Source organism: Sporosarcina sp. GTC18466 (assembly GCF_055389225.1).
Genome location: NZ_AP044037.1, coordinates 230686 through 288356, shown reverse-complemented (window position 1 = coordinate 288356; position 57671 = coordinate 230686). Strand labels below are relative to the sequence as shown.

Here is a 57671-nt window from a genome sequence, read left to right as displayed (position 1 = left end):
AATGTACGATTAGCATGTTTACAAACGGCTTTTCTATGCACACTAAAAAAACCCGGCAAACAAAGTTTGCCGGGCAAAGTTTAAAATTTCGTGCCGTGATCACCATATTCATCCAAGAGCTCTGCAAAGCTCTTGTTCTTTTCTTTTTCTTCTTTTTCACGACGTTTTTTCTCAATTCGTTCCTCTTCAAGCGCTGTTGCTTCAGCCGTCAGCTCTTTTTTCGCTGCTGCCAGTTTCGACAGCAGATCATCAGACAGGCTGTCCGATAACGTCAACGGCTTCTCTTTTTGCTGATCCGCTTTTAACGTATTGCCGCTCTTGCGTTTTTTCGCCATACTGTACACCTTCTTTTCCTTTACGGACGTTTTACAACTGTAGCTACACCCTGGCCGCCGCCAATGCAAAGTGTCGCAAGACCGTTTTTCGCATCCCTGCGTTTCATTTCATATAATAGGGTAACTAAAATGCGCGCTCCGCTTGCACCGATCGGATGACCTAAGGCGATAGCACCGCCATTAACGTTCAGCCGATCTTTGTCAAATTGAAGTTCGCGGTCAACAGCGAGCGACTGGGCAGCGAATGCCTCATTCGCCTCGATCAATTCGATATCTTCAAGCTTCATATCTGCCTTCTCCAGGACATTTTTCACCGCCTGAACGGGTCCGATGCCCATTACCGAAGGGTCGACACCTGCATTCGCATTCGCCGCAATAACAGCAAGCGGCGTAATGCCCAGCTGATCTGCTTTCTCTTTTGACATGATGACAAACGCGGCTGCACCGTCGTTGATCCCCGATGCGTTTCCTGCCGTCACACTCCCCTCTTTTTTGAAAGCAGGACGCAGCTTGGCGAGTTTCTCCTCGGTTGTTCCTCCTTTGACATACTCATCCGTGTCAAAGACGACCGGATCACCTTTCCGCTGAGGAATTTCGACTGGAACAATCTCATCTTTGAATTTTCCATCTTCAACTGCCGCAGCGGCCTTCTTCTGTGAGGCTGCAGCGAATGCATCCTGCTCTTCCCGGCTGATCGAATATCGGTCGCAAAGATTTTCTGCCGTAATCCCCATATGGTAATCATTGAACGCACACCATAGACCGTCAGAAATCATGCTGTCAACCAGTTTTTGGTCCCCCATCTTGAATCCTTCCCGGGCATTCCTCATCAGATAAGGCGCTTGGCTCATATTTTCCATGCCGCCTGCGATGATGATATCGGCATCTCCGCATGCTATCGCCTGGTATGCGAGATGAACAGCTTTCAGGCCGGATCCGCATACTTTATTGATGGTCATGGATGGAACGGTCTCAGGTAAACCGGCCTTGATGGAAGCCTGGCGGGCAGGATTCTGCCCAAGTCCCGCTTGCAGTACATTACCCATGATCACTTCATCGACTTCCTCGGGCCGGACCCCCGCCCTTGATACCGCTTCTCTTATGACCTTCGCCCCAAGTTCAGGCGCTGAGATATCCTTGAGTGAACCAAGGAAAGAACCAATCGCCGTACGTACGGCACTAGCAATGACAACTTCTGTAGACATGAAACATTCCCCCTATTCGCTGCTTCACTCCCCAACAGGCGGCAGCCTTACTCGTTGCCGCAATCTCCATCCTTTCGTTACAATGGATGAAGGAGGGGATGTTATGTTCAGTTTACCAAAAAAAGCGACGATTATCGAGGTTGGACCCCGGGATGGTTTGCAGAATGAGAAAAACCCGGTAGGAACAGAAACGAAGCTGGATTTTATCAAAGCGCTGCAGGCAGCAGGCATCAGGGAGATGGAGTTGACATCATTCGTTTCGCCGAAATGGGTTCCACAAATGGCGGATGCGAAGGAGATTGTCAAAGAAACCCCGCGTACCGGACGTCAATTTGTTCTGGCGCCGAATGAAAAAGGGGCAGATCTGGCGCTAGAAGCGGGCGCTCGAAATATCGCCGTGTTCGTCGGGGTGAGCAATTCGTTTAATAAGAAAAATATCAACCGGTCAACAGCGGACGCACTTGACGCCCTTTCGCCGGTGATCGCCAAATTGAAGCAGGACGACATTTTTGTGCGCGCTTGCATTTCGACTGCATTTTATTGCCCATTTGAAGGCAAAATGGAATATAGGGATGTCAAAGAGCTTTGTGAGACATTCATCTCGATGGGGGCAGATGAACTCAGCGTCGCTGATACGGTTGGAATGGCGAACCCTTCGGAAAGTTACGAACTGTTCAGCAGACTGCGCGAAGATCTTCCACAGTCGATGTTGACCGCCCATTTCCACGATACGAGAAAAATGGCGATCGCCAATATTTTTGCGTCTCTGCAAGCCGGTGTTGACCGGTTCGATACATCTGCCGGCGGGCTTGGAGGCTGTCCTTTTGCTCCAGGAGCGACCGGTAATGTAGCTACGGAAGACGTGATCCATATGTTTGATACGCTGGGAATTGAGACGGGCATTGATGTCAAACGAGTCTGTGAAGCGGTCAGTATTGTCGCACCACATGTTTCGCGCCCGATTGAATCAGGAATGTATAGGTTATACACGAACGGCCAATTGTAAAAGGAGTGGATCGGCCTTGCGAAAACGCGCCCTCTATATTGGAAGCCTTGCCCTTAGTACAGTCGCGGCTGCATTATCGACCATCGGTTTTATCGCCACTAATCGGCTGATGTATATGAAGCTGAAAGACCATGATGTCGTCTTGAAGCGCGAAATAGTGGCAAAGCGCTTCGACTCGCATTGGTATGAGACGGTACGCAAAGAAGATTTCTGGATTGACTCTCCAAATGGCTACAAATTGAGGGCCGTTTTCCTGAAGCCGCTAGATACTACACGGACGGTCGTGATTTGTCACGGCGTCACCGAAAACAAAATCAACTCCATCAAGTATGCCCGACTGTTTGAATCACTCGGATTCAATTCCGTCATCTATGATCACAGGCGCCATGGGGACTCTGGCGGAAAGACGACGAGCTTTGGCTATTATGAGAAACAGGACCTGGCCGAAATCATGTCTGCTGTCCGAAGCAGGACCGGCAGCAGGGCACTTGTCGGCATCCATGGGGAATCAATGGGCGCTGCGACAACGATACTGTATGGAGGGATGGAAGAAGCAAGAGAGGCGGACTTTTACATCGTCGATTGTCCATTCTCCGATTTTTCCGAGCAGATTCTTCACATCCTGCGTTCCAAAACACCTCTTCGCACATCGATGACCCTTCGGATCGCGAATTTATTCCTCAGAGTCAGGGACGGGTACACCACTTCCCTCGTCTCTCCGAGGGAAACCATCCAAGCAATTGAGAAGCCGATGCTGTTCATCCATAGCCTGGAAGACGACTTCATCTTGCCAGAAATGACGAAGGAGCTGTACAGTTTAAAAAAAGGGCCTAAAATGCTGAAATTATTTGAGCAAGGCGCCCATGCAAGGTCCTTCAACGAAAACCCTGAGGCGTATAAGCAAGTAGTCTTGACCTTCTTGCGAAAGTTTAATTTTCTTGAATAAAAGCTGCCTTCGATCCCGAAATGAACCGGGACGTCTGGGGGCTTTTTTCTTTTCTCTTATATTTTTCGCGGCTATGGGAATACAGAAAATGCCGACCGTTTCATTGTTTGGTCTGCCTGCTTAATCCGTCAGCCTAAAAGATGCTTTCCATTCATAATAAGCATGTCTGTGTCCTCTAAATCTCTTTCAAATATGCCGCAATTAGAGTGTAACCCTCTTCATTTTGTATAGATCAGGCATGGACTCCGGGATATTAGGCATCGACCAGAAGCCAAACTGGTTCTGGTTCCCTTGCAGTTATTTGGGGGAGCAATCGCAGAAAGAAGCACGCAAAAAGCCGCCGGTCCGAGGGATTGTCCCTTGGATCGGCGGCTGATTCATAATGTATGATTGAATCAGCAGGTTTTCCCGCTGCATACAATTACTTTTTGTCTTGCATTTTGTTCATTTGAGCCATCATTTGATTGATTTTCTTTTGTGAAGGCTTTTGTCCCATTTGCATCATCATCATGCGCAGCATCTGCTCATTGATAGGCGGGTTTTCCTTCAAGTATTTCATCATATATTGACGTGCTAAGAAAAATCCGAGGGCGACGCCTCCGATTAATGCGACGATGATTCCAAGAATCCACCAAACCATCTGTCCTACCTCCTTCACTACCCGGAATCTAGTTTACTCCACCATGAAGGATTATACATCATCGCACTAGTGGATGGCAATGACTGCATATGAAATCATCGGATTATTTGCGCGCTGGAGCGGAAATACCTTTTTCATTCGTTTTTTCAGCGTACAGTTTCGTGTATCAATTACAAATAGCCTTTTGCGGAAAAAGGAGACCACCGCGCTTGGCAGCCTTCCAGTTATTAAAATGCGATTGACGAATCACCGATCAGCCGATTTGAATATTTGACTGGCTTAAGCCATCCCCATTCACCTGCGTTGTCCATGACGGCGAAATAACGGTCGCTTAAGCCGGATAATGCGACAAACAGATCCAGATCCAGCATCCGGGAACCATCACAGTAGGCCTGTACCGAATAAGGGGAGACGGATAGATGGATCGTTCCTTTCATCGGATGCGTCAAGCGGTAATTTCCAGTTTCGCTTTCAACAGTCGTGAATGATTTGCCAAGGTTCTCCTGCAGCGCAACTTCAATCGTCTGCTGCTCTATGTGGTCACATAGATAGGTGACTTCCCGTGCAGGTGCGCTGTCAGTTTCGTCCTTTAGCAAATCATACAGCAGCCGTTCGCGGCCGATGATGAAAGAAAGATACTTTTTCTTCACCTTATAGATTTCGTATGATCTCATAACCATCACCCCCTTTTCTCCATCCTACCGTAAACCTGCTGAAAAACGTGTCAGTTCTTGTAATGGAAAACGACTAATATTGTCGGAATAGAATTTCTAATGAACTTTTTCTAAAATATCAATATTTATTCTCTACCCCGCTTGCCTGGGAGCCAAACAAAAGAAAAAGCCGGCAGAACAGTAGGTCATCTGCCGGCTGCCGGTCATCCGATCAGCTCTTTCACTTTATTGACTACATTTTCTGTTGTAAATCCGTATTGCTCCATGACAATCTCACCAGGTGCGCTTGCGCCGAACGTATCAATCGCAAGTACTTCCCCTTCATCACCGACATACTTATGCCAGCCGAGTGAAGCTCCCATTTCGATTGCGAGCCGTTTTTTCACTGCTTTCGGCAGGACTGTCTCTTTATAGCCAGCATCCTGCTGTTCAAATAGATCCCATGACGGCATAGAGACAACAGAAGCGTCAATCCCCTGTTCCTTCAATGCCTTTTGGGAATCTACGGCGAGCGAAACTTCGGAACCTGTGGCAATCAGGATGGCATCTGGTGTTCCCTTAGAGGCAGGCGATACGACATAAGCCCCTTTTTTCACGCCATCTTCAGCGAGTTCATGGGTCTTCTCGAGAACCGGCAAGTTTTGACGTGACAGGACAAGCATAGTCGGTCTGTCTTTTGATGTCACTGCAATATTCCAAGCTGCGGATGTTTCATTTCCGTCTGCCGGCCGAATTACAGTAAGTCCTGGCATCGCACGGAATGATGCAAGATGTTCGACAGGTTCATGTGTCGGTCCGTCTTCTCCAACAGCGATGCTGTCATGTGTGAAGACATAGGTTACCGGCGTCCCCATAAGAGCTGACAGACGGACTGCAGGCCGCACATAATCACTGAAGACGAAGAACGTACCGCCGAACACATGAAGACCGCCATGCAGCGCCATGCCGTTCAGCGCAGCTCCCATTGCGAATTCACGTACTCCGAACCAGATATTACGACCGGTAAAGTCGCCCGGCAGAAAATCACCTGCTTCTTTGATCATCGTCTTATTGGAACCGGCAAGGTCAGCGCTTCCCCCGAAGAAGGACGGAAGGGCTTTCGCAATCGCATTGATTGCATCACCAGAAGCGGAACGTGTTGCGACTGATTTACCCGCTTCATAAACCGGCAATCCGTCTTTCACGTCTTGAGGGACTTCCTGAATGATGGCAGCTTTCAGCTGGCTGGCAAGATCAGCATGCTCAGCAGAGTATCTTTCGAAGAGATCGTTCCACTTCTGCTCGTTTTTCACGCCAAGCTCATCTGTCGCTTCCTTGAAAGTTTCATAGACACCATCTGGAACATGGAAATCTTCCTCGTATGTCCACTTGTAATATTCTTTCGTAAGTTTCATTTCATCTTCGCCGAGCGGCGCTCCATGGACGTCCGATTTACCAGACTTATTCGGCGAACCATACCCGATGACCGTTTTCACTTCTATCATTGTCGGACCACCGGTATTCCCTTTTGCCTGCTCGATCGCTTCGGAGATCAGGCCGACATTATTTCCGTCCTCTACGCGGATATAATTCCAGCCGTATGATTCAAAACGTTTTTTCACGTTTTCAGTGAACGACATATCCAGATCGCCATCAAGAGAAATATCATTGCTGTCATAAAGGACAATCAATTTATTCAACTGGAGATGGCCAGCAAGGGAGATCGCTTCGGCAGCTACGCCTTCCATCAAATCGCCATCGCCGCACACAGCGTACGTATAATGGTCGACCACATCGAAGCCAGGTTTATTGTAAGTAGCGGAGAGATGCTTTTCCGCCATCGCCATACCCACCGCCATGCCGATTCCTTGGCCAAGTGGTCCTGTTGTCGCTTCCACGCCTGCCGTATGGCCGTATTCAGGATGACCCGGGGTTTTTGAGCCCCATTGGCGGAAGTTCTTGATATCATCCATCGTCAAACCATAGCCGCTTAGGTGCAACAGGCTATATAGAAGCATGGAACCATGCCCGGCAGATAACACAAACCTGTCACGGTTGAACCATTTCGGGTTCGACGGATTATGTCTCATATGTTTTGTCCAAAGTGTATAAGCCATAGGGGCAGCGCCCATCGGCAAACCTGGATGCCCGGAGTTCGCTTTTTCAATCGCATCGATTGAAAGCGTCCTAATCGTATTAATGGCTAATTGATCGATCTGTTCAGTCATTGTCTACATCCTTTCCCGAATCAAACATGTACTTGCTGAAAAAGCTCCATTCTACTATAGTGTAGACAATCCGGGGCGGAATTACAAATTGTCCCCGGTTCAGCTTAAGAATTTCCGGTTGCGTGCGTTCTTCACTTTCTCAGGTGTGACGTCATTACCTTCAGGATCGATCACTTTTACATTTTCAATCGTATCGCGCATCGACGTCCGGAACGTTTCAAGATATTCCTTTCGCAGCGCTGTTTGTTCCTTCGCCTCTTCCGTTGTCAATCCGACCGTTTTCGACTTTTTGGATAGTTCATTGATTCGTTTGATTTTATCCGCTGATAACATGGACAGTATTCCTCCTGATCTGCTTGTTGCTTGTCCCGGCTCCTATTCCATAAGGGTTCCGTTACAATAAAATGTATACAAAAAGGGCAGGAAGGGCAACCATTCAGCCTTCCTGCTCCATCTCAAACTCTTTATAACGGCGGTGGACCGTCGCTTTGCTGATCGAATGTCCGAGCCCTTTGAGCACGCTCGCAATTTCCTCGAAAGTCAGCCCCTTGCTTCTGAGCGCAACAATTTCATCAATCGGGACATCCAGCCTTTCCCGGCCCTCTGCATTCCCCTTATTGCGCAAGTTCTCTTCCGGCCTGTACCCTTCCCGGATCGCCCGTTTCATGCCGCGCCTTATCTTGGCGTTATGTATTTTCCGCTGGTACTCTTCCACAATCGCCAGGATTTCCAGGAGCATAGTATCCATCTCATTGAGGGCGAGCGGACCATTGTCATGGTTTGATATGACCGCAGTTCCGCTCTTCGCAAGCAAATGGAGGATCGCGACCCTCGCATTCCCCCGGCCAAGCCTAGTTTCATCCTGGATCAGGACGGCATCGATTTCCTCATCACGAATGAAGTCGAGCAGGCCAAGAAGCCCTTCTCTCTCGATATCGTATCCACTGTGCCTGTCACTGAAATGCTCCGCCACTTCGTAACCGAGTGACGCGGCAAGGTGCCGCAATTCCTCCTCCTGCCTCACAAGAGAAAGTTCCTGTTCGTTTTTTTCCGTACTGACCCGGCAGTACAGAACGCAGCTGCCAGCGCTCATTTTCCTTCACCCGCCAGTTCCATATTACCCATATTGTTAAACGAAGATGTGGAAGCAGGCACTTTCAGACGGTCTCCAGGTTTGATGACCGAGGAATCCAGGCTGTTCATCACCATCATTTCCTGTACCCATCTTCCCGGCCTCTCATTGCCATAAAGGTCGATTGCCAGCTGCCATAGCGAATCTCCTTCCGTCACAGTTATTTCTTCATATGTATCGCTTTCTGTATGTTTGCTTATACCGATTAGCGTGAAACAAGTGCTGGACACCACGAGGATGAGCACATATATGTATTTTTTCAAGAAAGTCATTCGAATCCCCTCCGTAAGAATGTTTGTTCGGAATACTTGTTCCCATTATAGGACACCATATTACACATGTCAACGGATTTTTCGAACCTTTGTTTGCTTTATAGCCGAACACCTGTTATACTTATTGTAATTAAATCCATTCGGGGCATGTACCGATACTATTTTTGAAGGGGTGGGACGAGTGAAGAAGATATCAAAAAGGCAGCAGGACATATTGACATTCATCAAAGATGAGGTGCGGATGAAAGGGTATCCGCCATCCGTCCGGGAAATCGGGGAGGCTGTAGGACTCGCTTCGAGTTCCACTGTCCACGGCCATCTGGCCAGACTTGAAAGCAAAGGGTTCATCCGCAGGGACCCGACGAAGCCGAGAGCAATTGAGATTCTGGATCCGGAGGGCCTGGATGCACTTAAGCCGGGTGTCCTGCATGTGCCGCTCGTCGGTAAGGTAACTGCCGGCCTGCCGATCACCGCCATTGAAAATATAGAGGAATATTTCCCGCTGCCAGAGTCCTACGGCACTTCTGATGAACAACTGTTCATGCTTGAAATTGTAGGCAACAGTATGATCGAGGCTGGCATTTTAAACGGTGATTATGTAGTCGTCAAGCAGACACAGACTGCGAGCAACGGGGAGATCGTCGTCGCTATGACAGAAGAGGATGAGGCGACTGTCAAACGCTTCTTTAAAGAAAAAGACTATTTCCGCCTGCAGCCAGAAAACTCTTCCATGGAACCGATCATCGTCAACAATGTTTCCATACTTGGAAAAGTGATCGGCGTCTATAGACATATCCATTAAACCAGAAAAAAGACTGTCTTGGCCAAATTGCCATAGACAGTCTTTTTTCATCAATCAATCAATCAGTCGTTCCGAAGTCAACTTGCTGACGGAGGCGATAATCGCAGCTTTCACATGCTCATATGTCAAACCGCCCTGTATATAAGCACGATATGGCGGCCTGATCGGCCCGTCTGCGGTCAGTTCAATGCTGGAACCTTGTATGAATGTACCAGCTGCCATGATCACATCATCTGTATAACCCGGCATATAAGATGGCTCTGGAGCGTAGTGGGCATTGATCGGTGAATTTTCCTGGATTGTTCTGCAAAAAGCGATCATTTGATCAGCTGTTTTGAAACTGACGGACTGAATAAGATCTGTCCGTTTCACGCTGTAATGCGGAGCTGTATCAAATCCATAGCTTTCTAGGAATGCAGAGGTGAAAAGTGCACCTTTTACAGCTTGGCTAACGACGTGAGGAGCAAGGAAGAATCCTTGATACATGTCCAGCAGCGTATCCAGCGACGCTCCGGCTTCCGCTCCAATACCCGGGGAGGTCATGCGATAAGCACATTTTTCAATCAAATCTTCTCTTCCCGCTATATAGCCGCCGGTTTTTGCAAGTCCGCCCCCGGGATTTTTGATGAGAGATCCTGCCATCAAATCCGCTCCTATTTCAGTTGGTTCTTGCAATTCAACGAATTCGCCATAACAATTATCGACAAATACAATCAAGCCGGGATTGATCTTCTTGACGAAATTCACCATTTCCTCGATTTCGCTGATTCGGAAGGATGGCCTGTCCGAATAGCCTTTCGATCGTTGGATTGCGATCATCTTTGTCCGCGGACCTATTTTTTTCTCCACTTCATCGAAATCGACGGTTCCGTCTTCTTTCAGTTCTACATGTTCATACCCAATGCCGAAGTCCTCCAGGGATCCTGTATCCTTCCCTTTTCCTGAAACAATCGACTCAAGTGTATCATAAGGTTTTCCTGTTATATAAAGCAGCTCATCGCCTGGCCGCAAAACGCCGAAAAGACTGATGGAGATGGCGTGCGTTCCCGAAATGATCTGGTTCCTCACTAAACACGCTTCCGTACCGAATACGTCGGCATACACCTTCTCCAGCACATCACGTCCGCTATCGTCGTAACCGTATCCTGTCGTTCCAGTCAAATGAAAATCGCTTACCATATTGTTTCTGAATGCAGCCAGCACTTTCCGCTGGTTTTCGAAAGCGATCCGCTCCACTTCTTTTATATGCCCGGCAATTTGCTCTTCTGCTGCAGCCGCTCGTGCCCATTCTGTTTCGTTGATCGGTTCAATCATAATCGTTTGCCTCATTCCTTAATTCTTCGGATGATCGAGTATTTCTAACCGTCCATCTTCTATAGTACCAGTCATTTCTGATCGGAAAAAGAAAAAAGCAGGCGCATTTGCCTGCTCTCTTACAATTATTCCTCGTCTTTTAAAATAACCGGCTTATTCGGTACATATGTTGAAATGGCGTGTTTGTAAATCAACTGTTGCTTGGTGTCCGATTCAAGCAATACCGTATAATTGTCGTACGATTTGATCAGCCCTTTCAGCTGAAATCCGTTCGTCAAAAATACTGTCACAAACGTATTGTTCTTTCGCAATGAGTTCAAAAAAACATCTTGCATGTTCCCTTGTGCCATTCTCCCATCCTCCGCTTCTATTTTTCTTTTGCCTCGCTTACATTATTCGATGCGGGCTGGGTGAAATCCTTCAATAACGGCAAAATTCCGCTAATCATTTCTTCCTTGCTGCTAAGTGCGTCGAACCATCGGACATCCATCTTATTCCGTAAATAGGTCAGCTGCCGCTTTGCGTAATGGCGAGTGTTCTTTTTAATTTGATTGATTGCCTCGGAAAGATCCAACTCGCCTTCAAAATATGAAAACAGTTCTTTGTAGCCGATTGCCTGTACAGCTTGTGAACCAGGGGGCAGTTTTTTCAGCCAAAGGCCCTTCGCCTCCTCGATCAGTCCATTTTCGATCATTGAATCGACACGGCTGTCAATCCTTCCATAGAGGACATCCCGCGGCATCGTCAAGCCAATTAAAAGATGTGGATAAAGGACGGATCTGCCTTTTCCCTGCTCATGTTCCACCTTTGTCTTACCGGTCACTTCGATGATCTCGAGGGCCCGGATAACCCTGCGCACATTATTCGGGTGGATCTTGCTGGCACTATCCGGATCTGCTGTTCTGAGTCTCTCATATAGAACATCCGCCCCCACCCGTTCAGCCTCTTTCTCCAGGAACTTACGGACCGTTTCATCCGCGGCTTCATCTGTGAACCGGTAATCGAACAGCACAGACTGGATATACATCCCTGTCCCTCCCGCTATGATCGGCGTCTTTCCTCGGGAGCGGATATCCTCGATCCACCATCTGACGTCTTGCTGGTATGCAGCGACTGAGTAGGCGTCTCCCGGGTCTTTGCAGTCAAACAGATGGTGAGGGACTCCATCCATTTCGTCGGCCGTGATTTTAGCCGTCCCGATGTCCAGCCCTCTATATACTTGCATGGAGTCGCCATTAATCACTTCTCCATCAAGCCTTTTGGCCAGGCTTACGCTTAACGCTGTTTTTCCTGATGCGGTCGGCCCGACAATCGCTATGACCGGGTATTGGTCCTTCATATTTGTCCCATCCATTTCAATATGTCCTCATACACTTCTTTTTGATTAATCTCGTGAAGGATCTCATGCCGGCCGCCTTCATAGAGCATGACAGTCACGTTGTTGACTCCCGCCTTCTCATATTGTCCAGCCGCTTGGAAGACTCCTTTTCCTTTGCCGCCGACAGGATCTTCGCTTCCTGACATAAAAAGAATCGGCAAGTCCTTCCTCACATTCTCGATCTCGTCCTGTTCATTAATCCGCTTCAATCCTTCAAACAGATCAAGAAAGAACTTTGTTGTTGGCACCGCGCCGCAAAGCGGATCCTCCATATAATGACTTACAGCTTTCTTGTCCCTTGAAAGCCAATCGAAAGGCGTTTGTGGATGTTCCACCGATTTGGCGTAAGATCCGAAGATGAGTGCATTCAGCAGCGGATCCGGCTCGTCAAGGCCAGATGTTTTGGCTCGCGCCTTGGCGATTATAGTTCCAACCGACCGGCTGAGCCCAGGGTCTCCGCCCGTGCCTAGAAGAAGGAGACGGCTAGTATCGCCCGGATACAGCTGAACGTACCTGCGGGCAGCAAAGGATCCCATGCTGTGGCCAAGCAGGAATAGGGGCGCGTTTTTCAAAGTGCATTGGTAATATTCAATGACCTGATGCGCATCTTCAACAATTGTTTCAAAGTCCGCTTCATTTCCAAAATGACCGAGCTTTCCGCTAAGCTCGGATGTCTTTCCGTGACCTCGGTGATCATGACCGGATACTGCATATCCATTATCTGACATGAACCCCATGAAATCTTCATAGCGCCCGATATGTTCCGACATGCCGTGAAGTATGTGAACGTGCCCCTTGAGTTGTCCCTTCGGCCGCTCCATGACTGTAAAAATATCTGCGCCGTCTTTCATGCGCAATACTTGTGAGTCCATTACATTTCACCTTTCAGAAGTTCTGCTTCTTCGATATGCTCCTCAATCTCATTAAGCAGACGGGCCTTATCTTCATCACTGTAAGACAGCAGTTTCGCCATATAGTCTGCCACTTCCTGCTTATACCGTTTCACGGAATCAATATTGAAATAGAGAGCACCTGTACGGCGTATCAAAAAGTCTGACGGCGTCATCGCCATCTCATAATGTATGGAATATAGCACTTCAGCTTTAAGGGATACCGGCATGCCGCTTTCTTCCGCTCCAAGCGCATGAGCATAATTGAAAAGCAGGGGAACGTTCGATCCATAATGGGACGCGAGCCGCAATCCTTCTTCTTCAGAAAGACCGAAAAGAGGTGCCTCTTTAGATTGGCTGGCAAGAAAAGCGGCATAATGGTCCTCGTCTTTGAAATCCCCGCCAGACAGCCGAAGATGTTCCGTGACACACGGGCCGATTGTTTTCCCGTGAAGTTTTTTGACGACACGGTCAACTACCGTCTCTGCCATTTTCCGGTACCCTGTCAGTTTGCCGCCTGCGATGGTAAGCAAGCCGCTGTCAGATTCCCAGATCTCGTCTCTCCTTGAAATCTCGGAAGCATCCTTGCCTTCCTCATAAATCAGCGGACGTACACCCGCCCAAGTCGACTCCACATGTTCAGGACCCGCTTTTACAGCCGGAAATATATAATGAAGAGCCTTCAGCAAGTAGTCGACGTCCTCTTCTGTCGCAAGCGGATTGCTCGGGTCTCCTTCATAGAAAGTGTCCGTTGTTCCGATATACGCCTTCTCCCCGCGAGGAATGGCAAAAATCATCCTTCCGTCAGGTGCGTCAAAGTAGATTGCCTGCCGAAGTGGAAAAACCGATTTATCGAGGACAATGTGGACCCCTTTTGTCAGTCGAAGACGTTTGTTCCCAGAGATTCCGTCCTTTTTCCTAATATCGTCAACCCAAGGACCTGTTGCGTTCACAATAGCCGAAGCAGAGATGGAGATCGTCTCCCCGGTCAGCATATCCTTCGCAAGCGCCCCATTCACTTTGCCGTCTTCACCGTATGTGAACTGCTCCATTTTCATGTAATTCAGGCAAACAGCGCCCTCTTCAGCCGCCTTTTTCATCGTTTCTATCGTCAGCCGTGCGTCATCAGTACGGTATTCCACGTAATGACCTCCGCCCAGCAGGCCATCCTCTTTGACGAGCGGCTCCATATCGAGCACCTCATCTGCAGTCAGCATTTCACGGCGTTCCTCTTTCCGGACTCCTGCAAGCTTGTCATAGACGAGTAAGCCCGCTGACGTTGTGAACTTGCCGAATGTGCCCCCTTTATGGAAGGGCAGCAGCATGCGTTCTGGCGTCGTGACGTGAAGGGCGTTCGTATAGACGATTTCCCTTTCACGGCCGGTTTCAGCAACAATCTTCACTTCCAGCTGTTTCAAATAACGCAATCCGCCATGGACAAGTTTTGTTGACCGGCTGGATGTTCCCTGAGCAAAATCTTGCATCTCAATAAGGGCAACCGATAATCCTCGCGTCACTGCATCGAGAGCAATTCCTGCTCCTGTAATGCCACCTCCGATGATTAACAGATCAAATTCGTATTCCGATAAGTATTGCTTCCATTTGGGCCGTTCCAGCGCTGATAACATCAAATCACTCCTTAGTTTGTAAAGACACGTGTCGCTGCTACCGCTTTCTTCCACCCTTCATACAACCGGTCCCGCTCTGATACTTCCATTTTCGGAGAATAGCTTTTTTCAATGGACCGCAATTTCTCAAGAGCCGCCATGGAATCATAGAATCCGGTCGCCAGTCCCGCCAAATAGGCAGCGCCAACCGCGGTTGTCTCCAAATACTTCGGACGCTCCACCTGGATCTGCAGCAGATCGCTCTGGAACTGCATAAGGAACTCGTTTGATACAGCTCCGCCGTCGACGCGGAGGATGTCCATCTTCATGCCTGCATCTTTCTCCATCGTCAAAAGAACATCATTCGACTGATAAGCAAGCGATTCGACTGTCGCCCGGATGAAATGTTCCTTATCCGTGCCGCGCGTCAGTCCAAAAATGGCACCGCGGGCATCGGAATCCCAATATGGTGTCCCAAGGCCAACGAAAGCAGGGACAACATAGACGCCGTCGCTCGACTGCACACGCGAAGCATACCCTTCCGTATCTGCTGCATGCTTGATCATCCGGAGCCCGTCCCTGAGCCACTGGATCGCAGAGCCCGCAACGAAGACGCTGCCTTCAAGTGCATATGTCACTTTGCCATCGATTCCCCATGCAATCGTTGTCAACAGGCCATTGTCAGAGCGCACCATTTCACTCCCTGTGTTCATGAGCATGAAACAGCCGGTGCCGTAAGTGTTCTTTGCCATGCCTTCTTTGAAGCATGTCTGGCCGAAGAGGGCGCACTGCTGATCCCCGGCTGCGCCAGCAATCGGAACGGCCGCGCCGAAAAAGACAGCGGGATCTGTCTTGCCATACACTTCAGAAGATGATCTGACTTCAGGCAGCATGTCTTTCGGAATATCAAACAAAGCGCAAAGTTCGTCATCCCACTTGAGATTTTCGATATTCAGCAGCATTGTCCGTGATGCGTTGGAGTAATCGGTGACATGAACTGCCCCCCCGGAAAGTTTCCAGATGAGGAATGTTTCAATCGTCCCGAATAACAGTCCGCCGGCTTCTGCACGCTCCCTTAGCCCCTCCACGTTATCCAGCATCCATTTCACTTTGGAAGCCGAAAAATACGGATCGAGCTCAAGACCTGTCTTATCTTTGATCATCTTCGAATGGCCCGCTTTTTTGACAGCTTCAATCACATCCTGGCTCTGCCTGGATTGCCATACGATTGCATGATAAGCCGGCTGTCCGGTTTTCGCATCCCAGACAACAGCGGTCTCCCGCTGGTTCGTTATGCCGATCCCTGCGATATCCTCAGGCTGATGGCCGCTTTCCGTCAGCACCGATGCGATGACGGAAAGGACGGTTCCCCATATTTCATTCGCATTATGTTCAACCCAGCCCGGCTTCGGGTAATATTGCTTGAACTCCCGCTGCGCCGTATGCACAATCTCTCCCTGCCGATCAAATAGGATCGCCCGTGTACTGGTTGTCCCCTGATCGATTGCCAATATGAACTTCCCCACTTCAATCACTCCCTTTTTCACATGACCCGCTTGAACATTTTTTCAATTTCATAAGAAGAAAAATGGATGAGCACCGGCCTGCCGTGAGGACAAGTGTAAGGATTTTCAGCGCATGACAGGTCCTCAAGCAGCCTCTCCATATCCGCTATCGTCAAATAATGGTTGGCTTTGATCGATTTCTTACAGCTCATCATGATCGCCGCCTCTTCCCGCAATTTCGCGATATCGACTTTCCTGTCAGTGAGCACTTGTTCTATGATCTGCTCGATAATCATAGATTCCTCGCCTTTCGGAAACCAGGAAGGGTGCTCTTTCACCGTATAGGAGGAAGGACCAAACTCTTCTAGATACACTCCGACCGAACGGAGTGCCTCTATATGTTCCTCGATCTTCACTTTATCATTCCCTGAATAATGGAAAATGAGCGGCATGAGCAGCATTTGTCGTTCCTCACTGTCCACTTCCCCTACTTTTTTGCGGAAAAACTCATATTTGATCCGTTCCTGGGCAGCATGCTGATCAATCATATAAAACCCATCTTCATTTTGCGCAATGATGTACGTTCCGTGCACTTGGCCGACCGGCACGAGGGAAGGGAACCCTGGTTTCTCTTCTGCCTCTTCGCAGACCGGCCCCGCTAGAACCTCATCTTCCACAGGAACCTGCGTCTCCTCTTGCAGGTTTGGGCCATCCAGCTGCTGTTCAATGACACTTGCAGGAGGGTCATTTACCGCGATGGCAGTTTCCGTCTGTTTTTCGTAACCCCGTAAAGTGGTTCCAGCCGTCTCTTCTGAGGCGGGAACGGATTTATCAGGCAACGGCGGCGTCCTCGGTTTTCGGTCCAATTCGCTCCACATGTTCGTCTGCATGGAAACGGGCCGGGGTGCGGATTCCTTCTTGACCGCGTCAGGGATGAGCACCCTCGCTTTGATGGCATCCCTGATTGCAGACCTGATCAGGCCGAGCAGCTCCCCTTCTTTGCTGACGCGGATCAGCTGTTTGCTCGGGTGGACGTTCACATCAGTGAGGAACGGATCTGCCTCCACATTGATAACTGCAATCGGAAACCTGCCGATCGGAAGGTATGTGTGCATCCCGTCAAGGACTGCGTTGACGACGGGATAGCTTTTCACCCATCTGCCGTTCACTACAAGAGTCATGTAGTTTTTGGAAGCCCTCGTGATCTCCGGCAATGTAATGAAACCATTCACTTTATAGTCCGCATTTTCTCCGGTGAACGGAACCATCTTACGGGCGGCTTCCATGCTGTAAATATCCGCAAGGACCCGTCGCAAGTCGCCTGTGCCTGAAGTTTGCAATATGGTATTCGCATCATGGGTAAGTTTAAAAGCGATGTGCGGATGGCTGATGGCCAGCCGGTTGATGAGATCGATCGAATGGCCAAGCTCCGTCTGGATCGTCTTCACATATTTCAGGCGTGCTGGCGTATTGAAAAACAGCTGGCTCACTGTAATATCCGTCCCCTTGCGAAATGGGGCATGCGAATGATGTGCGATCCGTCCGCCTTCCAAGCTGACTTCGGTCCCTTCTTCTTCACCGTCCGACGTCCAGAGCCTAACTTTTGATACCGCGGCGATACTAGCAAGCGCCTCCCCCCGAAATCCAAGGGTTCGGATGCGGAATAGATCATGTTCGTTCACAATCTTGCTCGTCGCATGCCGTTCAAACGCAAGCAGTGCATCTTTTCTGGACATCCCTTTACCGTTATCCGTTACTCGGATCGATGTGAGTCCAGCTTCTTCCAATGCAATCTCGATTGACGTGCTGCCTGCATCAATCGCGTTCTCGACAAGTTCCTTTACGACAGAAGCCGGGCGTTCCACGACTTCGCCGGCTGCAATTTTATTCGACAAGGCATCGTCCATCACTGTGATAATATCCACCATGCCGCCTCCTTTCCCGCTTTGCGTGGTTACAATAACCTGCTTTTCCACTTATGGATGGCGTCCATCGCCTGCATCGGTGTCATGTTTACTATATCCGTCTCCTTGATGGCTTCCAGAACAGCCGTCTCTTCTTCCGTCATTCCCTCTTCCACGGACTCCATATCAAAGAAAGAGATCTGCTGCGATTCTGCCGGCTTTTCTTGCTGCCGCCCTGTCTTTTCAAACTCTTCCAGGAGATGTTTGGCCCGTTCCAAAATTACCGAAGGCAGGCCTGCAAGTTCTGCCACATGGATTCCGTAGCTTTTATCTGCAGCCCCCGCCATCACTTTGTGCAAGAACACGACTTTTCCGTCCTGCTCGACAGCTGCCACATGCACGTTCGCGAGCCTTGAGAGCTTCTGGTCGAGCTTCGTCAACTCATGGTAGTGTGTTGAAAATAGCGTATTCGCTCCAATCTCATCATGGATATACTCCATCATCGCTTGAGCGAGCGACATGCCATCATACGTCGAAGTTCCCCTTCCGATCTCGTCGAATAGGAGCAGACTTTTTTCAGTCGCATGCTGGATTGCATTCTGTGATTCCATCATCTCCATCATGAATGTGCTTTGTCCGGAAGCAAGATCGTCAGCCGCGCCGATCCTGGTGAAAATCTGGTCTGTAATAGGCAATTCAGCAAGCTCGCAAGGGACATAGCTTCCGATCTGCGCCATGATGGCAGTAAGTGCGACCTGCCGCATGTATGTACTCTTCCCCGACATATTAGGTCCTGTGATAAGAAGCATATTCGCCTCTTCCGATAAAGTGCAGCTGTTCGGTATATACAGCGAGTGGTCCATCATCTTCTCCACGACCGGATGCCTGCCGTTTTTAATTGTGAACCCTCTTCCTTCATGGAACGCAGGGCGTGTGTATTTTTCCCTTTCCGCCACCGTCGCTAAGGACAGGAAGACATCAAGTTCAGCAAGGATGCCTGAGAGGTGCTGAATGGCACGGATATGCTCTTTCACCAAGTCGCGAATCCCGATGAACAGCGTGTACTCCAGCTCCTGGCTATCCGATTCCGCATTCAGGATAAGTTCCTCTTTTTCCTTAAGCTCCGGTGTGATAAACCTCTCGGCGTTAGCCAATGTCTGTTTCCGTTCATACCGTGACAGATCAGCGAGGCCCGCGTTCGCCTTTGTCACTTCGATATAGTAGCCGAACACCCGGTTGTAGCCGATTTTGAGTGACTTGATGCCTGTCCGTTCACGTTCTTTACGTTCGAGATCCGCAAGCCATGCCTTGCCGTTTTTAGAGGCATCCCGCAATGTATCAAGCCGGTCATCAAAACCGTCTTTGATCATACCGCCTTCTTTTAAAGAGAGAGGAGGATTTTCATCAATCGATCTCTCGAGAAGTTCAAGCACTTCCTCGCAAGGATCTATGCTTTGTGCCAGCTCTTTGAGATTGTCTTCTCCCGACTCCAACAGTGCAGATCTCAGTGAAGGCACTTTCCGAAGCGAATTCCGAAGCTGCGCCAGATCTCTGCCGCTTGCACTCCCCATGGAAATGCGGCCTGCAAGCCGTTCCATATCATAGACATCTTTCAATAGTATTTTGCAGTCTTCCCGCAAGAAATAATTGTCAAATAACGCGGTTACCTTATCGAGCCGCTTAGAGATCTCCTCTTTTTCCGCGAGCGGCTGGCGCAGCCATGATTTTAATTTCCTGGCGCCCATTGCAGTAACCGTCTCATCAAGCACCCAGAACAGAGTGCCTTCTTTGCTCCCCGTCCGGATCGACTGCACCAGTTCCAAATTGCGCATGGAATTCGCATCGATTGACAGCTTCGCATTCTTTTCAATGAAAGTGAAAGGCTTGATATGGGATAATGATGTCTTCCGCATACGTCTCACATAGGAATAGAGCGTCCTGCAAGACTCTTGTATATCCATAGGAATGCTGACAAGCAGGTCATCAGGACACCCATCTATCTCCGTTTCCATGGACAGGACGATCCCCCGCTTCGCCAAACTGTCGCTCAGTGAAAGGTGGAGCTGCTCGGAAGCTACGATTTCCCGGATGCCGAGCGCTTCCGCTTCCGCGATGAAGGACCGCTCCGTCCCTTCGATGCGTTCCGCCTTACCTTCACCTGTCGCCAGGTCCACATAGGCTAAGGCAAATCCTCCGTTCTCCAGCATTTCAGCCGCCGCAATAAAATGATTAGAAGCCGCGTCAACTGTCTTGCCTTCCGTCAAAGTGCCGGGCGTTATGATTTTTACGACTTCCCGTTTGACGATCCCTTTCGCCGCCTTAGGATCTTCGGTCTGCTCGCAGATTGCCACCTTATGGCCTTTCTGGACGAGCGTCTCGATATATCCCTCGGCGGAATGGTAGGGCACGCCGCACATCGGAATCTTCTCCGTGGAGCCCCCATCCCGGCTTGTCAGTGTGATTTCCAAAATATTTGATGCGTCAATCGCATCCTGGAAAAACATTTCATAGAAATCGCCAAGGCGGAAAAACAGGAAGGCGTCTTGATGGTCCGCCTTCACTTGCAAGTATTGATTAATCATCGGTGTGTATGTATTCATGGTTTACCCTCTCATCATCTGACTCAATTATACAGACGGCTTACATGCCGCCTTTCGGATATATAGTAGTATACCAGAACTCAAGGCGCCGTTCATTCGGTGGCTTAAATTGCAAATATCCGTATGGTACCCCTTGCACAATGGCGGACAGGCAAAAAGAAAAAGCCGGCTTCTTAAACCGGCTTAGCTTGAAGGAGCGTCATTCCCCTTCGGTTCCGTATGGACGGCCTGGACCTCGGATGACGATTCATCATCAAGCGGCCATTCCTCTTCAAACTGATGTGGATGGATGGTAATACACACTTTCGTTTCGCCGACGACTTCCGCCACAAGCTCCCGCTCCACTTTAATGACGAATTTCGCTCCACATTCCGAAATGATTGCTTCTGTGCAATTCGGATGCTGGACGACGCTTACGAGGACTTCTTCTTGGCCGGAAGCCGGTTCGTCACGATAGTGCAGTTTGATACGGTCTTTATACGTAATGCTTTCTGTATATACGCTTGTTTTGGAGTGATCGTGATGCGAATACCAGACATTCACATCGAACTTCCCACTCACTTCCACATACCGGCCATTCTTCTTCGCCTGATGCGTGTGATTGATCACCCAGCAGCCGAGTATGCTGGACGGCCTGTTCGGCGGTGATAAAGAAACATCCGACTCGGTCCGCTTTTTCCCTTTCGCAATGACTGCCTTTGTAACGATCTGGCGTAAATTCTTCAGCTCTTTTCCTCCTTCATTGACTTCTATTCATCCTATGCACCGAAAGCCCAGAAAGTGAAAAAAATCGGCAAGGATTTGCTCCTCACCGATTCTATGAATTATGAAAGTGGTTTATGTCTTGTATTTTCAACATATGAGCCGGTCTCGCCCCGCAAGAGATCCCCGCCTGTCGACTCGATGACTTCGTTCGTCACCGTATTCGCAATTGTGTGTGAAACGAGCTGCAGCAATTCATTCACTTCCACTTGTGATTGCTGGAACTCCTGGACGATCGGAATGTCGTCAATCTCCTTCTGCAGTGCATCGATTTTGCCTTCGATGATTCCAAGGGCGCGTTCCTTTTCATAATGCTGGAAGTTGACCGCCTGTGTCTGGAGTGATTTGAGGCTTGCGATCTTTTCCCTCACTTTTTGATTTTCGTTAATTTGCGCTTCTGCTTTCTTGAAGAAATCAACTTGTTCCGTATTGGCGATCATATGCGCGATTTCACGAGCTTTCGCGACGATTTCATCTTTAGTGTATTGTTTTTCCATTAGACTGTCACCTTTTCCTGTTCCTGTTCCGCTACGCCAATGAATTCACCGTCGAGCGACCATGTTTTTGCTTCTATTACTTTGACATTGACGATTTCACCGATCACTGAACGCGGAGCTTTGAAATTGACGAGCTTGTTCTTCTCGGTGTAACCGGATAGCACTTCCGGATTCCGTTTGCTCTCCCCTTCGACGAGGACTTTGACAACTTTCCCTTTGTACGGTTTCATGGCTTCCGCAGACATCTCATTGACGAGCTGGTTGAGCCGCTGCAAACGCTCGCGCTTCACTTCCATCGGGATATTGTCTTTCATCTTCGCTGCGGGGGTGCCTTCCCGCGGTGAGTAGATATATGTGTAGGCCATTTCAAAGCCGACTTCCTTGTAGAGGGAAAGGGTCTCCTCGAATTGCTCATCTGTCTCATTCGGGAAGCCGACGATGATATCGGTTGTCAATGTTACACTCGGAATGGCGGTTTTGATCTTCCGCACAAGTTCCAGGTACTGTTCCCTTGTGTATTTTCTCGCCATGATCTTCAGGATATCACTCGACCCTGATTGGACAGGCAAGTGGATATGATCCAGCAGATTCCCGCCTTTTGCAAGTACTTCGATCAGATGGTCATCGAAATCACGCGGATGGCTTGTCGTGAAGCGGATCCGTGGTATATCGATTTTCCGCAAGTCGTCCATCAGGTCCCCGAGCCGATAGTCGATATCATCGAAGTCTTTGCCGTAAGCATTGACGTTCTGGCCGAGCAGCATGATTTCCTTATATCCGCGAGCGGCAAGGCTCCGGACTTCTTGGATGATGTCTTCCGGGCGCCGGCTCCGCTCTTTCCCCCGTGTATAGGGAACGATGCAATACGTGCAGAACTTATCACAGCCATACATGATATTCACCCATGCTTTAATATTGCCGTGACGGACTTTCGGAAGGTTCTCGATGATGTCGCCCTCTTTGGACCATACTTCGATGACCATTTCTTTCGACATATAGGCATCATGCAGGATATTCGGCAGCCTGTGGATATTATGCGTCCCGAAGATCATATCGACTTGGTCGTACGTCTTCAGGATTTTCTTCACCACCGCTTCTTCCTGGGACATGCAGCCGCAGACGCCGATCAGCAGTCCGGGATTCTCAAGTTTGAGCGGCTTCAGATGCCCGAGTTCGCCAAACACCTTATTTTCCGCATTCTCACGGATGGCGCATGTGTTCAGCAAGATCACATCCGCATCCTCAACAGTATCTGTCGGTGTATAGCCGAGTTCGGTGAAGATGCCGGCCATCACTTCGGTGTCATGCTCATTCATCTGGCAGCCATACGTGCGGATATAAAATTTCCGGCCATTGCCCATCCCGCGGAACTGCTCATCGATCGTAAAGTCATGATGATATTCGATTTCCTCTTTCCCCCGTTTTTTCGCGTCTTTCAAGGATGGGGGTGTATAGATCTTCTCGAAGTATTTGCTGTAGTCTTTTTCACCCGCACCGCCGGTTGCACCTAATCCTGGTTTGATGAGGCTTCCCGCGATGCGCTGTTCTTCATTCATGTGTCTGTCCCCTTTCCAACCACTTTCCGGGAATTTTCTACATACTTGTACCATTATATCGAAAGCGGGTGCCCGTTTACAAGGACGCGGCCGATTGTCGAATGATTGTCACAACCAAAAGCAAAGGGCTGCGCTCTGTAAGATTCGCAGCCCTGCATGAATTTTTTATTGACGAACTCGCTTTTCAACTAGCAATTTCAACGCTGTGCGGCCTTCACCGTTGATCTGGATATCGGTGAAAGCGGGTGCGCAGACGAGATCCCCGCCGCTCGGGGCGACGAAACCACGTGCAATGGCAACCGCTTTGATCGCCTGATTGAGCGCCCCGGCGCCGACCGCCTGCATTTCTGCATACCCTTGATCCCGGATGACTGCTACGAGAGCGCCGGCGACCGAATTTGGATTCGAGCGGGATGATACTTTCAACGGACTCACCATGTTTCCTCCTCATTTACGATGTCTATGGAATGAATACATCCATGGAACATCCTATGAAACAGAAGGCTGGTTTAGACGCGAATCATATGCTGAACGGATGATCGTCGTTAATAAGGATCCTTTCGACGGATACCGCTTTGCCCGTCTTGTCGTCCACCACCGCAAACAGGCCGTTCAACTGAGCGCGCCCCTTTTTAGGGACTTCAAAGCGGACTGGCAAATTCGTCTGGAATCTATACAGCACATCCTCTTTTTTCATGCCGAGGATCTCATCGTACGGACCCGTCATGCCTGTATCTGTAATATAGGCAGTGCCGCCCGGCAAAATGCGTTCATCCGCAGTCTGAACATGCGTATGCGTGCCGACCACGACAGAAGCGCGGCCATCCAGATGCCAGCCCATGGCGATTTTCTCGCTCGTCGCTTCTGCATGGAAGTCGACGAACACAAGCGGCGAAACCTGCTTCGCTTCAGCGATCATCTCGTCCGCTTTCTTGAATGGATCATCGTGGGGCGGCAGGAAAGTCCGGCCGTGCAGATTGATGACTGTGAGGGTAACGCCATTTTTGGTTATTGTCGTAGATCCTTTACCCGGCGCTTCTTCCGAAAAGTTTGCTGGACGGATCAGATATTCTGTCTCGTCGATAAAATCATAAATCTCCTTATGGTCCCAAGTGTGGTTGCCCATCGTGACGACATCGACTCCTGCAAGCAGGAGATCATCAAAGATCCTCTTTGTGATGCCCCTTCCAGAAGCGGCATTCTCTCCATTTGCGATGACGACATCCGGCTTGTATTTATGTTTCATGCGGGGCAAGTAGTCGGAGACCATATCCCTGCCGGGTGAACCAACAATATCGCCGATAAATAAAACTTTCATGACTGTTCCTCCATATAAGAAAAAGGCATCCGACACTTTAAGTGGATGCCTTTTCCTATTGTTATTTTGCGTATTCGACTGCCCGCGTTTCACGGATGACGGTCACTTTTATATGACCTGGATAATCGAGTTCCTCTTCGATCCGTTTGCGGATATCACGCGCAAGCCGGTGCGCTGTAATGTCATCGATCTGATCCGGACGCACGATGATGCGTACTTCACGGCCAGCCTGGATGGCAAATGATTTTTCCACACCATCATAGGATTCCGAAATCTCTTCAAGCTTCTGAAGCCTGCGGATATAGTTCTCAAGCGTTTCACTGCGCGCCCCAGGACGTGCGGCAGACAATGCGTCAGCGGCAGCTACAAGCACCGCGATGACTGAAGTCGCCTCTTCATCCCCATGGTGGGAAGCGATACTGTTAATGACGACAGGATGCTCCTTGTACTTCGTCGCAAGTTCAACGCCAATCTGTACGTGGCTTCCTTCCACTTCATGGTCAATCGCTTTCCCGATATCATGCAATAGCCCAGCGCGTCTTGCGAGATTGACATCTTCCCCGAGTTCCGCTGCAAGCAAACCTGCGAGATAAGCGACTTCCTTTGAGTGTTTGAGCACGTTCTGGCCATAGCTTGTCCGGAAATGAAGGCGGCCCAGAATTTTGATCAAATCCGGGTGCAAATTGTGGACGCCGATGTCGAAAGTCGTCTGCTCCCCTTTTTCACGGATCAGTTCATCGACTTCCCGGCGTGCCTTGTCTACCATTTCCTCAATGCGTGCCGGATGGATTCTTCCATCCTGAACAAGTTTCTCAAGGGCCAGCCGTGCAATTTCCCGGCGTACCGGATCGAAACCTGAAAGGATGACCGCTTCAGGCGTGTCATCGATGATTAAGTCGATTCCTGTAAGCGTCTCTAGCGTACGGATATTACGTCCTTCACGGCCGATGATCCGGCCCTTCATCTCATCATTTGGCAAATTGACAACCGATACAGTTGTCTCAGCCACATGATCTGCAGCAAAACGCTGCAATGCAAGGGACAGGATTTCACGCGCCTTCTTCTCAGACTCTTCTTTTGCCCGCAACTCCGACTCTTTTGTCATGACAGCAATATCTGTCGAGAGTTCATTTTCCACCTCATCGAGAATGACGCGTTTCGCTTCCTCTCTAGTAAGTGCTGAAATTCTCTCCAGTTCTTCCTGTTGAGCATTTACGAGCTCTTCCGCCTTGCGTTCCATCTGTTCAATATGCTGTTGTCTTCCTGTAAGCGCATCATCTTTGCGCTCCAGTCCCGCTTCTCTTTTATTGAGAGCATCATCCTTGCGGTCAAGATTTTCTTCCCGTTGCAGGAGCCGGTTTTCCTGCTTCTGCAGTTCCGAGCGCCGCTCACGGATTTCATTTTCCGCTTCAATCCTCAATTTGTGATTTTCATCTTTTGCTTCAAGCAGTGCCTCTTTTTTCAATGCCTCCGCTTCACGCTTCGCCTCTTCGACGATCATTTCAGCAGAGTGTTTGGCACCCGTCACTTTTGAATCATTCACTTTTTTCATAACTGAGTAGATAACAACTGCACCGACGGCCAGACCAAGCAAAGCGGAGAAGATATTAGCAACCATTCAAGTCACCTCCTCCAGCTTATTCTTTTCGTTTTCAGTCGGCTCGTATATTAAAATACAACATACTGCCATATATTTTTCTTTGGTGAGAAATTATACAATTCTAATTGTATATGTGTAAAAAAGACATGTCAAGGATTCATGTCGCCATCATGCACTGTAAAAGGGAAAAGCCGATTCCCCGAATGGTGAAGGGAGCCGGCTTCCATATAAATCTTATTCTTTTTCTTCGAGGAATAGTTCAAGTTCCTCATCTTCCTCGTCCTCATCATGTCCTGCGATGACATAGTTGGCACTGGCAAGACCATAGGAATCCCTGATCTTGTTTGCAATTTCCGCACGGATATCCTTGTTCTCTTTAAGGAATGCCTTGGCGTTCTCACGGCCTTGGCCAAGGCGTTCGCCTTCATAGGAATACCAGGCACCGCTCTTTTGGACCACTTCGAGCTCAGCGCCAAGATCGACGATTTCGCCTTCTTTGGAAATGCCTTCGCCATACATGATGTCGACTTCAGCAGTACGGAACGGCGGCGCAACTTTATTTTTGACGACGCGGATCCGTGTCTTGTTACCCATAATGTCGTTTCCGGACTTGATCGCTTCTCCCCGGCGCACTTCAAGGCGTACGGAAGAGTAGAACTTGAGGGCCCGTCCGCCTGGCGTGACTTCCGGGTTACCGAACATGACGCCGACCTTTTCACGGATCTGGTTGATGAAGACTGCAATCGTCTTGGACTTATTGATCGCCCCGGACAGTTTCCGGAGGGCCTGCGACATGAGCCGTGCTTGGAGTCCTACGTGCGCATCCCCCATTTCACCCTCGATCTCCGCTTTCGGCACAAGCGCAGCCACCGAGTCGATGACGATGATGTCGATCGCGCCGCTTCGTACGAGCGCTTCCGCAATCTCAAGCGCCTGCTCTCCAGTGTCTGGCTGCGAGAGCAGCAATTCGTCAATATTGACGCCAAGCTTCTGTGCATAGACAGGATCCAGCGCATGCTCAGCGTCGATGAATGCGGCTTGTCCGCCTGAAGCCTGCACTTCCGCGATCGCGTGCAATGCTACTGTCGTCTTACCCGAACTCTCAGGTCCATAAATCTCAATAACACGCCCGCGCGGATAGCCGCCTACCCCTAGTGCCGCGTCAAGTGCCAGCGATCCCGATGATGACGTGGCGATCTGACGGTCAGTCTGTTCGCCCAATTTCATGACAGATCCTTTTCCGAACTGTTTTTCGATTTGTTTCAAAGCCTGCTCCAACGCAGCTTTACGTTCGCTCAAAATGATTCCTCCCCAAAAGGTGTGTTCTTTGTTCCTATCTCTACTATACTCCTTTTTTGAGAAATACACAAATAATAAACGAACGGATATTCGATTTTTTCTTCGGAAATTATGATTTAATTGAGAATCAAGTCCAAATCCAGGTTTTAAATGAGAATAAGCAGCAAATCATGAGTTTGCCTTAGTCTTTCAACAGCCGATCTTCCGAACTATCGAAATCAGATAATACAAGGCAAAATGGCTTGCTCTTTTTCGATTGGAATTACGTGAGCCTGAAAGATCCAGTTTGAAGGAGGCGACATCCTGCCCCTTAGCGGCAATGCCGATCCAGACAGTGCCCGCCGGCTCACCGGCATGCGCATCAGGGCCCGCAGCCCCTGTCAGGCCGACTCCAATATCTGTCCCGAATTTTTCCCTGACTTTGATCGCAAGCGCCTCAGCACAGGCAGCGCTGACTACACCCGATTCATCCAGCAGCTTTGCCGGTATGCCAAGCTGGGCAATCTTCGCTTCCTCGTCATAGACGACAACCCCGCCTTTCAGCACGGAGCTGGCACCTGGCACATCCGCGATTTCAGCCATAAACATCCCTGCAGTCAAGCTTTCGGCTGCAGCAATCGTCATGTTATGCGCTTTTAACAATTCAACCGCTTTGGATGGGAGGGTGTCATCATCGATGCCATATACATACTCGCCGACAATATCACGTATCTCTTTTTCAACTGGTTTGATCAGTTCCATCGCCTGTTCAGAGGAAGAGGCTTTTGCTGTCAGGCGGAGAGTGACAGCATCCTTAGAAGCGAGCGGTGCGACTGTCGGGTTTGTTTGACGGTCGATGATGGGCTGGACGCGATATTCCAGTTCGGCTTCACCAATCCCGTAAAACTTCAGGATCCGGGACCGGATCACCTCATTGGTCCCCAGAAGCCCGAGCAGGTAGGGAACCGCTTCATTTTCAAACATCGGTTCCATTTCATGCGGAGGGCCGGGTAGCAAAATATACCGGATGCCATCCCTTTCGATACCCATTCCCGGGGCCATGCCGTTGTTATTCACGAGAATGGTGGAGCCTTCAAGGACAAGCGCCTGCTTTTTATTGTTCTCTGTCATGACACGGTGTGTACGATCGAAATAGGCCTGAATCGACTGAAGGGCTGAGAGGTCACTGACGAGCCCAGCACCAAGCCGTCTCGCGATTGTTTCCTTCGTCAGATCATCTTTTGTCGGGCCGAGTCCTCCTGTAAAAATGATAAGGTCCGCCCTTCCTTGAGCGATGGCAATCGATTCGTCAAGCCTTGTTGGATTGTCACCGACAACAGTTTGATAATGGCAGTCAATCCCGATTTCCGCCAGTCTGCGGGATATGAATTTGGCATTTGTGTTTACTATCTGTCCAAGGAGAAGTTCGGAACCGACCGCAATAATTTCAGCTTTCATACTAGCGCCCCCTTACATGGAATCAAGCAGCACCCGTCTGTTTTTATAAAAATAATCCACGCCCGACCAGATCGTAAAAATGAGCGAGATGTATAACATGATCGTACCGAACGGGACGTTGATCGCTTCAAAAAAGATATTGTTCAGCAGCAGCGACGCAATGGCGATCAGCTGTGTCGTCGTCTTGATCTTCCCCAGCTGGTTCGCTGCTACAACCTCGCCTCCGCCCGCCAGGATGAGCCTGAGCCCCGTCACGGCGAACTCCCTGCTGATTATGATGATGACGACCCAGGAGGGCGCCAGCCCCATTTCAACAAGGATGATAAGTGCAGCAGAAACAAGCAGCTTATCCGCAAGCGGATCAAGGAATTTCCCCATATTCGTCACGAGATTATGCTTGCGTGCCAAATGTCCGTCAAACCAGTCAGTCGCAGCTGCGATGATGAAAAGAAGCGCTCCAATCAGCTGCGCGGCCGGCATGGTAGTGCCGCCAATTTCAATTGAGCCCATCCCGAAGTCAAACAGCATGAAAATGATGAAGACGGGAATGAGAAACACGCGTGATACGGTAATCTTATTCGGTAGGTTCACTTGTTTCACCAGTCCTTTTCGATATATGGCAGGAATGAAAATAGTCATCCGCGAAGATGACTATTTTCATTTCTTGTATTCAATAATGATATTTTGTGTGATTTTGTCGGAATTGAACTGCAGCAGTTCGCCGTTGACATATATTTCAGTATGCTGAGTCCTTCCAACACGGATACGGACCGAATCCCTGTCGACAGGCAGTTCAGCTTGTTCGCCCGCTTTCAAGGTTCTTGCGCCTCCGGGAAGCAGCTCCTCTTTTGTCACGGTGTCACGCACGCCGATCCACGTTTCGCCGTTCGTCTTGATCTCAAGATTGAATGCGTCAGAATTAGTGAGCGTGTACACTGAATCTTCCCCGCTTGTCGAGACGTACGTGAGTGCCTGCGCTGGAGGCTCAGGTTCTTCCTGAGCTGGCTGTTCACCTGCCGGATCCGTCTCGCCGTCATCCTCCTGGACCTCGCCGGCGTCCGGTTTGCCTGCTTCCCCAGCCGGTTTTTTATCCGGAAGGGATGATGGGTTCTGATCCACCGTCAGGCCGGCATCCGTTTCTGCGATCGGCTTGTCTGGCCGGTTTTGATACAGCACCCAACTGACGATGATGATGACAAGGATAAAGAGCGCTACGATGATTTTCGGCGCAATTTCATTGAAGCGGCTGCTTGCCCGCAGGCCGCGCTTGCGGGACATTTGCGGAGGGGAGATCTGCTGTTCCTCTCCGCCGCCATTCCCTTCTGGAGCGGAATCCTTATACAATGACAGCATCTCATCAGCGTCAAGGCCCACCGCCTCTGCATATTGCTTGATAAAAGCACGTACATAGAACGAGCCGGGCATCATGCTGTAATCTTCATTTTCAATACCGGAAAGGTACCGTTTCTGAATCTTCGTCAATGATTGTAAATCATCCAATGTGTATCCCTTAGCTGTTCTCGCCTCTCTGAGACGATCACCTAATCCGGTCAATCTTATCACCTGCCTACTCGTTAAAAATTAAACATGCCGAATCCGCCCATTTGCCCGTCCATATGGTTCTTCTCCATGATTTCATATGTAATTTCCTGATCGGGGTCGGTCCGGAGTTCGATGATATAGTCGAAATCCTCTATACCATATTCAGAATGCTGAACGAACATATCCGGGTGTTCTACGACTTTGATGGATGGCATCCGCATCATTTCACGGACAAGCTGCATATGGCGTTCGTCGCCGGATTTGCGGGTGACGATGCCGTCCAAGATGAAAACATTGTCCTTGGAAAATTCATCCCCAGCCAAATTACTGCGGACAGTCTGTTTGATCATAGTCGAAGATAGGAAGATCCACTTCTTATTCGCACAGACGCTTGCAGCAACTACGGACTCCGTCTTGCCGACACGCGGCATCCCACGGATTCCAATCAGCTTATGCCCTTCCTGTTTGAAGATCTCTGCCATGAAATCGACGAGCACACCAAGATCGCTCCGCAAGAAACGGAACGTCTTCCGGTCGTCTATATCCCGCTGGATGTAACGGCCATGCCGGACCGCAAGAATGTCGCGCAGCTTCGGTTCACGGATCTTCTTCACTTGAATCGTCTCCATCGTGGACGCGATCAGCTCAAAGCGTTTGATCTGATCGTCATCTTCCGTTGTGACGAGCATGCCGCGCCTGCCTTCGTCCACGCCGTTGATCGTGACGATATTAACACGCAGCATTCCAAGAAGAGACGCGATATCACCGAGAAGCCCAGGCCGGTTCACTTGGATTTCATATTCGACATACCATTCACCCATTCGGCACACCCCTATTGTCCGTTTTTTGCACAATCCATATGTATAGGACGCATGAGAATCAACTTAGTTCTATCATAGCGGATTCCCTGCATGAAGAAAAGCAAAAGTGATGGGAGAAACCATCTCTCCTGCTAGATATACCAGCCGCCGTTCAGATTGAGGATTTCGCCTGTCATATAATCGGCCTTTCCGCTCACAAGGAAATCAGCAAGATCTGCGACTTGGTCAGGAGTCCCGATTTTTCTGAGAGGAATCTCATCCATTGCCAGCCGTTCCTCTTCATCGGACAACGACCCGTTCATCTCGGTCGCAATCCATCCAGGAGCGATTGCATTCACCCGGATCCCTGAATAGGCTGCCTCTTTCGCATATGCTTTGACGAATGAGTGCTGAGCGCCTTTTACAGCTGAATACATCACTTCGGCCGCCGCTCCTGTATTTCCCCAGATCGACCCGATGAAAACAATGTATGATGTCTTCCAGCTTCTGAGCTGAGGGGATAGCAGACTGATGAGCCTGGCGGGGTTTTGTACATGCACATTCCATAGCCCCTGCATGTCACAGACAGTCGTATCTGTCAGCAGCTTCATGACAGTATGTCCATGCGCAGCGATGATCGCCCTGACGTGACCGATCTCTTGAACAAGCCGATCAGCGCTTTGCGCATCCGTAAAGTCGGCTTGCACGACGCTAAACTGCCCTTTCGGGTAAAGATCCTGAAGTTCCTGCTGAAGCATTTCCGCCTTATCGGCCGCCTTGCTGAAATGAAGATAGAGCGACCAGCCGGAAGCCGCAAGCTTCCGGCTGATCTCTGCTCCAATGCCGCCTGATGCCCCTAGCACGAGGGCCCGGCCGCTGTTCATCCTCGCTGTCCTTGCGGCAATACCTTAAATACGGTCTGCCCTTCCGGCGATGAAATGGCGGCAAACGCTTTCTGTAAATCTTCACCTGTGAGCTTCTCAAGTTCCGGAAGCATATCGAACAGATTCATGCCATTGAAAAGATAATGGGTGAACTGGTTTGCGATGTATTCGATGGAATTCAGAGAACGCATGAACTGGCCAATCTTCCTTCTGCGCGCACGGTCTATATCTTGATCGGTCGCAGGCCATTTCTCAGCAGCCTTTTCTATTGTGGACCGGATCATCGCTTCCAGCTGCTCGGGCTCATCCGTATCTGAATTGATGACCGCAAAGCCGAAGCCCTTTTCGATATTGAACTCATAGCCGTACGATTCATCTATAATTCCCTTTTCATAAGCCTCCGTATAGAAGCTTGATGTCCGGCCGAACAAAATGTCGAGCACGAGTGTCACGCTGAGTTCCTGTCGAAGCATTTCCGGGCCGGACAGATCTGCTGCGCTGCACTTAAGGCCGTAGCTGAATTTAGGTTTGGACACGTCCATCTTGATGGTCTGTTCCTTCTGTTTTGCTTCACTCGGCTCAACTGGACTCTTCCGTTCAATGGGAGCGGGTTCTGTAAATGTCTTTGCCGCCTGGTCTTTGCGGACAAACTCGAGCATCTCATCAGGATCGACGTTTCCAATGGCGAAAAGGACCATATTGGATGGATGATAGAACGTCTCATAGCATTCATATAGATCATCCGCGGTTATTTTATCGATCGTATCATGTGTTCCAAGGATATCGATCTGAATAGGATGCTCTTTGAACAGGTTTTGGATTGTGCCTAGATAAAGCCGCCAATCCGGGTTATCATCATACATCGTGATTTCCTGTCCAATGATCCCTTTCTCCTTTTCGACCGTCTGCTCGGTGAAATACGGCTGCTGGACGAAATCAAGCAATGTCTTCGTGTTTTCATACAATTTTTCTGTGGAGGAAAAAAGATAGGAAGTACGCGTATATGACGTGAAGGCGTTTGCCGATGCGCCATTCTCTCCAAACTTCTGGAATACGTCCCCTTCTTCCTTCTCAAACATCTTATGTTCCAGGAAGTGGGCTACACCGTCAGGCACTGTGACCATCGAATCTTTGCCCCGAGGGATGAACGTGTTGTCGATGGAGCCATAATTCGTCGTAAATGTCACATATGTCTTTGAAAAGCCTTTCTTCGGCAAGACATAGACATTCAGCCCATTCTCAAGCTGTTCGTGATACAACGTTTCTTGCAGGTTATCAAATGTGATTGTTTCCATCATTGTGTCGCCTCTCTTCCCGAAAGCAAATAGACGATTTCCTCTTTCAAGGTAGATGCCATCTCCCGGACATCTTCCTTCGTCACCTGTTTCCATTTTGAAGTCAATCCATCTGCACTGAAATTCTCATCCAGCCCTTTGTAAAGATCATACAAGTCGATCTGCCCCCGTGCGGAGTCAAATGAACTTCGGATGCTGTTGGAAAGCATGGCGACAGTCTGATTCAGCTCAAGATCGGTGAAGTCGCCGCTGCGCAGCGCTTCCACTTGCTCTTCAATAAGCGAAACAGCCTTTTCCTCGAGATCTGCGTCAATGCCTGCTATTACATAAAGGAGGCCGTAATGCGCCGCATAGGCACTATTCACATAGTATGCCATACTCTCTTTTTCGCGGACATTCATGAACAGCTTGCTATGTGCATAACCGCCGAAAATACCATTCATCACTTGCATTTTCGTGAAATCCGGATGGTCAAAGGTAATATTCGTACTGAAGCCCACCTGCAGCTTCCCTTGCTTCATATCCTGCTTTTCACGGATATGACGGATGTCCGAAGCATTCTGTTCAGACACAGAGTTTTTTGAAACAGCACGTCTTGGTTTGAAATCAAACAGTGTTTTCACAGTATTTGCAAGTCCTTCTTCATCGATGTCCCCAACGATATAGAGATCGACCTCATCTGATTGCAGCATGCTGTCATAGGTTTCCTTCAACGAAGAAGATGTGATTTCATCCACATGCGCCTCCGTTCCATAAGCTGAGATGGAAGCCGGCTGATCCGGCCGCATCAATTCGAGCATCCGTTTCTGGGCGAATCTTGTCTTGTCATCATAGACGGAACGGATTCTTTCTGTGACAACCCGTTTCTCACGCTTTACAATGTCTTCATCAAAATTGCCATCTGAAAAGTTAGGCTTGAATAATGTAGTGCTGATCAAATCCAGCACTTTATAGAAAACGCCTTCTTCACTCAAATACTCATCATTCACACACTCCGCATTCAGCGAAAATGTATGTACATCTCCACGTTTTGCAACATCCGTATAGAAGACGGTGCCATAAAGCGAGTCAAGCGCCTTTTGGAATTCGCTCTGCGCCGGGTATTCGCTGTTGGAGTCTTGCATGACATTTGCCAGCACAGCGCGGTGGGCGTTCTTCTTGGCATCCAGCGCAGATCTCAGCCGCACTGAGACGTTGATCGTCTTGAACTGCTTGGTGTTCCTGAGAAACAGGTTGACTCCCTCTTGCAGAACGATTTTTGTGAACATACAAACACCTCTGTTTTCTTTTTATTCCAATTATCCATCTCCACTATACATTTTAATTCATATGCTGCCAAAGTATACGCTTTCGACCGGCACTATGTAGTTTACCCTAATAGATAAGGAAAAACCGTCCGGATAATCCGGACGGTTTTCAATTAACGGCTGCCTTTAATGTATGGATCTCCACTTGCTTTCGGAGCACTCGCTTTTCCGATGAATCCTGCAAGCGCTAGGATCGTCAGGGCATACGGCAAGATCAGGAAGAAGACGGAAGGAATCTTTTGGATGAATTCCACGTCAATCGATCCAGCAGTAATGGAAAGCGCTTGGGCGAATCCGAAAAAGAGTGCAGCGAACATCGCACCGATCGGATGCCACTTACCAAAAATCATCGCTGCCAGCGCCATGAACCCTTGTCCATTGATGGTGGAGTGCGTGAAGTCGGCTGTCATCGTCTGTGAGTAGACCGCGCCGCCGATGCCGGCGAGACCGCCTGATATGATGACGGCGATATATCGGATTTTCGAAACATTGATTCCCATCGTATCAGCTGCCATCGGATGCTCTCCGACCGAACGCAGACGGAGGCCGAATGGTGTCTTATAGATGATGAACCAAGCTAGCACGGCAACGATAATGGCAAGAATCGAGGAACCGTACACCGTTTTGAAGAACATCGGTCCGAGCACTGGGATATCCTGCAACAACGGGATATTGATGCGCGGAATCTTTTCCTGGATGAAGTCTGTCTGTCCTTTGCCGAAAATCATTTTGACACTGAACAGAGCGATTGCTATACCAAGCATATTGATGGCGACCCCTGAAACGACCTGGTCCGCACGGAATGTAATCGAAGCCACAGCATGCAAGACCGAAAACAGAGCCGATACAAGCATAGCTACGATGAGTGCAATCCAAGGCGTCCATCCGCCGAATGTATCTGCGAAAAACAAGTTGAATACAATACCGATAAACGCTCCCATGACCATGAGACCTTCAAGGCCGATGTTAACGACACCGGAACGCTCGGAGAACACGCCGCCTATGGCTGTGAATATCAGAGGCGCCGCGTACGCGATCGTCGTCGGTATGATGAAATAGAGAACTTCCAAGAAGCTCATATCATTTTGCCTCCTTTTTCTTAGCCAGCTTTTGAAGGACGACACGGATGATGTATCCAGAAGCTACAAAGAATATGATAAGTGCAATGACGATTTCAACGATTTCCACAGGGATGTTCGCAGCATTCGGCATATTGTTTGCACCATATTTCAAGGAACCGAACAACGAAGCACCGAAAATGACACCGAGCGGGGAATTCGCGCCTAGAAGTGCGACTGCGATCCCATCAAAACCGATGCCTGTGAAACCGCCGCGGCTTGACATGTTGCCGAAAGTGCCAAGCGCTTCCATCGCTCCGCCGAGACCTGCGAATGCACCGGAGATGACCATTGCAAGTACGATATTTTTGTTCACATTCATACCCGCATACTGTGATGCATTGTCATTGAAGCCTACTGATTTCAATTCATAGCCGGTTTTCGTCTTTTCGAGAATGAACCACATGACGGCAACCATCAATAAGGCTACTATAATTCCATAGTGCAAAGTCGAATAATCGGTCAACTGCGATAAAAAATCGGAACGGAGCGAAGCGGATTCATGGATCTTTTCCGTTTTATAGCCGCCGCCTGAAACCGATTTGATCAGCGCATTGACTGTATGAAGCGCAATATAGTTCATCATAATAGTCACAATAACTTCGTGGACGCGGAGCGTTGCTTTCAAAATACCTGGAATGAGTCCCCAGAGGGCCCCGGCTGCTGCCGCGGCAAGCAAAGCGAGCGGCAAGTGAATGACTTTCGGCAATTCAAACGCGTAACCTACATAGGCCGCCGCAAACCAGCCGACCATCAGCTGCCCTTCGACACCGATATTGAACAAGCCGGTACGGAAAGCGAATGCGACCGCAAGTCCTGCCAGTATATAAGGACTGATTTGCCGGATCGTTTCACCAATCGCATACGTATCACCGAAAATACCATTCCATAGGGCGATATAACCCGCAACAGGATCATAGCCGCTGATGAGCATGACAATCGCACCAATCAGCAATCCGAGCACTATTGAAATGACTGGAACTAATATATTCAGAGTCCGATTACTCATTGCGATCATCACCTTCTTTCAAGACAGCTTTTCCGCCAGTCGTAGAGATCGCATCCTTGGAATGTCCTGCCATCAGGAGTCCAAGCTCCTGCTCTGTAGTCTCTGAAGGAAGTACCGTATCGATAATATGGCCATCATGGATAACGGCAATTTTATCAGATACATTCATGACTTCATCCAGTTCAAAGGAGATTAGGAAGACGGCTTTTCCTCTATCGCGCTGTTCGATCAGCCGCTTATGGATAAATTCAATCGCACCAACATCAAGTCCCCGAGTCGGAAGCGCCGCGATCAGCAATTCAGGATCACGTCTCACTTCCCGTCCGATGATCAGCTTTTGCTGGTTGCCGCCGGAAAGCGCACGGGCAAGCTCATGTTCCCCTTGCGTGCGGACATCGTACTCTTCTATGATCGTCCTTGCATTCTCTGATATGAATTTATAATTCATAAGGCCGTTTTTTGAAAATGGCTCATGATAGTACTCTTGCAATGCTGCATTATAAGCGACCGAAAAATCGAGTACCAAGCCGTGCTTATGACGGTCTTGCGGGATATGGCCAAGCCCGGACTGTGTGATTTGACGAGGTGTTTTCCCAGTTATGTCTTTACCGGCGATGCTGATGTTGCCATGCTTCACTTTTCGGAGGCCAGCAATTGCTTCGATCAGTTCACTTTGGCCGTTCCCGTCAATTCCGGCCAGTCCAACAATTTCACCACTGCGGATTGTTAGGTTCAAGCCTTTCACTTTCTCAATGCCCCGGTTGTCGGTGACAGTGAGATCCTTAATTACAAGCACTTCCTCTTTCGGATGAGACGGCCCTTTTTCCGTTTTGAATGTCACTTGGCGGCCAACCATGAGCGTAGCAAGCTCTTCAGGGTTCGTTTCGCTAGTGACCACTGTGCCGATCCCTTTCCCTTTCCGAATGACCGTCACCCGGTCGGAGACATCCATGATCTCCTGGAGCTTATGGGTGATCAGGATGATAGATTTTCCTTCTACAATCAACTTCTTCATGATGGCGATCAATTCATCAATTTCCTGCGGAGTCAGTGAAGCGGTCGGCTCGTCGAAAATCAGGATGTCCGCTCCACGATACAGTGTCTTCAATATTTCTACACGTTGCTGCATACCGACAGAAATATCTTCGATTTTTGCGTAAGGATCAACATTCAATCCATACAACTTAGAAATTTCGGCAACTTTCTTTGCCGCTTCTTTAATGTTGACGACGCCCATCTTAGTTGGTTCACTGCCGAGAATGATGTTTTCTGTTACAGTCAAGTTCTCAACTAGCATAAAATGTTGATGGACCATTCCGATTCCGAGATCATTTGCGATATTCGGATTGGAGATATCCACTTTTTTACCTTTGACGCGAATTTCTCCTTCTTCTGGCTGGTAGAGGCCGAACAGGACATTCATCAACGTGGATTTGCCTGCACCATTCTCCCCTAACAGGGCATGGATTTCCCCTTGCCTTAATTGAAGAGTGATATTGTCATTCGCGTAGAAATTACCGAATTTCTTGGATATATTCAGCATTTCAATGACATATTCCAATCGTTTCACTTCCTCATCTGTATTTTTTACATTCTATAATAGCCTCAAGATGACACAATAAAAGGTTTTTGCGGCCAGAAGACATAAACGGCCCTGCTTATTTGTAAGCGCCTTCTCAAGTTGCGAAAAGGCATACGCGGAAGCACGTCCGTCAGCAAGCGCTCTATAAAAACCTTTTAGTCTATCAACTCGTGCCTGGTGGTCCAATGAATGAGAAAGGCCGGAGTGAACCGGCCTGTTCCCATTATGGAATTATTTCTTTTCGACGAATTCAGGAACTTCAATTTCGCCGTCAGCGATTTTCTTAGCATACTCATCAACTTTGCTCAAGACATCCTCAGGAATCGCACCGCGGGAATCAGCCAGCTTTACGCCATCGTCATGAAGGCCGTATACTTTCGTTTCGCCGCCAGGGAATTTCCCTTCTTTTGCAAGGTTAGAAATATCTTGAACCGCAACATCGACACGCTTCAACATGGAAGTGAGTGTTACGTTGTCATCGCCGACTTTACCTTCGTCATACTGGTCAGCGTCTACGCCGATAACCCATACGTACGCGTCTTTGTCAGCTTTTTTACGCTCTTTCGCTTCGGAGAAGACACCGTTGCCAGATCCGCCTGCAGCATGGAAAATGATATCCACGCCTGAAGAGTACATACGGTTTGCAAGCGCTTTTCCTGTTTCCGCTTTACCGAAATCACCAACGTATTGTACGTCTACTTTGATATCAGGTTTAACAGCCGCGACTCCAGCTTCGAAACCAGCTTGGAAACGTTCGATAACCGGGATTTCCATACCGCCGACAAAACCAAGTTTGTCTGATTTAGTCATAAGAGCTGCTGTGACACCAGCAAGGAAAGCTCCTTCTTGCTCTTTGAAGAGGATGCTTGCCACATTCGGCTCATCGACTACTCCGTCAATGATCGCATAGTTTGTATCTTTATGCTGGGACGCGATTGTGCCGATTGCATCTTCCATAAGGAAGCCTACGCCGAATACAAGATCAAAATCACGACGTGTAAGCGCGTTAAGGTTAGGCGTGTAATCTGAATCATCTTTCGATTGAAGGTATGCATATCCGCCATCGCCTTCAGTCAAGTTGTTATCTTTCCCGAATTGCTGGATCCCTTCCCAAGCGGATTGGTTGAACGATTTATCGTCAACGCCGCCTGTGTCAGTTACCATGGCAATGGAGAAATCAGATGCATTTCCGTCTTTGTCAGACGTATTCTCTTTGTCTTTGTTTTTGTCCGTTCCGCATGCACCAAGCATTGTGCCCGCTGCAAGAACCAATGATAACGCAAGTCCGTATTTACGTTTGCTCACTGTGTGGACCTCCCTAAATAATATTTTGGTATATTGGCATCATGCCAGTAACGCTGGCCGCTGCAAATGCTGCGACCGGACCTTATACCCGTTTCCGTACGACGTGGAAGCTGAATTTATCAGCCCTGAAATAGTTCTTGGAAAACAAGACCATTTCTCCCTCTTCGCTATAGTGGGATTGAATCAATACGAGCAACGGCACATCGACACCACATCTGAGTATCGAGGATGCTTCGTCATCATAGCCGACCGGCTCTATATTCGCAATGGCTTGTACAATCCGGAGAGATCCCTGCTGCTCGATCGAATCAAAAAGCGATTCGTTCGCCAAGACATCGGGCCCGAGGGGAAGATGTCTGGATAGTACATTATCGATGCAGTAGACGACCGGCTCACCATTTGCGGTGCGCACCCGTTTTATTGTAACAAGACACTCTTCTGCTCCGCAATCGAATTTTTCCTGCATTTCTTCATCAGGCTTTTCTTCAATCACTTCCTTGAAAATGGTGCCAGGCTCCATGCCTGCATCCTCGATCATGGAAGAGACACTCGACAGCTGCTCAATTCCGGAAGTGAATAGCGGCCTCGCGTTGACAAACGTACCGACACCGTGTTTGCGGATGATGATCTTCTCTTCTTCCAGGACGCGGAGCGCTTCCCGGAGTGTCGCCCGGCTGACACCCAAGGAACGGGCCAGTTCGAATTCGGAAGGGAATTTTTCGTTTTCCTTGAAAATCCCTTGCTCAATATCATGTTTCAGCCGTTCAATCACCTGAATATACAAATGCCGCTGGTCAGCTTTAACCATCACCACATTCACCCCTTCCGAAAGAGGTTAGACCTCTGATGTGTGACATCATATCTAATCATCCATACTATATCATTTTCCCCATTCAAAATAAACAGCGAAAATGGAAAGATGAACAAAAAGAATAATATGAATTCAAGAGATTGCCTGGTGCAACGCGGTTTCCGCTGCTTTTGCCGGCATTGTCTTACTCTTTAAAGGATGTGGCCCCATAAGAAATAGTATGACACGATTCACGTGCATACATCACATATGAAGATCCGCTTCCTCTTTCCCTATCATCACTTGTCTTGGTTTGCTGCCTTCTGAGGGTCCTACAACCCCTCTCATCTCCATCTGATCGATGATCCGGGCAGCCCTTGAATAACCGATGCGGAATCTTCGCTGAAGCATTGACACGGACGCTGTCTGCAAATCAGTGACGAGCATGACCGCTTCATCATACAGCTCGTCTGTCTCCTCATCATAAGATGTCTCTTCAACTTCCCCGGGAATCATGTCTTCCTGGTACTGGGCCTTTTGCTGCTCGATGACGAAATCGGCAATCGCTTCGACTTCCTGATCCGAGACGAAAGCGCCTTGGATCCTGACGGGTTTGGATGCGCCAGCAGGCAGAAAGAGCATGTCGCCCCGCCCAAGGAGCTTCTCCGCGCCTACTCCGTCCAATATCGTTCTTGAATCGACGGCAGACGAAACCGCGAACGCGATTCGTGAAGGGATGTTCGCTTTGATGATACCCGTGATGACGTCAACACTAGGGCGCTGCGTCGCAATGATCAGATGGATGCCTGCCGCACGCGCCATCTGGGCAAGACGGGTGATGGAATCTTCTACATCATTGGAAGCCACCATCATCAGATCGGCCAGCTCGTCGACAATTACAACGATATACGGCATGCGCGGATGCTTTTCGTCGTTCTCTTCATTCCACTGATCGATATGTTCGTTGTAGCCTTCGATATTTCTTGTTCCCGTATGGGAGAACAGTTCGTAGCGCCGCTCCATCTCGGAAACGACCTTCTTCAGTGCCTGTGATGCTTTTCTTGGATCCGTGACGACCGGCGCGAGCAGATGGGGAATCCCGTTATATACATTCAGTTCGACCATCTTAGGGTCGATCATCATCATCTTCACTTCATGGGGCTTGGCCCTCATTAGGATGCTAACGATGATGCCGTTGATGCAAACACTTTTCCCGCTGCCCGTCGAACCCGCCACAAGGACATGCGGCATCTTGTTCAATTCCGCAAGCATCGCCTGTCCCGTCACATCACGGCCAAGCGCGATCATCAATTTCGAATCAGGCTTATTGTTCTCTTTTGCGTCGATCACTTCCCGCAGGCTGACGACTGCTACAGCATTGTTCGGCACTTCGATACCGATTGCTGATTTCCCGGGAATCGGCGCTTCGATCCTGATGTCACGGGCGGCAAGTGCCAGTGCGATATCATCGGAGAGAGATACGATACGGCTCACTTTCACTCCCGTGTCAGGAAGGACTTCGTATTTTGTCACAGCAGGTCCAAGATGCACTTGCGTGACGCGCGCTTTCACGCCAAAACTTTGGAATGTCTTTTCAAGTTTCTGGGCATTCGCCTGGATGGAATCCTTTTCGCCTGATTGGTCATTCACTGGCGAATCCTTCAGCAACGTCGCAGGCGGAAGCATATAGGAAGGATTCTCTTCTTCGCCAGACGCTATTTCGTAGGATTCCGGCTTCCCTTGCTCCTGATCAGCACGCTCTTCTGGCACCTGCTCTGTTTGCTTCCGTTCTACTGACTGGCTCTTTGGAGCGATAGGCTGCTCCTCGGCCGCCTCCATATCGATCCGTTCATTGAACGCCGAGATGATCGGCTGGGAAACGGGCTCTTCTTCGGCATAAGCCGTTATTGCTTCTTCTTCATTCCTATCCGGCTCTTTACCTGCTCGGCTCTTTTTCGATCTTGTTGTGCGAGGCGGATCATTCTTTTTCTTCTGCTGTTTAACGCTTCTCGCAAACTTCTCTTTCACATTTTCAAGCAGCTGCGGATACTTCTCTATCAAATAAGGGACGAGCGCTTTGCCTGTGAGAAGTACTATGCCGATCAGCAAAAGAAGGACGCCAGCTACAGTCGCACCGGCTGAATCAAACAGCGAGTGAAACATCGCGAACAAGATGGCGCCGGTCATCCCGCCGCCAAGGGAACCGCTTCTCGATGAAATCCCTCCGTTTGTCACCAGCACTTTCCAAGTCTCTTTGAGTGATGAGTCGGATAAGAGGGTGTGGCTCGCATGCAATTCTTTAAACAGATGGATATGGCTGAAAAGGAGAAGACTTGCAAGAATAAAGAAGCTCCCCGCTACAATTCTGTTCTTATAGGCTCCGACCTGCCTCCTGACCATCAAGATCAGCGCCTCGACAATCAAGAGAAAAGGAGCGGCACCATGCCAATTCCCGAACAGGAAACGGGTGGCAGAGGACAGCCCCCTCCCGACAATGCCAAATTCAAAAATGATTATGATGGAAAGTCCGATCAGTGACAGGCCTGCCACTTCATAGACAAGGGGATGGAGCCCTTCCTCCTTTTTCTTTTTCTTGGAAGCGGAGTTTTTCTTCTTCTTTTTCGTTTTCTTCGACAACGGTCCTCCTCCTTTCGAAAAAAGGATTTCCCGCCGCATGCGGGCGGCAAGGAAATCCTTTTTTGTGCGATTCATTCGCGGCTGTTAATATTCCATGATAATCGGGATGATCATCGGGCGCCGTTTCGTCTGCTGATATAAATATGAGCTTAACGTGTCACGGATCTCTTGTTTAATGTTTGTCCATTCAAACGTCTCTTTATTCACATATTTCTCGACAATTCCACGAACGAGCTTTTTCGCCTCGTCCAGCAGTTCTTCGGATTCGCGGACATACACAAAACCACGGGAGACGATTTCCGGACCTGCCGCAATCCGTTTCTGCTTTCGGCTCAGCGTAATGACGACAGTGAAAATTCCATCCTGTGACAGAAGCTTCCGGTCACGGAGCACGATGTTGCCGACGTCACCGACGCCGATTCCGTCGATCAGCACATTGCCGGCAGGCACGCGGCCGCTCATGCGCATCTTATTGTTTTTGTATTCGACGATATCCCCTTTGTCCGCAATAAAAATATGGGAAATCGGAAGGCCTACTTGCTGCGCGAGCTTTGAATGGGCGATGAGCATCTTGTATTCCCCTTGGATCGGGATGAAGTATTTCGGTTTCATGAGATTCAGCATCATTTTCAAGTCTTCCTGGCTGCCGTGTCCGGAGACGTGTACTTTCCGTGTTGACGTCAGTACATTTGCACCCGCTTTTGCGACCTCGTTCATCATCTGGAACATCGAAATTTCCATTCCTGGAGACGGCGTGAATGTGATTAAGACTGTGTCCGTCTCTTTGATTTTGATGTCTTTATGGTGTGAACGGACAATCTTTTCGAGCGCATCGAGCGGCTCGCCTTTGTTGCCTGTCACGATGATGACAAGCTCCTGATCATCATAGTTGCCGATCTCTTTCGCCGAGATGACCATATCCTCATCGACTTTTAGATAACCGAGACGCATGCCGACCTCAAAATAACTTTCGAGGCTTTTTCCGACAACTGCAACTTTCTTGCCTGTCTCGGCCGCTTTATCGAAGACCTGCTGGATCCGGATGAAATTCGAAGCATACAGGGCGACAAGGATCCTGCCCTCCGCCGCGTAAAAGGTGCTGGAAAGCTGTGCTTCGATGACTGATTCACTTGTCGTATACCCGGGACGTTCCGCCTCATTCGAATCGGACATGAGGATGAACACGCCTTCTTCTCCCACTTGCGCCATCTTTGCGATATCAGGACGGTATTTCCCTTTCGCCGACTGGTCAAATTTAAACTCGCCCGTATGGACGATCGCCCCTTCGCTCGTATGGAAGACGATTCCAAGGGAGTCAGGGATACTGTGCGTCGTATTGAAGAACGTCACATACGTACGCTTGAAATTCATACGGCTTTTATTGGATACTTCAAAGAACTTCACAGATGAAGGTGCCGGCATCTCTTTCAGATGCTCCTTCGCAAGCGCAATCGTCAATTTGGAACCATACACAGGCGCCTGCACTTTCTGCAACAGATATGCGATGGATCCAATCGCATCCTCGTGTCCGTGCGTAAGGAAGATCCCTTTTACCCGTTCCTTGTTCTCTTCGATATAGGTGATATCCGGTATGACGATATCAATTCCGAGCATCTCCCCTTCCGGGAACATAAGCCCTGCATCGACGATGAATAATTCGTCATCGATTTCAACGACATACATCGCTTTTCCGATTTCGCCGACCCCGCCGAGCGGAATGATTCTAATCACTTCATTTTTAGTTTTTGTCACATTGTTTCCTCCTATTGGCAATTGCACATATAAGTCTTTAAAACAAGCATCGGAGGCTGCACCATCTTGTCCTTCTGGCGGCAGCAGCCGAAGATCCTCCCTGAGCGGCTATTATAATGATGCCAAAATCAGGTTCAATTCCCGTCCATAATCGACTATCTTTCATTATACGTGACAGGGCATCGTTAGTACAAATAAAAAAAAGCCGGCGCAAGTGCCGGCTTTCATGCAGCTGATAAAAAAATGCCTTTCCTTTTATCCTTGAAACACATCGGTACTTTGTATGAACGCATCCCATACTCGGTCAAAACCTGCTGCCGCTTCCCCGATCTCCATCAGGGGCAGCCGCACTCCGCCTGTATCGATTCCTATTTTGTGAAGCGCATATTTGACAGGCACCGGATTCGGAGCGGAAAATAATGCGGCAAACAGAGGTGAGAGTGCACGATGCATCGTCGACGCGCGGACACTGTCCCCGTTTACGAACGCATCAATCATCTGGCGCATTTCCAGGCCTGCGACATGCGAGGCGACAGAGATGATGCCGTCCGCCCCGATCGCCATGCTCGGCAGCGCAAGAGCATCATCCCCGCTATAGACCGTAAACCCGCTATCCGTGCCTGAGATGATGGCAGCCATCTGTTCAAAGCTGCCGCTCGCTTCTTTCACCGACCGGATATTTTTGATTTTCGACAGTTCGATGACAGTATCCGCCTGCATATTGACCGCCGACCGGCCTGGTATATTGTACAGCATGATAGGAAGATCCGTTTCTCCGGCTATATAGGCAAAATGCGCATACATTCCTTTTTGATCCGGCTTGTTATAATACGGGGCGACGAGCATGATGCCATCTGCTCCGAGACGTTCAGCCTGTTTTGTGAGATAAACGGTCTCTGCCGTATTGAAAGTGCCGGTCCCTGCAATAACAGGAATCCGTTTATTCACAATTTCAATCGCTGCGGACAGCAATTTGGCTTTTTCATCATGAGACAGTGTCGGCGACTCCCCTGTCGTGCCGCAAACGATAAGCGACTGTGTCCCCGTTCTGATCAGGTGTTCGATGAGCTGTTCGGTACGGTCCGTGTCCACTTCCCCTTCTTTCGAAAAGGGAGTGACCATCGCGGTGCCTATTTGTCCAAGTTTCAACTGACCATCCTTTACTCGTTGATTACGTAATGCTCACTCAGTTTTGTTGAGCAGCAATTCAGCGATCTGCACCGAATTGAGCGCCGCTCCTTTCAATAAATTATCTGATACGATCCACATATGGAAGCCGCGCTGATGGTCCGGATCTTTCCGGATGCGTCCGACGAATACGTCATCCTTCCCTTCAGCATATAGTGGCATCGGATATTCCTGCGCTTGCGGCGCATCCATCAGCGTAATGCCGGGTGCACCTGAGAGCGCGGAGCGGATGTCATCAGCCGATACGCCGTCTTTATCCACTTCAATATATACCGATTCGCTATGACCGGAGACGACCGGAAGGCGGACGCAAGTTGCGGAGACGGAGATGGAATCATCTCCCATGATCTTTTTCGTTTCGTTGATCATTTTCCATTCTTCAAGCGTATACCCTTCATCCCCAAACAAGTCGATTTGCGGAATTGCATTGAATGCAATCGGAAATTTCTTTTCGGCGGAAGATGAAGGCAGGACTGCGGCCTTATTATCAGCACGGCCCTCGAAATTCCGGCCCTGGCTTTCCAATTCCTCGATCGCTTCAGCTCCTGCACCGGACACTGCCTGGTATGTCGATACAATGACACGCTTCAAACCGAATTTCTCCCTGATCGGCTGAAGCGCTGCCACCATCTGGATAGTGGAACAATTCGGATTCGCGATGATGCCTGCATGTTGATCCAAAGCTCTTGCATTCACTTCTGGAACGACGAGCGGTGTGCCTTGATCCATACGGAAAGCGCTTGTATTATCAATGACGATCGCTCCGCGTTTGACGGCTTCCTGCGCAAATTTCTGAGATACCGAGCCGCCCGCACTAAAGAAGGCGAAATCGACGCCTTCGAAGGATTCCGGTTTTGTCTCCTCTACGATGAAGGCCTTGCCGAATGCTTTCACTTCTGCGCCTGCTGAACGGCTGGAAGCAAGCAGTTTTATGGATTCCGCCGGAAAATTGCGTTCAAGCAGCTTTTCCAAAATTTTCGTTCCGACAGCCCCTGTAGCCCCGACGATTGCGACATTTCTTTTTCTCATTACATATCTCCCCTTCTTCAACGAAAAGGGCGCCGGTTGAAATAGCAGGAAAATTTCCGCCAATCGTACCAGCAGCCACCTTTCCGCAGCAGTTCATTGGAGGAATTATATCATAGTTTATAATATTCCATAGCGGATTTTCTATTTTTCCTCGTGCAAGATCAATAAAGGTTGCAATTGCCTTTTTTGCAGGGCCGCCGCAGCAGCCGGCACCATCTGAGTGAAGTCGGAGATGAGTGAGTTAGGTTTATTGTGAGGGTCATCTTGGCCAAATGGAATAAAAAAGATATTTTTCGTGTTCAGCAGCTTCATGATGTTCATGCCATTCAATCCAAGGGCATCATTCGTTGAAATCCCCAAAAGAACAGGGCTGTTATTGCGCAGTGTTGCCTTTGCCGCCATAAGCACCGGTGAATCCGTAGCCGCATTCGCCAATTTGCTGATGGAGTTCCCTGTCATCGGTGCGATGATCATGCAATCCACCGGAGCGGACGGACCGAACGGCTCTGCGCCGACGATCGTCGAGATGACTTTCTCACCTGTCGCTTCTTCGATTTTCTGAATCCATTCTTCCCCGGTCCCGAAGCGTGTGGCCGCCGTCAATACCGAATGTGTGATGACCGGTACGACTGTAGCACCTGCTTCCTGCAACTCTTTGATGACCGGCAGAATCTGGTCATATGTGCAATGGGATGCCGTTATGCCAAGTCCGATTCGTTTTCCTTCGAGCATCCAGTTCCCCTTTCGTCAACTATTCAACCTCTGAAGAGCCCTTGCGAGAACAAGCGACGCATCCGCCGGAAAATGTTTCCCGGGCAATCCGAGGTGTATTGTATAGTATTCATTCGGGGAATCTGCCTTTAGGCAGCCGGGCAAAGAGGCCAGATCAAATACACGGAGGCGAGAGGACCCTGGGAGTTCCAGCCACCGGGACGGAATCGTGTTCACGAGATATCCTTCTTGCGGCAAAACGTCTGACAGCGGCTGCATGCCGTAGCCAAGTGCCGCCGCTTCGCTGAGCTGGGATTCACTGCGGGCGGCGATCGTCACCTGGCCGCCAAGCGCCTGGAGTGTTTTCGCCGTCATTTTTGCAACTTTGCCGAACCCCGTCACGATGAAATGCTTTCCTTCCACGCTCCGGTTGACCGCTTGATAAAATTCTTTCAGGAACCCCTCCGCCGTCAGCTTGGCATTCTCCCAGACAAACAGCTCCTCTTTGACGTAACTAAGGACTGTCAATCCGGCATTTTTACATTCGGATATCCACCCCTCGCATGCTACCCCCGTATAGATGCGAGTGCCTGGCTCAAAGCTTTCAGCAGGCACATTCCCTTTCATCCCCGCAACCGGGAGTACGACATGGCGCGGCCGCAGCTCAGCAAGCAGGCTGACAAGTTCATCTGAGTGTGAATCGGACGGATGATGCACGCCTTCGAACATTTGCGCACAAGATGCCAGGCGCTGATCCGTCCCGATGAAAAGCCATTTCCCGTCTTTATTCATCAATGCTGAAATCCTCCAGTCGGTGAGTTTTGCCGAAAAGAATGCGGTCTTCCCCGATGAGCACAATTTCACTCCATGGAATAAATTCAGAGGGCTGCTGTTCACGCCCCTTGAACGGATTTCGGCTGAATTTCTTTTTGATTTCAAAACCGATGATTTCCCCGGTCCTCCTGTTGAAGATCATGTCTGTATCGGCAAGGAATCCGTACCGGACCCCTTCCTCCACTTGGATCAATTCCTTCTGTGCCAAATCAGACAGCAGCATAGCACTCTCCTTTCACATTTCCTTGCTTAGTATATGTAATGAGCATGCCAAAGCTGACTCGTACTTCAGATGCCGGCGCCCGCCCCCTCGAGCAGCCGTCCTGGCCCGACGATGGAGATGGTGCGCTCCTCTGTTAAGAGCGTACGGGCGATTTCCTCGACCTTATTCACAGTCACCGCATCGATCAGTTCAACAACTTCCTCGACTGACTTATGCTCACGAAGGATCAATTCATTTCTGCCGTTCCTGTGCATGATCGCTTCTGTGCTTTCCAGTCCCAGCAGGAAACTCCCTTTCAGCTGCTCTTTCGCGTTGCTCAGCTCCCGTTCGGTGATCCCTTTGTCCAGAAGTTCCTGAATGATCCCGTCAATCGTCTGGATCGTCTCATTAACCTTCGCGGGAGACATTCCTGCATAAATGACGAATGCACCGGCATCCTGATAGGCGCTATAATAGGAATAGACCGTATAGGCAAGCCCCCGTTCCTCGCGCACTTCCTGGAACAGGCGGGAAGACATCGTACCTCCAAGGATGCTGTCGAGCAGTATGAGATCATGCAAGCGCGGGTCTTCAAGCGGGATTCCCTGGTAGCCGATGCAAAGATGGACCTGTTCAATCTCCTTCCCTTTTTCAGTAATCCCTTTCTGGAATAAAGGCGCGGGCAGCTGAGCTGGCTGTTCGTCCTCCCTGCCAGTAAACGAGCCGAACAGCTCCTCGACTCTTTCAATCAGATCTTCAGGATAGTTTCCTGCTATCGAGATGACGATATTGCAGGGTATGTAATGTTTCGCCATGAACGCTTTGATTTTCGCCTGGTCGAACAGTCCGATTGTCTCTTCGATGCCGCCTACCGGCCGGCCGAGCGGATGTCCCGGGTACATGGAGGACCAGAGAAGTTCATCGACATCCTCTTCCGGTGTATCCTCAACAGATGCGATTTCCTCCAATATGACGGATTTTTCCTTCTCGATCTCTGAAGGGTCGAACACAGAATGGAAGAACATATCCGCGAGTACTTCAAGAGCCTTTTCCGCTTGGTGGCCAAGCACGGTGGCGAAGTAGCAGGTCAGCTCTTTTGAGGTGAACGCATTGACATCCCCTCCCAGCTGGTCAAATTGTTCCGCAATATCTTTCGCACTTCTTTCAGCAGTTCCTTTGAACATCATATGCTCGATGAAATGGGCGAGTCCAGCCTCTGATGCATCCTCATCCATCGACCCTGCTTTCACCCAGATTCCGATTGCCGCTGAGCGCATATGCTCCATTTTTTCATGAACAATCCTCACGCCATTTCCGCAGATCACTTTTTCACTCATATTATCCTCCCGTCTAGAATAAAAAGCCTTCACCTTCCGCTAGTGGGAAGGGAGGCTTTCCATCATTGATCATTCACTTTTTTCGTTCGCTTCTTTTTCTTTCTCTTCTTTCAATACTGCTTTTCGTGACAGGTTGACGCGTCCCTGGTTATCAATTTCGATGACTTTCACGAGCAGCTCGTCACCAAGCTTCAAGACGTCTTCGACGGCTTTTGTGCGTTCTTCCTGAATTTCGGATATATGGAGCAATCCGTCTTTTCCAGGGAAGATCTCTAGGAACGCACCGAATTTCTCGATACGCTTCACTTTGCCCATATAATACTCGCCGACTTTCGCCTCTCTGACGATGTCCTCGATGATCTGCTTCGCGCGTGCGTTCATCTCGGAATTAGGAGAAGAGATATAAATGGTGCCATCCTGCTCCGTATCGATTTTGACGTGTGTCTCTTCGATGATCTTGTTGATGACTTTTCCGCCAGGTCCGATAACGTCGCGGATCTTGTCCGGATTGATCCGGATGACGACAATTTTCGGCGCAAACTCGGAGAGCTCTTCGCGAGGCTCGGAAATCGTGCCGAGCATATGATTCAGGATGGACATCCGGCCGAGTTTCGCTTGCGCGAGCGCTTCTTCAAGAATCTGTTTTGAAAGTCCCTCGATTTTAATATCCATCTGAAGGGCTGTGATGCCCTTTTCCGTACCCGCCACTTTGAAATCCATATCGCCGAGATGGTCTTCCATCCCCTGGATATCGGAAAGGATCGAATAGTTGTCGCCTTTCTTCACAAGACCCATCGCGATGCCCGCTACAGGTGCTTTGATCGGAATACCGGCGTCCATCATCGCCATTGTGGAAGCACAGATGGATGCTTGGGAAGAAGAACCGTTCGACTCAAGCACTTCTGCGACAAGACGGATCGTATACGGGAAGTCGTTCTCGTTCGGAATGACCGCTTCAAGCGCACGTTCCCCAAGAGCACCGTGTCCGATCTCCCTGCGGCCAGGCGCACGGATTGGTCCTGTTTCCCCGACGCTGAAGTTTGGGAAGTTGTAATGATGCATGAACCGCTTCGACTCTTCCAGTCCAAGCCCGTCAATGATCTGCACTTCCCCTAGTGCGCCTAGTGTACAAACGCTGAGCGCCTGAGTCTGTCCGCGGGTGAACAGCCCGGACCCGTGAGTGCGCGGCAAGATGCCGACTTCTGAAGACAACGGACGGATTTCATCGAGCCCGCGGCCGTCCGGACGGATTTTCTCATCAGTGATGAGGCGGCGGACTTCGTCTTTTACAAGCTTATCCAAAGCGGTTTTCACTTGTTTCATCGTGTCATCATCCGCTTCGTTCTCTACGTACTCTTCCATCACTTTCTGTTTCACTTCGCTGATCGCTTCTTCACGTGCATGCTTCTCCTCAGTCTGGATCGCCTGCATAAGCTCCGCTTCGCATTTTTCCTTGACTGCCGCAAAAATCTGCTCGTCAAGTTCAAAAAGCTCAATTTCCTTCTTCTCTTTGCCGACTTCCGCGACAATCTTTTCCTGGAATGCGATCAATTTCTTGATCTCCTCATGGCCGAACATGATGGCTTCGAGCACGACATCTTCCGGCACTTCCTTCGCCCCTGCCTCAACCATGTTGATGGCGTCTTTTGTTCCGGCAACCGTCAGGTCAAGATCGCTCGCTTCCAGCTGTTCCGGCGTCGGGTTGACGATCAATTCGCCATCAATGCGCCCGATATGGACGCCTGCAATCGGCCCGTCAAACGGAATGTCAGAAATGGACAGTGCAAGAGATGAACCGAGCATGGCTGCCATTTCGGACGAACAGTTCTGGTCAACGGACATGACAAGCGAGATCACTTGGATGTCGTTCCGGAAACCGTCCGGGAATAGAGGGCGGATCGGACGGTCGATCAGGCGGCTTGTCAGGACAGCCTTTTCAGAAGGACGCCCTTCCCGTTTGATGAATCCGCCAGGGATTTTTCCGACCGCATACAATCTTTCCTCATAGTTGACCGTAAGCGGAAAGAAATCTAGCGCTTTCGGGTGTTTTGATGCAGTAGCTGTCGATAGGACTGCCGTGCCGCCGTAGCGGACGAGCACTGCCCCGTTCGCTTGCTTCGCAAGCTGTCCCGTTTCGATGGTGAGCGGCCTGCCTGCCCAATCGAGGGTATATACCTTTTTCTGTTCTGTCATGAATGGAACCCCTTTCTCATTTAAACGCTGAAAGTCCATACGTAGTATGTATTAAGTAGTAGTGTATCAAAAAAGGCTCGGTTATGCGAAGTATTTCGAATCTATCTGTAAAGCGGATGCCGGTCCCCTGCTGATTCGCAAAGGAAACATGATCAGCACGCTCGCATCTGGATGCAAAGAAAAAAGCGGGCATGGCCCGCTTTGCGTATTTGTCTTATTATCGGCGAAGACCGAGTTTGGAAATAAGCTCACGGTAACGCTGAACATCTGCGTCACGCAAGTATTTCAAAAGTCTTTTACGCGTTCCAACCATTTTCAAAAGTCCACGGCGTGAATGGTGGTCTTTCTTATGCACGTGCAAGTGGTTGTTCAGGTTGTTGATCTCTTCAGTAAGGATAGCGATCTGTACTTCAGCAGATCCTGTGTCATTCTCATGCGTTTTGAATTCATTGATCAATTCGTTTTTACGCTCTTGAGTAATAGCCATCCTTTTCACCTCCTACTATCAAAATATCCCCGAATCCCGAGCTGCCGTTGGTGAATCGGCTTGCCAAGGAAAGGTTCGTGCTTCAGCACATATTCATCATATCACGCACAAATCGGATGTGCAACTTTCATTATGCCTTTTCAAGCAATTTCCGGGCGGTCTCTTTATCATTCCCGATTTGCCGGATAAGTTCATCGACGGATGCAAATTTTTGCTCTGGCCGGATGCGGGCGATCCAGTCGACAGTTGCCGCCTTCCCATATAGATCGCCATCATAATCGAGGACATGCACTTCTATGAGCACCTTTCTTTGATCCGGATCATGGAATGTTGGTTTGACACCTATATTGCAGACGCCTTTATACGTTACACCGCTGACAGTGAAGAATACGGCGTACACACCATTTGCAGGAAGGATGGCTTCCTCGTCCGCTTCGATATTCGCGGTCGGAAAGCCGAGCATCCGGCCTCTTTTCTCCCCGTGGATCACGATGCCCGATGTACGGAGCGGGCGCCCGAGCAATTCGCACGTTTCCTGTACATCTCCTTTTTTTAAAAGGCCGCGGATACGGGTCGACGAAACTTTCTCTTCATCCATCTCCACTTTACCGATGACGGTCGTCCCGTACTCGCCTCCCGAAAGACATTCCATATCTTCCATCGTGCCGGCGCCTTTTGAACCGAATGTGAAATCAAAACCCGCTGTCACATGCCTTACATGCAAGCCTTTGATGAAGGTATCAATAAACCTTTTTGGAGACAGGGAAGCGAGTTCCGAATTGAAACGGACAATAAAAACCGTATCAATGCCCATCGTCCGCAAAATCTTCATTTTCTCTTCCAGTGGTGTGATGTAGCCAACTTTCTCTTTCCCTAAAAGATGAGATGGATGCGGATCAAACGTCATGACAGCAGATTTGATGCCAAGCTCGTCCGCTTTTTGGATCGCTTCCTGGATCACTTTCTGATGACCGCGGTGCAGTCCATCAAAGAAACCGATTGCAAGCGCATATGCCTCTTCGTTTCCTTCCTTCAGGCGATCGGGATATTCCAGTCTGTATATTTCCATTCCTTTACCTCCTTCCCCGCTAACTCGCTGATGATCAGTTTGCGGGGAACATCTTCTCCGGTTTCATCATACCTTCATGCACTGGGTGGTTGCAATAGACGGCGAACGCCTTTCCGTCTTCCGTGAACACAATATGGCTATGTTCCTGTAACAATGGATCGGCCGGGAGCACTTGCCCGTTCCTTAGTTTGAAAAGCAGGTCATCATCACGGCCGGCCACTTCGACGAACGGAAACTCAGCCAGCGCACTTTCAAGCGGCCGGATGCTGGAACTGAGATCCCCTTCCTCTTTTGCCGACCTGACCCCCTCAAGCGTCAGGCAGTCATCTTTTGTAAATGAACCTGATGCCGTCCTGATAAGAGAGGACATATGGGCCGGATAGCCGAGCTTCTGTCCAATTTGTGTGGCGAGCGTCCGGATATAGGTCCCTTTCCCGCATGCGACCTTGATGGAGAACTCGATCTCCTCCCCTTCAAAAACCTGATCCTCGCCGAGCAGTTCAATGGAATGGATGCGCACCGTCCGCTCTGGCCGCTCAACTTCCTGTCCTTTTCTTGCATACTCATACAAGCGTTTGCCGTTCACTTTGACCGCGGAGTACATCGGGGGGATCTGCACAATGTCTCCTGTCAGTGCGTCAAGCGCTCTTACGACCTGATCCCTTGAGACTTTTTTCATCGAGAGATCTTCGTGCACGGTCTCCCCGTCCGCATCTTCCGTTTCGGTCGCTCGGCCGATCGAGACCGTCGCTACATACTCCTTGCCCGCATCTGTTATGTATTCCGCCACTTTAGTGGACTGTCCGATGCAGATCGGCAGGACGCCTTCAACATTCGGGTCCAGCGTGCCGGTATGCCCGACTTTTTTCGTGCCGAGGATCTTACGGAGCTTGAAGACACAGTCGTGCGATGTCATCCCTTTTTCTTTCCAGAGAGGAAGGATTCCGTTCATGCTTTCATCTCCTCTGTTCATAATTCATTTATGTATGAAGAGAGGAAGCCGGAATTCCGGCTTCCTCAGTATTTCAATTATCGTCTTGGTTCACTTCCCGAAGGAGGGATTCAATGCGGTTTCCGTATTCGACAGAGTCGTCGAATGCAAATTCGATTTCAGGTGTCTTCCGCAAGCGGATCCGCTGGCCGATTTCCGATCGGATGAATCCTTTCGCTTTCGACAGCCCGATCAGCGTCTCTTCCTTCTGCCGGTCATTTCCAAGTACGGAAATGAAGACGGTCGCCTGTTGCAGGTCACCCGTCACTTCGACATCCGTAACAGTGACGAAGCCGATTCTCGGGTCTTTCAATTTGTGGCCGATAATTTCACCGAGTTCTTTCTTCATCTGCTCGGCTACTCGATTCGATCGCATAGACATGGATGGTCACCCCGATTCTTGTGTCAATAGTAGTCCAGATGGAGTTCTGTCATTTCCCATTCCGGATTTGATTCAAGGAACCGGATGGCCCTCCTCACTTCCCGCTCCGCAGCGTCTTTCGAGGAGGAGACGGAAACAAGCGCAAGCATCGTCCGTTGCCAAAGGTCCTGATAGTCTATTTCCGAAATGGATACGTTGTAATCATTTTTCGTCCGTTCCATCATGCGTTGCAAGACGGAACGTTTGCCTTTCAGGGAGCCGATGCCGTGGATGAAAAACGTGCACTCCGCGTATACAATCATGCCCGCTTGATTTCTTCCATGATGTACGCTTCGATGATATCTCCTTCTTTGATATCATTGAAGTTTTTAACCGTAATTCCGCACTCATACCCTTTAGCGACTTCTTTGACATCGTCTTTGAAGCGCTTCAATGTATCAAGCTCACCTTCGAAGACAACGACATTGTCTCGGATGACCCGGACACCGGAATCACGTGTTATTTTGCCGTCCGTTACATAGCTTCCGGCAATCGTGCCTATTTTAGACACTTTGAACGTCTCACGGACTTCCGCCTGACCGATAACTTTTTCCTGATATTCAGGATCAAGCATCCCTTTCATCGCCGCTTCGATCTCTTCAATCACCTTATAGATGACACGGTGGAGCCTAATATCAACGCCCTCTTCTTCCGCTGCGCGTTTCGCATTCACGTCAGGACGTACGTTGAATCCAATGACAATGGCATTTGAAGCGGCAGCAAGGGAAATATCAGATTCGTTGATAGCTCCAGCGCCTGTATGGATGATCTTCACATTGACGCCTTCTACGTCGATTTTCATAAGTGACGCAGCCATCGCTTCGACGGTGCCTTGCACGTCTGCTTTGACGATCAGGTTCAATTCTTTCATCTCACCCTGCTTCATCTGGTCGAACAAGTTGTCGAGCGTGACGCGTGTCTTTTCGGTACGCTGTTCCTGAAGTGCATCTCCAGCTCTCGATTCGCCGATCTGGCGGGCTGTCTTCTCATCTTCGAAGACGACAAAGCGATCGCCCGCTTGCGGTACGCTGCTCAGCCCGGTGATTTCAACCGGCGTCGAAGGACCCGCCTCTTTCACGCGGCGCCCAAGATCATTGATCATCGCCCGAACACGGCCGTATGTGTTGCCGACCACGATCGGATCGCCGACGCGGAGTGTCCCGTCTTGGACAAGAAGTGTTGCAACCGCACCGCGGCCGCGGTCAAGCTGTGCCTCGATGACTGTACCGCGTGCGCGGATGGACGGATTCGCTTTCAATTCAGCGACTTCCGAAACAAGAAGCACCATCTCAAGCAGCTGGTCGATCCCTTCCCCTTTCAAAGCGGAGATCGGAACGAAAATCGTATCGCCGCCCCAGTCTTCCGCAACAAGGCCATGTTCGGTAAGTTCCTGCATGACACGGTCAGGGTTCGCACTCGGCTTATCCATCTTGTTGACAGCAACGATGATTGGCACCTCGGCCGCTTTCGCATGGTTGATCGCTTCCACTGTCTGCGGCATGACGCCGTCATCAGCAGCAACCACAAGGATCGTGATGTCCGTAATGCTTGCACCGCGGGCACGCATTGTCGTGAACGCTTCGTGACCAGGCGTATCAAGGAATGTGATCTTCTTGCCATCCGTCTTGATCTGGTAGGCTCCGATATGCTGCGTGATGCCGCCCGCTTCGCCCTGGGTCACTTTCGTGTCGCGGATCGAGTCGAGCAATGTAGTCTTACCATGGTCGACGTGCCCCATGATCGTAACTACAGGCGGCCGTTCCATGGAACCCGCCTCTTTTTCTTCATCTTCCTCGAAGTAGATCTCAAGGTCTGTGACATCAATGCGGATTTCCTCTTCCACGTCTACGCCGTAATCCGCGCAGATCAGTTCGATTGCATCTTTGTCAAGCTCCTGGTTGATGGTCGCCATGACACCTAACATGAATAGCTTTTTGATGATTTCGGATGGTTCCTTGCCAAGTTTTTGCGCAAGCTCCCCGACTGATAGCGATTCATAGAATGTAATTTTTTCCGGCAGCGGTTTTTCGACCTTCGGCATCGGATTTGCAGGTCTGTGTCTGCGTCTGCCCTGGTTGATGCCGCGTGCCGGCGGACGTCCGCCGCGGCCTCCCTGGCCGCCTCGGTTATTGCCGCCCTGGCCTCCGCGATTATTGCCGCCTTGCTGATTTTGGCCGCCTTGTGGCGTGCGGTTGCCGCCACCCTGCTGGCCGCGGTTGCCGCCTTGGGACGGGCGATTAGCGCCTTGCCCGCCGCCGCTTCGATTGCCGCCTTGGGAAGTACGATTGCCTCCCTGCTGATT

53 protein-coding genes (1 of these 53 running past the window's edge) are annotated in these 57671 nt (G+C 49.6%); 3 read left to right on the top strand and 50 right to left on the bottom strand.

Annotated features, from left to right (window positions below):
* Positions 1-80: 80 nt before the first annotated feature.
* Together ACZ5FK_RS01400 and ACZ5FK_RS01395 are read right to left on the bottom strand one after the other, a co-directional pair.
* Complete coding sequence (locus tag ACZ5FK_RS01400) at positions 81-335, bottom strand: DUF3886 domain-containing protein (RefSeq protein ID WP_464806136.1); 255 nt, start codon at positions 333-335, stop codon at positions 81-83.
* 20 nt (positions 336-355) lie between these two features.
* The gene (locus ACZ5FK_RS01395) at positions 356-1540 is read right to left on the bottom strand and encodes an acetyl-CoA C-acetyltransferase (protein WP_464806135.1); all 1185 of its coding nucleotides are present in this window, start codon (positions 1538-1540) and stop codon (positions 356-358) included.
* Positions 1541-1643: 103 nt separating this feature from the next.
* On the opposite strand from ACZ5FK_RS01395, the gene ACZ5FK_RS01390 reads away from it, so the two are divergent.
* Positions 1644-2546 (top strand): hydroxymethylglutaryl-CoA lyase, encoded by a 903-nt coding sequence (locus tag ACZ5FK_RS01390; protein WP_464806134.1) that lies wholly within the window; start codon positions 1644-1646, stop codon positions 2544-2546.
* Positions 2547-2562: 16 nt separating this feature from the next.
* On the top strand, positions 2563-3492 hold the full coding sequence (locus ACZ5FK_RS01385) for an alpha/beta hydrolase (RefSeq protein ID WP_464806133.1): 930 nt from the start codon (positions 2563-2565) through the stop codon (positions 3490-3492).
* 421 nt (positions 3493-3913) lie between these two features.
* Here ACZ5FK_RS01385 and ACZ5FK_RS01380 read toward each other — a convergent pair whose 3' ends face one another.
* The 6 genes from ACZ5FK_RS01380 to yneA all read right to left on the bottom strand — a co-directional run bounded on the left by ACZ5FK_RS01380 (position 3914) and on the right by yneA (position 8417).
* Complete coding sequence (locus ACZ5FK_RS01380; protein WP_464806132.1) at positions 3914-4132, bottom strand: YneF family protein; 219 nt, start codon at positions 4130-4132, stop codon at positions 3914-3916.
* Positions 4133-4359: 227 nt separating this feature from the next.
* Complete coding sequence (gene sirA / locus ACZ5FK_RS01375; RefSeq protein WP_464806131.1) at positions 4360-4806, bottom strand: sporulation inhibitor of replication protein SirA; 447 nt, start codon at positions 4804-4806, stop codon at positions 4360-4362.
* A gap of 203 nt (positions 4807-5009) precedes the next feature.
* Positions 5010-7013 (bottom strand): transketolase, encoded by a 2004-nt coding sequence (gene tkt / locus ACZ5FK_RS01370; protein ID WP_464806130.1) that lies wholly within the window; start codon positions 7011-7013, stop codon positions 5010-5012.
* 99 nt (positions 7014-7112) lie between these two features.
* The gene (locus ACZ5FK_RS01365) at positions 7113-7346 is read right to left on the bottom strand and encodes a DUF896 domain-containing protein (RefSeq protein ID WP_464806129.1); all 234 of its coding nucleotides are present in this window, start codon (positions 7344-7346) and stop codon (positions 7113-7115) included.
* Between the two features lie 103 nt (positions 7347-7449).
* Complete coding sequence (locus tag ACZ5FK_RS01360; RefSeq protein ID WP_464806128.1) at positions 7450-8106, bottom strand: YneB family resolvase-like protein; 657 nt, start codon at positions 8104-8106, stop codon at positions 7450-7452.
* The gene (yneA, locus tag ACZ5FK_RS01355) at positions 8103-8417 is read right to left on the bottom strand and encodes a cell division suppressor protein YneA (protein ID WP_464806127.1); all 315 of its coding nucleotides are present in this window, start codon (positions 8415-8417) and stop codon (positions 8103-8105) included. The genes ACZ5FK_RS01360 and yneA overlap by 4 nt, the downstream gene beginning before the upstream one ends.
* 181 nt (positions 8418-8598) lie before the next feature.
* Between yneA and lexA the strand changes: the two genes are divergently transcribed.
* On the top strand, positions 8599-9219 hold the full coding sequence (gene lexA / locus ACZ5FK_RS01350; RefSeq protein WP_464806126.1) for a transcriptional repressor LexA: 621 nt from the start codon (positions 8599-8601) through the stop codon (positions 9217-9219).
* A 54-nt stretch (positions 9220-9273) separates the two neighbouring features.
* Here lexA and ACZ5FK_RS01345 read toward each other — a convergent pair whose 3' ends face one another.
* The 42 genes from ACZ5FK_RS01345 to infB all read right to left on the bottom strand — a co-directional run.
* Positions 9274-10533, bottom strand: a complete 1260-nt coding sequence (locus tag ACZ5FK_RS01345; protein ID WP_464806125.1) for a methionine gamma-lyase family protein — start codon at positions 10531-10533, stop codon at positions 9274-9276.
* Positions 10534-10658: 125 nt separating this feature from the next.
* A complete protein-coding gene (hfq, locus tag ACZ5FK_RS01340; RefSeq protein WP_464806124.1) occupies positions 10659-10883 on the bottom strand; it encodes an RNA chaperone Hfq in 225 nt (74 codons plus the stop codon).
* 17 nt (positions 10884-10900) lie between these two features.
* Entirely contained in the window at positions 10901-11872 is a 972-nt protein-coding gene (gene miaA / locus ACZ5FK_RS01335; protein WP_464807330.1) for a tRNA (adenosine(37)-N6)-dimethylallyltransferase MiaA, read from the bottom strand.
* Positions 11869-12783 carry an alpha/beta fold hydrolase gene (locus ACZ5FK_RS01330; RefSeq protein WP_464806123.1) on the bottom strand — a complete coding sequence of 305 codons (915 nt, stop codon included), beginning with the start codon at positions 12781-12783 and terminating at the stop codon, positions 11869-11871. Before ACZ5FK_RS01330 ends, miaA begins: the two co-directional genes overlap by 4 nt.
* The gene (locus ACZ5FK_RS01325) at positions 12783-14429 is read right to left on the bottom strand and encodes a glycerol-3-phosphate dehydrogenase/oxidase (RefSeq protein ID WP_464806122.1); all 1647 of its coding nucleotides are present in this window, start codon (positions 14427-14429) and stop codon (positions 12783-12785) included. The genes ACZ5FK_RS01330 and ACZ5FK_RS01325 overlap by 1 nt, the downstream gene beginning before the upstream one ends.
* A gap of 11 nt (positions 14430-14440) precedes the next feature.
* On the bottom strand, positions 14441-15934 hold the full coding sequence (gene glpK / locus ACZ5FK_RS01320; RefSeq protein ID WP_464806121.1) for a glycerol kinase GlpK: 1494 nt from the start codon (positions 15932-15934) through the stop codon (positions 14441-14443).
* A gap of 17 nt (positions 15935-15951) precedes the next feature.
* Positions 15952-17838 (bottom strand): DNA mismatch repair endonuclease MutL, encoded by a 1887-nt coding sequence (gene mutL, locus ACZ5FK_RS01315; protein ID WP_464806120.1) that lies wholly within the window; start codon positions 17836-17838, stop codon positions 15952-15954.
* A gap of 29 nt (positions 17839-17867) precedes the next feature.
* Positions 17868-20417 (bottom strand): DNA mismatch repair protein MutS, encoded by a 2550-nt coding sequence (mutS, locus tag ACZ5FK_RS01310; RefSeq protein WP_464806119.1) that lies wholly within the window; start codon positions 20415-20417, stop codon positions 17868-17870.
* 183 nt (positions 20418-20600) lie between these two features.
* Entirely contained in the window at positions 20601-21107 is a 507-nt protein-coding gene (cotE, locus tag ACZ5FK_RS01305) for an outer spore coat protein CotE (protein ID WP_464807329.1), read from the bottom strand.
* 134 nt (positions 21108-21241) lie between these two features.
* On the bottom strand, positions 21242-21676 hold the full coding sequence (locus tag ACZ5FK_RS01300; protein ID WP_464806118.1) for a YlbF/YmcA family competence regulator: 435 nt from the start codon (positions 21674-21676) through the stop codon (positions 21242-21244).
* On the bottom strand, positions 21676-23232 hold the full coding sequence (gene miaB, locus ACZ5FK_RS01295; protein ID WP_464806117.1) for a tRNA (N6-isopentenyl adenosine(37)-C2)-methylthiotransferase MiaB: 1557 nt from the start codon (positions 23230-23232) through the stop codon (positions 21676-21678). Before miaB ends, ACZ5FK_RS01300 begins: the two co-directional genes overlap by 1 nt.
* 165 nt (positions 23233-23397) lie before the next feature.
* Entirely contained in the window at positions 23398-23667 is a 270-nt protein-coding gene (locus ACZ5FK_RS01290; RefSeq protein ID WP_184206618.1) for a stage V sporulation protein S, read from the bottom strand.
* 85 nt (positions 23668-23752) lie between these two features.
* On the bottom strand, positions 23753-24550 hold the full coding sequence (locus ACZ5FK_RS01285; protein ID WP_464806116.1) for a TIGR00282 family metallophosphoesterase: 798 nt from the start codon (positions 24548-24550) through the stop codon (positions 23753-23755).
* Positions 24551-24611: 61 nt separating this feature from the next.
* Positions 24612-26168: a ribonuclease Y gene (gene rny / locus ACZ5FK_RS01280; protein ID WP_464806115.1), complete on the bottom strand. Its 1557-nt coding sequence runs from the start codon at positions 26166-26168 to the stop codon at positions 24612-24614.
* 216 nt (positions 26169-26384) lie between these two features.
* Positions 26385-27449, bottom strand: coding sequence for a recombinase RecA (recA, locus tag ACZ5FK_RS01275; RefSeq protein ID WP_464806114.1), 1065 nt, complete (start codon positions 27447-27449; stop codon positions 26385-26387).
* A 189-nt stretch (positions 27450-27638) separates the two neighbouring features.
* The gene (locus tag ACZ5FK_RS01270; RefSeq protein WP_464806113.1) at positions 27639-28886 is read right to left on the bottom strand and encodes a competence/damage-inducible protein A; all 1248 of its coding nucleotides are present in this window, start codon (positions 28884-28886) and stop codon (positions 27639-27641) included.
* A 12-nt stretch (positions 28887-28898) separates the two neighbouring features.
* On the bottom strand, positions 28899-29477 hold the full coding sequence (pgsA, locus tag ACZ5FK_RS01265; protein ID WP_464806112.1) for a CDP-diacylglycerol--glycerol-3-phosphate 3-phosphatidyltransferase: 579 nt from the start codon (positions 29475-29477) through the stop codon (positions 28899-28901).
* Positions 29478-29543: 66 nt separating this feature from the next.
* On the bottom strand, positions 29544-30386 hold the full coding sequence (locus tag ACZ5FK_RS01260; RefSeq protein ID WP_464806111.1) for a RodZ domain-containing protein: 843 nt from the start codon (positions 30384-30386) through the stop codon (positions 29544-29546).
* A 74-nt stretch (positions 30387-30460) separates the two neighbouring features.
* The gene (locus ACZ5FK_RS01255) at positions 30461-31249 is read right to left on the bottom strand and encodes a YmfK family protein (RefSeq protein WP_464806110.1); all 789 of its coding nucleotides are present in this window, start codon (positions 31247-31249) and stop codon (positions 30461-30463) included.
* A 131-nt stretch (positions 31250-31380) separates the two neighbouring features.
* On the bottom strand, positions 31381-32112 hold the full coding sequence (ymfI, locus tag ACZ5FK_RS01250; RefSeq protein ID WP_464806109.1) for an elongation factor P 5-aminopentanone reductase: 732 nt from the start codon (positions 32110-32112) through the stop codon (positions 31381-31383).
* Positions 32109-33407 carry an EF-P 5-aminopentanol modification-associated protein YfmH gene (yfmH, locus tag ACZ5FK_RS01245; protein WP_464807328.1) on the bottom strand — a complete coding sequence of 433 codons (1299 nt, stop codon included), beginning with the start codon at positions 33405-33407 and terminating at the stop codon, positions 32109-32111. Before yfmH ends, ymfI begins: the two co-directional genes overlap by 4 nt.
* The gene (yfmF, locus tag ACZ5FK_RS01240) at positions 33407-34675 is read right to left on the bottom strand and encodes an EF-P 5-aminopentanol modification-associated protein YfmF (protein ID WP_464806108.1); all 1269 of its coding nucleotides are present in this window, start codon (positions 34673-34675) and stop codon (positions 33407-33409) included. The genes yfmH and yfmF overlap by 1 nt, the downstream gene beginning before the upstream one ends.
* A 152-nt stretch (positions 34676-34827) precedes the next feature.
* The gene (locus ACZ5FK_RS01235; protein ID WP_464806107.1) at positions 34828-35793 is read right to left on the bottom strand and encodes an ABC transporter permease; all 966 of its coding nucleotides are present in this window, start codon (positions 35791-35793) and stop codon (positions 34828-34830) included.
* Between the two features lies 1 nt (position 35794).
* On the bottom strand, positions 35795-36841 hold the full coding sequence (locus tag ACZ5FK_RS01230; protein ID WP_464806106.1) for an ABC transporter permease: 1047 nt from the start codon (positions 36839-36841) through the stop codon (positions 35795-35797).
* Complete coding sequence (locus ACZ5FK_RS01225) at positions 36834-38402, bottom strand: ABC transporter ATP-binding protein (protein WP_464806105.1); 1569 nt, start codon at positions 38400-38402, stop codon at positions 36834-36836. Before ACZ5FK_RS01225 ends, ACZ5FK_RS01230 begins: the two co-directional genes overlap by 8 nt.
* A gap of 252 nt (positions 38403-38654) precedes the next feature.
* Positions 38655-39728, bottom strand: a complete 1074-nt coding sequence (locus ACZ5FK_RS01220; protein WP_464806104.1) for a BMP family lipoprotein — start codon at positions 39726-39728, stop codon at positions 38655-38657.
* An 82-nt stretch (positions 39729-39810) separates the two neighbouring features.
* Entirely contained in the window at positions 39811-40539 is a 729-nt protein-coding gene (locus tag ACZ5FK_RS01215; protein WP_464806103.1) for a GntR family transcriptional regulator, read from the bottom strand.
* Positions 40540-40782: 243 nt separating this feature from the next.
* Entirely contained in the window at positions 40783-43155 is a 2373-nt protein-coding gene (locus ACZ5FK_RS01210; RefSeq protein WP_464806102.1) for a DNA translocase FtsK, read from the bottom strand.
* Between the two features lie 84 nt (positions 43156-43239).
* A complete protein-coding gene (locus tag ACZ5FK_RS01205; protein ID WP_464806101.1) occupies positions 43240-44907 on the bottom strand; it encodes a ribonuclease J in 1668 nt (555 codons plus the stop codon).
* 255 nt (positions 44908-45162) lie between these two features.
* On the bottom strand, positions 45163-46056 hold the full coding sequence (gene dapA, locus ACZ5FK_RS01200) for a 4-hydroxy-tetrahydrodipicolinate synthase (RefSeq protein WP_464806100.1): 894 nt from the start codon (positions 46054-46056) through the stop codon (positions 45163-45165).
* 33 nt (positions 46057-46089) lie between these two features.
* Complete coding sequence (locus ACZ5FK_RS01195) at positions 46090-47124, bottom strand: aspartate-semialdehyde dehydrogenase (RefSeq protein WP_464806099.1); 1035 nt, start codon at positions 47122-47124, stop codon at positions 46090-46092.
* Between the two features lie 141 nt (positions 47125-47265).
* Positions 47266-47856 (bottom strand): dipicolinate synthase subunit B, encoded by a 591-nt coding sequence (locus tag ACZ5FK_RS01190; RefSeq protein WP_464806098.1) that lies wholly within the window; start codon positions 47854-47856, stop codon positions 47266-47268.
* A 15-nt stretch (positions 47857-47871) separates the two neighbouring features.
* Positions 47872-48627, bottom strand: coding sequence for an NAD(P)-dependent oxidoreductase (locus tag ACZ5FK_RS01185; RefSeq protein WP_464807327.1), 756 nt, complete (start codon positions 48625-48627; stop codon positions 47872-47874).
* Complete coding sequence (locus ACZ5FK_RS01180) at positions 48620-48892, bottom strand: YlmC/YmxH family sporulation protein (protein ID WP_464806097.1); 273 nt, start codon at positions 48890-48892, stop codon at positions 48620-48622. Before ACZ5FK_RS01180 ends, ACZ5FK_RS01185 begins: the two co-directional genes overlap by 8 nt.
* Before the next feature lie 65 nt (positions 48893-48957).
* Positions 48958-50208 carry a M16 family metallopeptidase gene (locus ACZ5FK_RS01175; protein ID WP_464806096.1) on the bottom strand — a complete coding sequence of 417 codons (1251 nt, stop codon included), beginning with the start codon at positions 50206-50208 and terminating at the stop codon, positions 48958-48960.
* Between the two features lie 69 nt (positions 50209-50277).
* On the bottom strand, positions 50278-52401 hold the full coding sequence (gene pnp / locus ACZ5FK_RS01170) for a polyribonucleotide nucleotidyltransferase (RefSeq protein WP_464806095.1): 2124 nt from the start codon (positions 52399-52401) through the stop codon (positions 50278-50280).
* A gap of 217 nt (positions 52402-52618) precedes the next feature.
* Positions 52619-52888 (bottom strand): 30S ribosomal protein S15, encoded by a 270-nt coding sequence (rpsO, locus tag ACZ5FK_RS01165; RefSeq protein WP_464806094.1) that lies wholly within the window; start codon positions 52886-52888, stop codon positions 52619-52621.
* 130 nt (positions 52889-53018) lie between these two features.
* Positions 53019-53957 (bottom strand): bifunctional riboflavin kinase/FAD synthetase, encoded by a 939-nt coding sequence (locus tag ACZ5FK_RS01160; RefSeq protein WP_464806093.1) that lies wholly within the window; start codon positions 53955-53957, stop codon positions 53019-53021.
* Between the two features lie 34 nt (positions 53958-53991).
* Positions 53992-54909, bottom strand: a complete 918-nt coding sequence (gene truB / locus ACZ5FK_RS01155) for a tRNA pseudouridine(55) synthase TruB (protein WP_464806092.1) — start codon at positions 54907-54909, stop codon at positions 53992-53994.
* A gap of 73 nt (positions 54910-54982) precedes the next feature.
* Complete coding sequence (gene rbfA, locus ACZ5FK_RS01150) at positions 54983-55330, bottom strand: 30S ribosome-binding factor RbfA (RefSeq protein ID WP_464806091.1); 348 nt, start codon at positions 55328-55330, stop codon at positions 54983-54985.
* 23 nt (positions 55331-55353) lie between these two features.
* A complete protein-coding gene (locus ACZ5FK_RS01145; RefSeq protein WP_464806090.1) occupies positions 55354-55632 on the bottom strand; it encodes a DUF503 domain-containing protein in 279 nt (92 codons plus the stop codon).
* Positions 55629-57671 carry the 3' portion of a translation initiation factor IF-2 gene (gene infB, locus ACZ5FK_RS01140; RefSeq protein WP_464806089.1) on the bottom strand. 525 nt of this gene lie beyond the right edge of the window, so 2043 of the gene's 2568 nt are visible here — the last part of the coding sequence; its start codon lies off the right edge, out of view; its stop codon occupies positions 55629-55631. Before infB ends, ACZ5FK_RS01145 begins: the two co-directional genes overlap by 4 nt.

What these genes read in the sequence shown, in the direction of transcription:
- ACZ5FK_RS01400 (WP_464806136.1), bottom strand. Translation starts at nt 335, where the DNA reads ATGGCGAAAAAACGCAAGAGCGGCAATACGTTAAAAGCGGATCAGCAA.
- ACZ5FK_RS01395 (WP_464806135.1), bottom strand. Translation starts at nt 1,540, where the DNA reads ATGTCTACAGAAGTTGTCATTGCTAGTGCCGTACGTACGGCGATTGGT.
- ACZ5FK_RS01390 (WP_464806134.1), top strand. Translation starts at nt 1,644, where the DNA reads ATGTTCAGTTTACCAAAAAAAGCGACGATTATCGAGGTTGGACCCCGG.
- ACZ5FK_RS01380 (WP_464806132.1), bottom strand. Translation starts at nt 4,132, where the DNA reads ATGGTTTGGTGGATTCTTGGAATCATCGTCGCATTAATCGGAGGCGTC.
- sirA (WP_464806131.1), bottom strand. Translation starts at nt 4,806, where the DNA reads ATGAGATCATACGAAATCTATAAGGTGAAGAAAAAGTATCTTTCTTTC.
- tkt (WP_464806130.1), bottom strand. Translation starts at nt 7,013, where the DNA reads ATGACTGAACAGATCGATCAATTAGCCATTAATACGATTAGGACGCTT.
- ACZ5FK_RS01365 (WP_464806129.1), bottom strand. Translation starts at nt 7,346, where the DNA reads ATGTTATCAGCGGATAAAATCAAACGAATCAATGAACTATCCAAAAAG.
- ACZ5FK_RS01360 (WP_464806128.1), bottom strand. Translation starts at nt 8,106, where the DNA reads ATGAGCGCTGGCAGCTGCGTTCTGTACTGCCGGGTCAGTACGGAAAAA.
- yneA (WP_464806127.1), bottom strand. Translation starts at nt 8,417, where the DNA reads ATGACTTTCTTGAAAAAATACATATATGTGCTCATCCTCGTGGTGTCC.
- ACZ5FK_RS01345 (WP_464806125.1), bottom strand. Translation starts at nt 10,533, where the DNA reads ATGATTGAACCGATCAACGAAACAGAATGGGCACGAGCGGCTGCAGCA.
- hfq (WP_464806124.1), bottom strand. Translation starts at nt 10,883, where the DNA reads ATGGCACAAGGGAACATGCAAGATGTTTTTTTGAACTCATTGCGAAAG.
- miaA (WP_464807330.1), bottom strand. Translation starts at nt 11,872, where the DNA reads ATGAAGGACCAATACCCGGTCATAGCGATTGTCGGGCCGACCGCATCA.
- ACZ5FK_RS01330 (WP_464806123.1), bottom strand. Translation starts at nt 12,783, where the DNA reads ATGGACTCACAAGTATTGCGCATGAAAGACGGCGCAGATATTTTTACA.
- ACZ5FK_RS01325 (WP_464806122.1), bottom strand. Translation starts at nt 14,429, where the DNA reads ATGTTATCAGCGCTGGAACGGCCCAAATGGAAGCAATACTTATCGGAA.
- mutS (WP_464806119.1), bottom strand. Translation starts at nt 20,417, where the DNA reads ATGAATACATACACACCGATGATTAATCAATACTTGCAAGTGAAGGCG.
- ACZ5FK_RS01300 (WP_464806118.1), bottom strand. Translation starts at nt 21,676, where the DNA reads ATGGAAAAACAATACACTAAAGATGAAATCGTCGCGAAAGCTCGTGAA.
- miaB (WP_464806117.1), bottom strand. Translation starts at nt 23,232, where the DNA reads ATGAATGAAGAACAGCGCATCGCGGGAAGCCTCATCAAACCAGGATTA.
- ACZ5FK_RS01285 (WP_464806116.1), bottom strand. Translation starts at nt 24,550, where the DNA reads ATGAAAGTTTTATTTATCGGCGATATTGTTGGTTCACCCGGCAGGGAT.
- rny (WP_464806115.1), bottom strand. Translation starts at nt 26,168, where the DNA reads ATGGTTGCTAATATCTTCTCCGCTTTGCTTGGTCTGGCCGTCGGTGCA.
- ACZ5FK_RS01270 (WP_464806113.1), bottom strand. Translation starts at nt 28,886, where the DNA reads ATGAAAGCTGAAATTATTGCGGTCGGTTCCGAACTTCTCCTTGGACAG.
- ACZ5FK_RS01255 (WP_464806110.1), bottom strand. Translation starts at nt 31,249, where the DNA reads ATGGGTGAATGGTATGTCGAATATGAAATCCAAGTGAACCGGCCTGGG.
- ymfI (WP_464806109.1), bottom strand. Translation starts at nt 32,112, where the DNA reads ATGAACAGCGGCCGGGCCCTCGTGCTAGGGGCATCAGGCGGCATTGGA.
- yfmH (WP_464807328.1), bottom strand. Translation starts at nt 33,407, where the DNA reads ATGGAAACAATCACATTTGATAACCTGCAAGAAACGTTGTATCACGAA.
- yfmF (WP_464806108.1), bottom strand. Translation starts at nt 34,675, where the DNA reads ATGTTCACAAAAATCGTTCTGCAAGAGGGAGTCAACCTGTTTCTCAGG.
- ACZ5FK_RS01235 (WP_464806107.1), bottom strand. Translation starts at nt 35,793, where the DNA reads ATGAGCTTCTTGGAAGTTCTCTATTTCATCATACCGACGACGATCGCG.
- ACZ5FK_RS01230 (WP_464806106.1), bottom strand. Translation starts at nt 36,841, where the DNA reads ATGAGTAATCGGACTCTGAATATATTAGTTCCAGTCATTTCAATAGTG.
- ACZ5FK_RS01195 (WP_464806099.1), bottom strand. Translation starts at nt 47,124, where the DNA reads ATGAGAAAAAGAAATGTCGCAATCGTCGGGGCTACAGGGGCTGTCGGA.
- ACZ5FK_RS01190 (WP_464806098.1), bottom strand. Translation starts at nt 47,856, where the DNA reads ATGCTCGAAGGAAAACGAATCGGACTTGGCATAACGGCATCCCATTGC.
- ACZ5FK_RS01185 (WP_464807327.1), bottom strand. Translation starts at nt 48,627, where the DNA reads ATGAATAAAGACGGGAAATGGCTTTTCATCGGGACGGATCAGCGCCTG.
- ACZ5FK_RS01180 (WP_464806097.1), bottom strand. Translation starts at nt 48,892, where the DNA reads ATGCTGCTGTCTGATTTGGCACAGAAGGAATTGATCCAAGTGGAGGAA.
- ACZ5FK_RS01175 (WP_464806096.1), bottom strand. Translation starts at nt 50,208, where the DNA reads ATGAGTGAAAAAGTGATCTGCGGAAATGGCGTGAGGATTGTTCATGAA.
- pnp (WP_464806095.1), bottom strand. Translation starts at nt 52,401, where the DNA reads ATGACAGAACAGAAAAAGGTATATACCCTCGATTGGGCAGGCAGGCCG.
- rpsO (WP_464806094.1), bottom strand. Translation starts at nt 52,888, where the DNA reads ATGGCTATTACTCAAGAGCGTAAAAACGAATTGATCAATGAATTCAAA.
- ACZ5FK_RS01160 (WP_464806093.1), bottom strand. Translation starts at nt 53,957, where the DNA reads ATGGAAATATACAGACTGGAATATCCCGATCGCCTGAAGGAAGGAAAC.
- truB (WP_464806092.1), bottom strand. Translation starts at nt 54,909, where the DNA reads ATGAACGGAATCCTTCCTCTCTGGAAAGAAAAAGGGATGACATCGCAC.
- rbfA (WP_464806091.1), bottom strand. Translation starts at nt 55,330, where the DNA reads ATGTCTATGCGATCGAATCGAGTAGCCGAGCAGATGAAGAAAGAACTC.
- ACZ5FK_RS01145 (WP_464806090.1), bottom strand. Translation starts at nt 55,632, where the DNA reads ATGATTGTATACGCGGAGTGCACGTTTTTCATCCACGGCATCGGCTCC.